Here is a 57,671-nt window from a genome sequence, read left to right as displayed (position 1 = left end):
GATCGATTTGGCGCAGAAAATGAGTACATTCGGCGCTTCCGTCCGTTTGCATATCATTCCATTCACTGAATTGCAACAAGCTGTCGTTCACCAAGTTCCTGAAAATTTATCGATGACGACAACGCGGAGAATGATGATGCAAATTGCAGATAAAGTGCGGGAAGAAATCGGTGCATTGGCAATCGTAACGGGCGAAAGTCTTGGTCAAGTTGCGAGCCAAACGCTTGAAAGCTTAACGGCGATCAATGCTGTCACATCGACTCCAATTTTGCGTCCGCTTATTGCGATGGATAAGTTAAATATTATAGATATTGCCCAAAAAATCGGTACCTATGATATTTCGATAAGACCATATGAAGATTGCTGTACGATATTTACACCAGCTAATCCAAAGACAAAACCACGCTTAGAAAAAGTAGAGCATTTTGAAAGTTATTTTGATTTTGATGCGTTAATTGAAGAAGCGGTAAAAAACCGCACTGTAGTGGAGACAGGGAAAGTTGCAGTTGAGGAATTCGATGACTTGCTTTAATATATTTGAATAAATTACCATGTTCATCTCCTGCATGGATTTCTGATTTCGGTCCATTCTATGTGCACAAGGAGGTGAGAACGACATGGCTAATAACAACAGCGGCAATTCAAACCAACTTTTAGTTCCTGGAGTACAACAAGCACTTGACCAAATGAAGTACGAAATCGCACAAGAATTTGGTGTAAACCTTGGACCGGACTCCACATCGCGTGCCAACGGATCCGTCGGCGGAGAAATTACGAAGCGATTAGTGCGTCAAGCCCAACAACAAATGAGTGGCTTCCAAAAATAATTATTTGTAGATGAGCTGTCCCGGGTTTATCCCGGGGCAGTTTTTTATTGTTTTAGAGCAAGTGCCGATGTTTGTTCAAGCATTGCCAATAAGAGTTTTGTTTATACGCACACATTTTAGAAAAATAAATATGTTTTGAAATATGGCTATTTCGTTTGTATAATGAACTATACAAAGGGGGAGTTCGTATGAATCGAGAAGAGTTATTAGCACCGGAAAAGTTTAACATCGTTAGTGAAATTGAGAAATTTGCCACCGGGGATGGAAAAACTGCATTGATTCATGTAAATAATAACGGAGAAGAAAAGGAAATTACATATGATGAATTAATGGAATTTGCGAATAAGGCGGCAAATGTTTTTACGGAAAACGGCTTGAAAAAAGGTGATATCATCTTAGTGATGATGCCGCGCCTCATTGAAGCATACATTACATATGTCGGCGCGTTAAAAGCTGGAATCGTCGTCATTCCAAGTTCCGAAATGCTGCGCTCATCGGATATCGAATATAGAATAGAACATAGCGGTGCGAAAGCGATTGTCGCTTATGAAGCATTTACAGACCAATTTGATGCTGTCGAGAATTTAAAGGATGTCCAGCTATTCATTATCGGAAAAGCGAAGGATGGTCAGCTTTCATTGACAGATATGATGGAAGGTGCATCTTCAGAATATGTTGGGCCAGAGACGAAAGGGTCGGATATGGCATTTCTTTCATACACTTCTGGAACGACGGGCAAGCCTAAAGGAGTTGTCCATACACATGCGTGGGGATATGCTCATCTCCGAACTGCCGCACCGAACTGGCTCGGCATTAAGGAAACCGATATCGTTTGGGCAACTGCGGCACCAGGATGGCAAAAATGGATTTGGACGCCGTTCCTTTCTGTTTTAGGCAGTGGAGCTACCGGGTTCGTTTACGATGGAAAATTTGATGTTGAAACGTATTTGCAGTTAATTGAAAAATATAAAGTGAATGTTCTTTGTTGTACACCGACAGAATATCGTTTCATTGCGAAAACAAAAGATTTGCAGTCATATGATCTGTCCTCAATTAGGAGTGCAGTATCTGCAGGGGAGCCTTTAAATCGGGAAGTTATTGAAATATTTAAGAAGGCATTCGATCTTGATGTGCGTGATGGCTATGGACAAACGGAAAATACATTGCTTGTCGGCACGATGATCGGGATGGATGCACGTCCTGGATCGATGGGCAAGCCAACGCCGGGCAACCAAGTCGACATCATTAATGAAGATGGAGTTCCGGTTTCGCCGGGCGAAGTTGGGGATATAGCTGTCCACATTACAACACCTGCGTTGTTCAAAGAATATTTGAATGATCCTGAAAGGACAAAAATGCAATTCCGAGGCGACTATTATGTAACTGGAGACCGAGCTAAGTTAGATGAAGATGGTTATTTCTGGTTTGAGGGAAGAGGAGATGACATAATTATTAGCTCCGGTTATACGATTGGTCCATTTGAAGTGGAAGATGCACTGACAAAACACGAAGCTGTAAGGGAGTGTGCTGTCGTCGCAAGTCCAGATCCGGAACGAGGCAGTGTCGTCAAAGCGTTTATCGTGCTGCGTGATAGTGAACGGGAACAGGATGAGACTTTAGTGAAGCAATTGCAAGATCATGTGAAAGAAATGACTGCCCCTTATAAATATCCAAGAAAAATTGAATTCGTCAATGAACTCCCGAAAACCGCGTCAGGAAAAATTATGAGAGTCGAGTTGCGGAAAATGGAACAAAATCATTGATAATGGTAAACCGTTTGCCATAAGGCGGGCGGTTTTTCCGATTTATTCAAAGGAAAAGGTGGCGTCTTCTATGCAGACAGAGAAAAAAGGTGTCATTTTCGCAGCTGTTTCTTTTATCATTTGGGGAATTATGCCAATTTATTGGAAGCAAATTGATCATGTGCAAAGCGATGAAATTTTAACGGGCCGCATATTATGGGCATTTGTTTTTACTTTAATAGCTGTTATCCTTATGCGGGATGTTCGAGCGTTATTAGCTGATTTCAAGGACCTTTGGGGAAATCAAAAAGCGTTTTGGAGCTTATTCACCGCTTCTATATTAGTGACTTCGAATTGGTTTATTTATATTTGGGCTGTCAATCACGAATACATCGTGCAAACGAGCCTTGGTTATTATATAAATCCATTAGCATCCGTCCTTTTAGGAATTCTATTTTTAAAAGAGCGGTTGTCCCGTACGCAAACTGCAGCTGTTATAGTTGCAGCCATTGGTGTATTAATGATGACGATTTCATATGGAAAATTCCCTTGGATCGCAATCGCGCTTGCGCTTACATTCGCTTTGTATGGATTTATTAAGAAAAATATTAAATTAGACGCGATGAGGGGACTTGTGATTGAAACAATGTTCATGTTGCCTTTTGCGGTTGGCTATTATTGTTATTTATTTGTGCAAAGAGATGCCGCTTTCCTTCATATCGATTGGAAGACAGATCTTTTATTGATTTTGACGGGAATTGCAACCGCGTTACCGCTCGTTCTATATGCAAAAGGGGTTCAGCTCATCCCACTATACGTGGCAGGTTTCATCCAATACATTGCTCCAACGATGATGCTGTTCATCGGTGTCATTTTGTATAAGGAAACTTTCGGAAAGGTGGAATTGCTGTCGTTTTCAATGATATGGGCTGCGTTGATCCTCTTTACGGTTCCTAAATTAATTGCCATGACGAGAAGAGACCATTTGAAATTATGATATTTTTTAACAGTTAATTTTTGGGTGTTTCATAGCATTGAAGATCTTGCAAAAACTCAATTGGTCAGCCAATCAAACTCTTTGATTGGTTTTCCATCACAATTGGTAAGCATTTACTTAGTTTGGTTGGGAAAGTTCCGACCGCATTGCTTTTATCACATCCTTTGGATAAATAGAGAGGAGCCATTAGACATGACAATGGCTCCCTTTTTTGCGATTATAAGTAAATGCGTTGGACTTTTTCCCAGAAAGAATTATGCTTAAGTTTTACTGTTTTAATGACTTTGTCGCTCAGCCCAATTTCAACGTCTACGACCCTTCGCACTCCGATTGCCTCGTTGTCCATAGCAACGGAAGGGAAGTCATTTCCGTCTTGGTGGACGTGCAGCCTCAGCTTTCTGTCGCCGCTTAAAATGAAAGGCGAACCAAGTGTTCGATATGTATTGTTGTTCACCGATGCAAGCTCCGTCACTTGGAAGCAAGGAAGGAATGGGTCGACGACTGCACCGCGGACAGATTTATTATATGCTGTACTGCCTGTAGGCGTTGAGATGATTAATCCATCGCCTAAAAATGTTTCAAATAGCTTGTCATCAATTATGACATCGACGACAAAAGTGCGAATAATATTTGAACGTATGCTGAACTCATTCAAGCAATAAAAAGTTTGCTGATTGTCAATCGATGCTTCAATGAGCGGATAGCGGCGCACTTCAATATCCGCTTTTCGAATCGCGAGTACCATTTCATGTAGATTGTTATAATGGAAATCGCAATACATTGCCTGTCTTCCTTCAGAATAGATACCAGCATACAAACAATCTTGACGGAAATTAGTTTTGCGTACAGCTTGCAGGAATGTTCCGTCGTTTCCAATGCTAATAATGATATTGGCATCTTCTGATTGTTCGACAACTTTAAATCCTTCGTGTTGCATCGCTTCAATGACAATTTCTTTTTTTGAAAGCGAATCTTCATCTTGTTTAGTAAAAATGAATATATTCATTCGATCGGCCAAAATTGATTGCCCCTTTCGGATGGTTCTCTATTCATTCTATCAAAAAGTGAAACGTTTTGTGCTTTTTTACGTAGAAGTTAATTGTGAAGTAAGAAGGGAGAGTATATAAAATGATGAATATGAAACGGTGGATTGCCATTATTGTGGCAGCAGTCCTAATTTTCATCTCGGTAGGAGTTAATTCACTATCGTACATATTTACAAGAGATTTTAACAAGCTGTTTGATGAAATGGCAGAAGGAAGCTCTGGCTACGGTGAAATGATCATTGAACAAGGAAGCTTAAAAGATCGGATCGCAGTCCTTAAAGTAGATGGCATCATTCAAGACACGGGTAGCTCGCTTTTTGCGGCTGATGGATACAACCATAAGCAGTTCATGTCCCAGTTAAACGATATTTTAAATGATAAAACGGTAAAAGGGGTTGTACTATCCGTCAATTCTCCTGGAGGAGGGGTTGTTGAGTCATCGGACATCTATGATGCAATTAAGGAAATTCAAGAAAAACGTGAAGTGCCGATCTATGTGGCAATGGGCGGAATGGCGGCTTCTGGTGGATATTATATTTCTGCTCCGGCTGAAAAAATCTTTGTGCATCCTGAAACGATTACAGGCTCGATCGGTGTCATAATGGAAAGCGTTAACTATGCGAAGCTTGCAGAAAAATATGGCATTGATTTCAATACAATTAAAACGGGTCCTTATAAAGACATTATGAGCGGATCGCGTGAAATGACGGAAGAAGAGCATGAAATGCTTCAAGAAATCATTAATGATTCTTATGAACGTTTCGTATCGATTGTTGCAGAAGGACGTGACATGTCTGTTGCAGACGTGAAGAAAGTAGCGGATGGGCGCATTTTAAATGGCCGCCAAGCGATTGAATCCCATTTGGCGGATGAAGTAGGAAAAGTTGCAGACGCTATCGATGCGTTGAAAGCTGATTATAATTTGCAAGATGCCTCGGTATTTGAATATTCAACTATGGCAGGTTTCGGATCTTTATTTGGAGTGGAGATCGGCAATCTGTTTGGGCGCAGCTTGGAAACTGAAATGATCGGCAAACTGCTGTCGGATTATGACGCGCCACGAATGATGTACTTATATGGTGAGAAATAAGGAGGGACCTTCGATATGACAGAACACTTTGAACAACAACAATCCGTTCCGCAAGCAGATCCCGTCCAACATCATTCCAAAAATGCGAACATTGTGCAATACAAATTGAAATATGCAGGTTTCTGGACACGTTTTTGGGCGTATACTATTGATAGTGTAATCGTCTGGGCGGTTAGTGGAATCATACTAAAACCGCTATTTAGAATTATGGATATCAAAATATCGAATCCGTCTTTCTTGCTCTTCAGTCCGTATAAAATCGCGTTGCTAATTCTTTTCCTATTGTATTTTGCCCTCATGACGAAGTTTTTAGGGCAAACGATCGGCAAAATGATTTTAGGTATTAAAGTAGTTGGAAAAAACGGCAAAAAATTGACTTGGAGCACGGTCATTTTTAGGGAGGTCATCGGTAGATTTATTTCAAAACTGCTGACGATTCCATATTTGTTAGTTGTTTTCATGCCGAAGAAAGAAGCGCTGCACGACTTATTTGCGGATACTTATGTCGTTCACGAAGAGACGTATGTAAAAGAGGAGAAAGTCGTAAATTCTCCGCAAAAGGGCGAACAGTTGCAAGGTGGAACGATTGTTTAGTAGAATGAACTGAAATGATAAGGAGGCGTCAGAATGGTAAATGTCACTTTTAAACAAGAACCGGTAACATTACTTGGAAAAGAAGTTGCAGTAGGTGATAAAGCTCCTGACTTTACAGTGCTTTCAAATGATTTGAAGCCAGTTACGCTGAATGATTCAAAAGGAAAGATCAGACTCATTAGTGTTGTACCTTCAATCGACACAGGTGTTTGCTCTGAACAGACGAAGAAGTTCAACCAAGAAGCTACCTCACTTGGAGATGACGTCGTCGTTTTAACGATTTCAGTTGATCTTCCTTTCGCACAGGCAAGATGGGGTGCAACAGAAGGCGTCAAAAACGTCCAAACTCTCTCGGATCATCGCGACCTGTCATTCGGAGAAGCGTACGGCGTTGCCATGAAAGAGTTACGCCTGCTAGCCCGTTCAATTTTTGTTATCGATCAAGATGATAACGTCACATATGTCGAATATGTAAATGAAGTAACGAACCACCCGGATTATGATAAGGCAATTGAAGCCGTTAAGAAATTAACAAACAATCAATAATGTTTATGGACGGAAACCCACTCGGAAACGGGTGGGTTTTTGTTCACGTGCAAAATAAATTGAAGCTCGATTTGAGGGATTAAAATGGTAACAAATACAGAGAAGATTTTTACATTCATTGATCAGTTCGCAGCTGAAAATGATGATATCTATTTAGAGTCTGTCATTTTGGCATGTAACGCCTGGTTATCTGGAGAAACAGATTTGCAGCTGACGGAGGACGTAACGAAAGAAGAAATTAGGCGAGGCATTCAATTGGCTGTCTTAAAAGGGATGAAGGAAAGTGCACAGCCTCATCACCAAATGACACCCGATGCAATTGGCATGCTCATTGGCCATATTGGAACTGGTTTAATGAAAGGGTACGACCAAATTACGTTAATGGACCCGGCAGCAGGAACTGGAAACTTACTATTTACCGTCATGAACGCTATGGATGGCAAGGCAAACGGCAAATCGGTGGAAATTGATGATTTGCTTGTACGCTTGTCTGCAGTAGTTGCGGAGCTGTTAGAACAGCCAGTGGAATTTTTTGTCCAAGATGCATTGCGTCCACTCATGATCGATCCAGTAGATTTAGTCGTTGCCGATTTGCCGGTCGGTTATTATCCAGATGATGAAAATGCATTGAATTATCAGCTTATGCCAGCTGAAGGACATGCTTATGCACACCATTTATTCATTGAACAATCGATGAATCACCTGAAGGAAAAAGGATATGGTATATTCTTAGTGCCAGCCTTTTTATTTGAGTCTGAACAATCGGATGTATTGCATCGATATTTGAAAAAGAATGCTGACATCCGAGCTGTCATCCAATTGCCAGCTTCATTATTTAAGAGCGAAGCACATGCAAAATCCATCTTCATTTTGCAGAAGCCTGCTGTAGGGGCAAGAATTACAAAAGACGTTCTGCTAACGAAAGTTCCAGATATGAAAAACAAACAAGCGATGTCTTCGTTCCTTCAACAATTGGATGCTTGGACTGAAGAAGGTTGAACAATAGCTCAATAGCTGTTAGGAGGGTTTGCATATGCCGAAAATTCTTGCGATCAATGCAGGAAGTTCTTCGTTGAAATATCAATTAATCGATATGCCTGAGGAAAAGGTTATTGCAAAAGGGTTAATAGACCGGATAGGTCTGTCAGAAGCAAGTTTTTCTATGGAAACTGAACAAAGCAGGTTAAAGGAGCAAGTGGACATTCCCAATCATACAGCCGCTGCACAATTATTATTGGCTCGACTGTCGTCTGAAAAAGTTGTCACATCAGGAGATGAAATTTCAGGGATCGGTCACCGTGTCGTTCATGGCGGTGAACGATTCAGCGATTCAGTTTTGATTGATGATCAGGTTCTAAAAGATATCGAGGAATTGTCATCATTAGCACCGTTACATAATCCTGCAAACCTTGTCGGGATCCGTGAGTTTCAAAAAGCATTACCAAATGTGCCGGCGGTAGCAGTTTTCGATACAGCGTTCCACCAAACGATGCCGGAAAGTTCTTATTTGTACCCGTTGCCTTATGAATACTATAAAAAATATGGCATACGAAAATATGGATTCCATGGGACGAGCCATAAGTACGTAACTCAACGTGCTGCTCATATGCTGAATCGGCCGTTGGAAGATACACGTCTCATTTCTTGCCATTTAGGAAATGGGGCAAGTATTGCAGCTGTCCAAAATGGCCGGTCCATCGATACATCAATGGGCTTTACACCATTGGCTGGAGTAACGATGGGAACAAGATCGGGGAATATTGATCCGGCTCTAATCCCGTATATTATGGAGCAAACTGGGCAAACAGTTGAAGAAGTGCTTCAAGTGCTAAACAAAGAATCCGGCATGTTGGCGTTATCCGGTTTTTCAAGTGATTTACGTGATATTACACTTGAAGCTTCGAGAGGGAACAGCAGAGCAGAATTGGCTTTAGATGTTTTCGCCGACCGAATCCATAAATACATCGGTTCATACGCTGCAAGAATGGGTGGCGTCGATGCGATCATTTTCACCGCAGGTATTGGTGAAAATAGTATGGAGGTACGGGAAAAAGTATTAGAAGGCTTGGAATTCATGGGCGTTTATTTCGATCCTGATTTAAATAAAGTGCGTGGCAAAGAAGTACATATCAATTTCCCTTATTCACCTGTAAAAGTGTTCGTTATCCCGACAGATGAAGAAATTATGATCGTGCGAGATACGGTGCGCGTTGCAAATATTTCTTAAGCTATCTTTCTTACAAAAGATACTAGTTTCAATTAACAACTTATAGACGGTAAAAGCGATTTCTTCGTTCGGTTCAGAACGTGAAATCGCTTTTTGTTTGGATTATCAGAACAGCTTTGAAATGGTAAATGAAAACATGCGAAAGAAAATAAATCCTTCGCATGTTTCATAAAAATCTTATTCTTCTTCCGGAGTGCGTACAACTAATACATCACAGCTTGCTGTACGGACGATGTTTTCGGATACGCTTCCGATAAGGAATCGTTCAACTTTATTGAGCCCAGTCGCACCGCAAATGATTAAATCAGCTTCAATTTTTTTAGTCAAATCACGTGTAATCATTGTTTTAGGGGAACCATACTCGACAATAATATTTACTTTGTTTAATCCTTCTGCTTCGGCTTCTTGTTTGTATTCTCCTAATAGTTCTTCAGCAAATTTTTGAGCGCGCTCTGCAATTGAACGATCATATGCCTCTACAGCAGCGTAAGAACGAGTGTCAATAATATTAACGAGGTTCAGTGAAGCGTTATTATTCCTTTTTGCGATTGCCACTGCTTTTTTAAATGCCCAGCGAGACTCCTTAGAACCGTCAACCGCAACGATGATTTGATCATACTTTAATACCATAACTCATCACTCCATTTATTATATTTATTTCTATTTCATAATAACTCTTCGGGAAAAATGAGGAAAATCCTTTTAAAAGATTAAAATAAATTGAGGAAAAGTCGTTAATTTCGACAAATCTATCGCAGTTTCAACGTATCTATTGACAAATTAATATGCTTATTAAACAGAATACTCAAATAGATAGGAAAGGAGAGCAAATTTGTTTAATATCTGATAGAATTGATTGTACATTGGTAATTCGGAATCAACCGAATTGACCAACCAATTTTTCTTTCAATTAGGGGGATTAGAAATGCGTATTGGAGTTCCTAAAGAGGTCAAAAATAACGAAAATCGTGTCGCAATGACACCAGCTGGCGTATTCAACTTAAAGTCTGCCGGCCATGAAGTGCTCATCGAAACGGGTGCGGGTTTGGGTTCAAGCTTCACTGATGAAGAATATGTCGAAGCGGGGGCGACAATTGTCGCAACTGCGAAAGAGGCTTGGGATGCTGAAATGGTCATGAAAGTAAAAGAGCCGCTTCCTTCTGAATACGAATATTTCCGTGAAGGCCTTATTCTTTTCACATATTTGCACCTTGCTCCAGAATTAGAGTTGACGCAAGCAATGCTCGAAAAGAAAGTTGTCGGCATCGCTTACGAAACTGTACAGCTTCCGAACAACTCCTTGCCGCTATTAGCGCCAATGAGTGAAGTAGCTGGCCGTATGGCAACGCAAATCGGTGCACAATACCTCGAGAAAATTAATGGAGGAAAAGGGATCTTACTATCGGGCGTTCCTGGTGTCTCAAGAGGAAAAGTAACAATTATAGGAGGCGGCCAAGCTGGAACGAACGCAGCGAAAATCGCTGTCGGCATGGGCGCACGTGTTACAGTGTTAGACCTATCTGTTGAACGTCTTCGTCAATTGGACGAAATCTTCGGAGATGATATCCAAACGTTAGTATCCAATCCATTCAATATCGCTGAATCCGTAAAAGACTCTGACTTAGTAATTGGTTGTGTGTTGATTCCAGGGGCTAAGGCACCTAAATTAGTGTCCGAGGAAATGGTCAAATCAATGGCACCTGGCTCAGTGCTTGTAGATATCGCGATCGACCAAGGAGGCATATTTGAGACATCGGATCGTGTAACGACACATGATGACCCGACATATGTAAAACATGGCGTCGTTCACTATGCGGTTGCGAATATGCCTGGTGCAGTTCCACGTACGTCAACTATGGCTTTGACAAACGTAACGGTTCCATACGCATTGCAAATCGCAAACAAAGGTTATAAACAAGCATGTTTGGATAATCCATCATTGCAAAAAGGCTTGAATACGCTCGAAGGATATGTAACATACAAAGCGGTAGCTGAAGCGCAAGGATTGGAATATGTAGCGGCTGAAACCTTATTGAACAAATAAATTATAAGTAAAGGGCTGTCCAGACACCGACGCATAATCGGTTTCCTGGACAGCCCTTTTCATTTATTATTTTGGTTGGATAATTTGCAGTTCTTTCGGGAATTTCGATAAAACTTCCACTCCGTCAGCAGTTACTGCGACATCATCTTCAATTCGGACGCCGGTTATTTCAGGGTGATAAATGCCCGGTTCGATTGTAAATACCATTCCTTCTTCAAGTGGCATTTCGTTCGTTCCTGTAATGGAAGGGAACTCGTGTACAGAGATGCCTATACCGTGGCCAAGACGATGTGTGAAATATTCACCATAGCCTGCGTCTGTAATGACATTGCGAGCAGCTGCATCCAATTCACGCGCTTTCACGCCTGGACGGACAAGGTCGATCGCAGCTTGCTCAGCAGCACGGACTGTTTCGTAAATTTTACGTTGTGCTTCCGATGGCTCACCGAATGCAACTGTTCGTGTAATATCAGAGCAGTATCCTTCGTAGGAAACACCTAAATCGAATAGGACGAAATCGCCTTTTTGGATTTTACGGTCTCCTGGTGTGCCGTGCGGAGATGCTGTTTTAGGACCTGAAAGGACCATCGTATCGAATGCCATTTTTTCAGCGCCTAATTTTTTCATTTCGAATTCGATTGCCATTAAAATCTCCATTTCAGTTTTACCTTCGGCGATTTCACGGCATCCGATTTCAACTGCACGGTCGGCAAGTTCTGCAGCTTTGCGCAATTTCGCAAGCTCATCCTCGCTTTTAATATTTCTCATTTTGTTCAACTGGTCGTCCAAACGGACAAACTCAGCTTTACTGTACAATTGCTTCATTCGTTCCAATCGCTCAACAGTTAGATGCGATTTTTCAATTGCAATTTTGTCTAATGCAACCCCTCTTTTTTGAACAGCGGCATTCAGTATTTCCCATGAATCGTCTGTATCTTCATAGCCAACTGCTTCAAATTCCCATCCGGTCGCCTTCAAATCAGGAACCTCCATAAGAGGGCAGATGACAAAAGGTTCAGCATCTTTAAAAATCATGACGCCTAAAAGCCTTTCATGAGGTTCACTTCTGAATCCCGAAACATAAAAAACATTATCAGGAGTTGTAATAAAAGTGGCATCTACGTTCTCATTTTGCAAAAACTTTTGAAGTTCATTAATTTTAGACATAAATACTCCTCCTTTTCACTATATAATCATACCAAAAAAAGAGGATTTAGACGTTATATACAGAACATTTAAGAGAGATTATTTTTTGGAGGGAATATAAGATGAAAATTTCTTATCATGGCCATTCAATAGTGAAGATTGATACAAAGGGAAAAACGATACTATTTGATCCGTTTATTACCGGAAACGGTTTGACTGATTTGAAAGTAGAAGAGGAAAAGCCTGACGTCATATTATTGACTCATGGACATAATGATCATGTAGGGGATACGATCGAGCTTGCTAAGAAAAATGATGCATTCGTTATTGCACCTGTCGAACTTGCGAATTATTTAGGCTCGTTAGGATTGCAAACTCATGGGATGAACATCGGAGGAGCGAAAGAATTCGACTTTGGAACTGTGAAGTATACACAAGCTTTCCATAGTTCTTCTTATACGACGGAAGATAATGAAGTGATCTATGCAGGAATGCCTGCTGGAATTTTATTCAAAGCTGAAGGGAAGACGATCTATCATGCGGGAGATACGTCGCTGTTCGGCGATATGAAGCTGATCGGGGATCGAAATCCAATTGATGTAGCATTTTTGCCGATCGGAGATAACTTCACAATGGGCCCAGAAGATGCAGCAACTGCAGTGGAGTTTCTTAACCCGAAATTAACGGTGCCAATCCATTACAACACATTTCCGCCGATCAAGCAGGATCCGCAAAAATTCAAGGAACTTGTAGAGACGCATGAAGTGAAAATTATGGAAGCTGGGGATTCACTCAATTTATAAGAAAGATAGCTGTTTTGACTTCGAAAACAAAGATCCATCGTCTGTTGTTGGCGATGGGTTTTTCGTTTTTATTTGTTGAATACACCTGAATAAATGCAATAGGGCATTTTTCAAATAAGAAAAGAGCTGGAAAACGAATGGTAAAAATGAGAATGTTGACTGAGCATATCTTCTGAATGGCAATAAGATTTTAATGTCGAAAAGATCTAAAGAAAGAACCCTAACTTCTAATTTATGGACCGGTCTCGGTGGACATTTGGAAGCTCATGAACATAATGTACCAGAAAAATCCTGTTTAAGAGAAATTTTTGAGGAAGCTGCTATTAGAAGTAATGAAATAGAACAATTTAAGCTTCGATATATTTTAATAAGAAGAAGTAAAGATGAGATTCGTCAACATTTTATTTATTTTGGCAGAACTACAAGGGAAGACTTCGTAAATACTGATGAAGGTGAATTAAACTGGATTGATCTTTCAGAAATACTACACTTGAAAATGTCTTTAACAGTAAATAAAATGCTTCAACATTTTTTAATGGTGATGTGAGATTTGATCAATGCCCTGTATTCGAATTGAATGTTTTTATAGAAAGTCTGGATTAGTCAATGATAAGAAGTGAATGTACAGGCAGCAACTACCGACAATGTTGAGGAATAGTTTTTGGAATTAAATAGTAGAGAAACATTGATATAATCGTGCTGCTATTTTAATTGTAAATGAGCGCCACCATGGGAATAGAAGAGGGCTATCTTAAGTAATGGATTATCCCCCTAACGAAATTTACAATACTTATAAGGGAGGCGATAATTCAAATGGTAGATTTATGTAACTGTGATCAAACGGTCAATTTAAAAGTTGAAGCGGATATCGGTGCGGACGCTATTTGGTGTGCTAAATGTTATGCCAATATAGATATAGAGCTTGTCCCACTATCAATTGAATTGAAGTCAGAATTGGCGAAATGGATTTTTCAATACGGTGAGTGGATTGATTGGAACACCGATGGCATCGTACAAAATGGGGTTGAACTTGAGGTAAAACATAATAAACAAGGATTGAGACTAACAGAAAAAGTACGAAAAGAGCTCACAGGAAAATATGAAGTATCATTTTCACCTTCGACATTTGCGAAAAGACAATCGAATAAGGAATTTAACGATTAATTACAGTATCTATTTATTGTCGCGCACCTGCCTAAACTTGGCTGGTTTTTTTCTGAAAAAATCCATTCCGCCGTGTTACGTTGTGTTGCTCGTTCTATATTGTGATGCGCCGAGTTTACGTTGTGTTGCGCTCCATTTACGTTGTGTTGCGCTCCATTTACGTTTCGTTGCGCTCACTTTACGTTGTGTTGCCGATTTATATCCCTTACGTTTATTACACGCACTTTTACATTGTGTAGCAAATGACCGATGCCTTAATCCAACTTTTCATTAGAAATTATGCTTGTTCAGCAACGTTTATGCGTTTATGTATGAAGTTATGCGCGTTCCAAGTCGTTTATACGCTTGTGCAGCGAGTTATGCGCATTTCATACTGTTTATGCGCTTGCGGGAAGCGTTATGCGTGCGTCAGTGAACGTTATGCGTCCTATTTGCCTTTTATGCTCGCGAAAATGTATTTATGCGTTTTTAATTCCTTCTATACATGAAAGCGATGTAACTTCGTAATGGGGGAATAGACAAGTAGTTGTATTGGCGCTATTTGGCATGTTTTATGATAAAATAAGGGTAGGTTATTAGAGAAAAAGGTGAAGGTATGTCAACAAAACATGAATTGATCCTACGTTATATTGAAAGTTTGGATGTAGGAGAAAAGATTTCGGTCCGTCAAGTTGCGCGTGCGCTTTCAGTTAGTGAGGGCACGGCGTATCGGGCGATTAAGGAAGCCGAAAACCAAAAGTTGGTTAACACGATTGAAAGAGTTGGCACAATTCGCATTGAAAAGAAGAAGAAAGAGAATATCGAACGGCTGACGTTTGCTGAAGTTGTCAATATTGTTGATGGCGTCGTCCTTGGTGGTCGAGGGGGCTTGCATAAGACGCTGACGAAGTTTGTGATCGGGGCAATGCAGTTAGACGATATGAGAAGATATATAGATGCCGGCAGCTTGTTAATTGTCGGGAATCGTTTGAAAGCCCATGAAATCGCTTTAATTGCAGGGGCTGCCGTTCTTGTGACTGGTGGCTTTGATGCGGCGGATGAAGTGAAGAAATTGGCGGATGAATTAAATTTGCCAATCATTTCTTCGAGCTATGATACATTTACCGTTGCAACAATGCTCAATCGCGCGATCTACGACCAATTGATCGAAAAGGAAATATTGCTTGTAGAAGATATTTTGACGCCTGTAGATGAAACGATTAAGTTTTATCCGAAAGAGACCGTCGGCTATTTTAACAATATTAATAGCAAAACGGTTCATTCTGGTTATCCTGTTGTTGAAAAGGATGGCAAACTGGTCGGCATCGTTACGTCAAGAGACGTTGTTGGAAAAGCTGACCATGAAATGATCGGGAAAGTGATGACCCCCCATCCGATTACGGTTAGTGGGAAGACGAGCGTTGCATCAGCAGGGCATAGCATGATTTGGGAAGGGATCGATTTAATGCCGGTTGTGAGCGACAGCGGCGTTTTGGAAGGGATCATTAGCCGGCAGGACGTTTTAAAGGCGTTCCAAATGACGCAGCGACAGCCGCAGCAAGGTGAAAAGATCGATGATATTGTTATTAATCAAATGAAGGCGGTTTCGGACGATCCGCAATCCATCGAATTTACAGTCGTTCCTCAAATGACAAATCAATTTGGTTCGCTATCATACGGTGCGTTAACGACCTTGTTGACAGAAGTTGGCAATCGTGCAATTAAAATGCGTAAGCGCGGAGAGAGCTTGCCGGAAAATATGAATGTCTATTTCATTAAACATGTTCAACTGGGAAGCACTGTTACCGTTGAGCCAAGAATATTGCATATGAGTAGAAGAATCGTAAAAGTGGATTTCGATTTATTTTCGGAAGGGGAACTTATTGCGAAAGCGATGTTCATGTACCAGCTGTTTGAAAGATAAAAACTGATGCCCAAATTATAGGCATCAGTTTTCATTCAGTCTCGTTTCCTCATCGACAAATTGGTTATAATGCTTCGCAGCTTTCGTATTGAAGATCATAATATAAGCGCCGAAAACGATAAACAGCCCAGCAACTATGTAAGTGGCGATTCCTTGAAACAGAATAAGTTGATTCACTCCGAAGAAAAATAGTAGTCCGCCTAAAAATGCACCAGCTTTGCTTGCAAACATTTTTTTGCGGATCGGGAATACGCTTCTTGTCCTGAATTGGCGTGTTTTAAAATAGAAATAAAAGACGCCGGATGCGACAATAAAGAAGACGAGCAAGAAATTAAGTGTTTTCATACAAAAAGCCTCCATCAAAGAACTGTTTCCATTGTATCGGCTTTTTACATAGAATGCGAATAGAAATCATTATAACCGGAGGAATTGGAAAAATGAAAAGACAAATCATTGACACAATTGAAAAGTACGACAAAATCATCATACATAGGCATGTTCGGCCGGATCCGGATGCTTACGGTTCGCAAGTAGGGCTGAAAGAATTGATTAAAGCGAATTATCCGGACAAGTTGGTATACGCTGCTGGAACGCATGATGAGTTGCTTTCTTATTTGGCGCTGCAGGATGAAATCGGACAGTCGGATTATGCCGGAGCGCTCGTCATTATTACGGATACAGGCAACACGGAACGCATCGATGCGGATCAGCATTATGAAGCGGCAGACTTTATCGTAAAAATCGATCACCATCCAGATGTCGACCAATACGGTGACTTAAGATGGGTCGATACGACAGCAAGTTCCACTTCAGAAATGATTTACGTTCTCTATGAAGAAGGTAAGGCGGAATATGGTTGGAAAATGCCGGTAGAAGCAGCGAGGCTGTTGTTTGCAGGTATCGTTGGAGATACCGGACGATTCATTTTCCCGAGTGCAACGGAAAAGACGTTTGAAATCGCAAGCAAACTGATTAAATATGATTTTGATCGAACGGAATTATTTGCGCGGATGTATGAGTTAGATCGCAATATATTGCATTTGCAAGGTTATATTTACCAAAATTTTGTTATGGATGAAAACGGAGCTGCCTATATTAAAATCGATCAATCCATATTGGAGCAATTCGATGTGACAGCAACGGAGACATCGTCGCTTGTCGGTTCCTTAGGGAATGTGAATGGGATTTGTGCATGGGTCATTTTCATCGAGGAAGATGATCAAATACGAGTTCGTTTCCGTTCAAAAAGACCAGTCATTAACTCGCTTGCTGCCGAGTACGGTGGTGGAGGACATCCTCTTGCATCCGGTGCATCCATATATTCTTGGGATAAAGCGGAAGAAATCATTCAAAAATTGAAAGGCTTATGTGCAGCAAATTAATTGGGCGGAGGGATTTCAATTGGCTCTTGTCTATCCGCAAGTAATTACCGGTGCGGATCTATTGCACGGTATTATTAAATTAGATCAATTAGCCCCGCTTCTGAAAAGGAGGGGGGCTGTAGCAGTTGGTATCGTCAACTCGAAAATGTATGGCGTCCGGTCTTTTTGCAAAGTGATGGAGAAATATGGCATAAAGCCGGTCATTGGCCTGTCGATTGAGCTGTTGATCGATGATGACCGGACTGTATTGCTCTATGCGTATGCAAAAGACGATATCGGTTACAGTAATTTGCTGAAAATTAGCAGTGCTTCTTCTACTCGTGAAACGGAAACATTGCCTTTAAAATGGTTGAAAGCATATAGTGCAGGCTGTATTTTCATCTGTCCGATGACGGATGATTCTTATGAAGGATTACGAAATGTGGATTTGATTCGCCTCCTGACAAACAGTTGTGGCGAAGAATCGCTTTACATCGGAGTCGGTAGGCCGGGCGGTATCCGCCATCATGAGGAGTATGCGATTGTTGAAATGGCTGAAGCAGCTCATTTGACGATTACAGCGATACAGGAATCTCGTTATTTGCATAAAGAGGATGAATTTGCATTCGAAGTCGCCTCGGCAATCCGCCTAGGCTATAAATTAAATGATCCATCTAAGCCACAAACACGTAAAGAAAATGCGTATGTACCGGCCGAAGAGGAATTGAAAGATTGGTTTTCAGATCGTCCGGAATGGCTTTCGAATATGTCTGAGATGCTTTTATACTGTAATGGGGGCTTGCCGCCTGCTCAATTCATTTTGCCGAAATTTCCTGTAGCCGAAGGTATGACCGCCGAGAAATTATTGAAGAGCAACTGTCAAGCAGGCTTAAAGAGAAGGATTCCATTTATTGATGAAAGATATGAAAAGCGTTTGGAGAAAGAAATTGGCATCATTTGTGAAATGGGATTTGCCGATTATTTTTTAATTGTCGAGGATTTCATCCGATTTGCAAGAGAACATGGCATTTTAACAGGTCCTGGTCGCGGATCTTCGGCAGGTTCGCTTGTCGCTTATGCACTCCATATAACCGATGTCGATCCAATTCGGTACAACTTGATTTTTGAGCGCTTTTTAAATCCAGGACGCATTACAATGCCGGATATTGACGTAGACTTTGCAGATCACCGAAGGTCAGAAGTAATCGAATATGTCGCCCGAAAATACGGCAAAGGTCATGTCGCTCAAATCATTACTTTTGGAACGCTTTCAACTAAATCGGTAGCACGAAATGTAGCCCGGGTTTTTGATTTTACAAATGAAGAGATGGCTTTCGTATCGAATGCGATCCGTGAAGAACATGCAAGATCGCTTGAAGAGGCAGTTAATAATTCAAAGCCGCTACAGCAATGGATTGCAATTGACCCGATTCGTGAAAAATGGCTGCATGCTGCAAAAGCATTAGAAGGTCTGCCAAGAAATGCTTCCACCCATGCTGCAGGTGTCGTCCTATCGCCAACCCCATTAGTGAACACAGTTCCATTGCAAAACGGGGGGGAAGACATCTATTTGACACAATGGGCGATGGGCGATGTAGAAGAGTCGGGCTTATTGAAAATGGATTTCTTAGGATTGCGGAACCTAACTTTAATGGATCGCATCAAATCAATGATCGAGCATGATAAAGGTGGAACATTCCGTTATGATAAAATCCCGTTAAACGACGACAAGACGCTTGAGTTATTTAGAGCAGGCGATACGACGGGCATTTTCCAATTCGAATCAGCGGGCATGCGCGACGCTTTACGACTTATAAAACCAGATAAATTTGAAGATGTCTATGCCGCTACAGCTTTGTATCGGCCAGGTCCGATGGAAAACATTCCTCTATATAGTAAAAGAAAAAATGCTCATGAACGTTTCACTTATTTGCATCCAGAATTGGAACCGATTTTAAAGGAAACAGAAGGCATTATCGTCTACCAGGAGCAAATTATGCAAATTGCGGTTCGTATTGCGGGGTTCTCCCTATCTGAAGCTGATTTATTGCGCAGAGCTGTCAGCAAGAAGAAAAGGGAAATTTTGCATGAGGAACGGATTCACTTTGTGCAAAGTGCTGTTCGCCGCAATTTTCCGGAAAAGGTAGCTGCTGATATTTATGATTTGATCGTTAAATTTGCAGATTATGGATTTCCAAAAAGCCATGCTGTTGCTTACTCTTATATTTCTTATCAGTTAGCTTATGTGAAAGCGAATGAGCCAGCTTATTTTTATGCTGCGTTGTTATCGACCGCAGCTGGCAATCAAGAGAAAATGATGGAAATGATTCGGGAAGCAAAGGAGAAAGGCATTCAAATTTTGCCTCCTTCCGTCAACAAAAGCAAATATATGCATATCGTTGAAAATGGCCATATCCGTTTAGGTTTGGGCGCTATAAAAGGAATTACGCCAACATTTTACAATGTGCTGAAAGAGGCAAGAAGGATCAGCAAGCCATGGACATCGTTATTTGATTTTGCCGTTGCAATTGGCGGTGATCATTTTACGGAGAAAAATATTATCCCGCTCGTCAAAGCTGGGGCATTGGATGAATTCGGAGAAAGCCGGGCAGTGCTTTTAGCATCGATTGATGCGGCGAGGAATCATGCTTTGTTTGTCCGTCCGGAAGGTGATGATTTATTGCATGAAGTGATTTACTCTGTTGCAAACCCAAAATATTCTCCAGGCGGAACGATGAAAAGATTGACATTGCTTGAAAACGAGCGGGAAGTATTGGGATTTTATTTATCCGAACATCCTGCTGTCGAGATGAAAAGAAGGATGCAGGAACGTTATCTTGCTTTATCTGAAGTTGACAAAATGAACGACCGTACTTTTGTGAAAGTAGTCGGGCTCCTGATTGACATTAAAAGGATTCGAACGAAAAAAGGCGAGGCGATGGCTTTTGTTACGCTTCAAGATGAAACAGGCGAAAAGTCTTGCACCATTTTCCCGAAACAATATGCGGCGAATAATGTTCATTTGCAAGAACTGAATTTAGTAATGATCGAGGGAACAGTTGAAAGAAGAAGGGGACAGCCCCAAATAGTAGTACAGTCAGTGAAGGAAGTATAATTAAAATGAAAACAGTGTTGAAACGAAATGTTGTTTCAACACTGTTTTTTAATTTGGTTCTTAAACAGGAATATTTGCGCTCAATTGCAGTCGATATGCATGCAGCAATTGTATTTCTGCATATATCCCATGCGTCCCTGTCCGGAAATTTTGGCAAAAGGTGAGTGTTCGTGCGCTCCTATATTGACTTATGCGCTTATAGTTCGATATGCAGCTTTGAGCGATTGCATTGCATTCCTAAACATTGAAAAATCATCCTTTTGGTATATAAACATTCACTCTTTTTTTCCTAACTTCCTAAAAATACTTTACGTTTGCGCCTATTTTCTGTATGCTTAAAGACATGAGTGGTCTGACCACTTTCTACGATGAAGATTATCCAAAGGGGTTCTCGAATGCAAAATCCAAATCCACCATCAAAAATGTTTATTGATATTGTTAGCGAGCTGCGGTTGATGATTAAAACAGAAGGCGTAAAAATAGGAGATAAATTGCCTTCTGAACGAGTGTTAGCCGAAAAGTTGCAAGTTGGCAGATCTACTGTGCGTGAAGCTTTGAGAAGCCTTGAATTATTAGGCCTAATTGAAACGAGGCGCGGAGAAGGAACGTTTTTAGCTGATTTCAAAAAACATCAGCTCGTTGAAGTGCTATCCGATTTTGTCATGCAACAGCCGAATTCGGCAGCCGATGTGGATAATACGAGGAGCATTCATGAGCGAGCAGCAATCCAAACCATTTGCGGTGATCCTGCTAAACATGCATTGCCTGTTTGGGAAAGCTTATATGCCAATTTGGAAGAGAGTGGTTCAGTGTTGCGTGAAGACATCATTCGGGAAATGATCGTTGCAGCGAACAACAGACTATCTTTGAAAATTTGGTTCATATTAAGACAATATAGCAAAATTCCTTTTTCGCAGATGACAGATGAAGGAGAAAAGCCGATTGTTGCCGAATTGTTACTAGGCATTATTCAAGGCGATGAGAATAAAGCACTATCGGCATATAGTCAATGGATTGATGAAATCGAAGGGGGAAAATGAATGCTACGCGATTTATTTGCAAAAAATAAAAAGAAACAAGCGATCACAATACCATCTTCGGATGCTAAACATGATGTACCAGAAGGGATTATGACGAAATGTCCCGAATGTAAACAAATTATATTAACAAAGGATTTAATGAAAACTGCAAAAGTTTGCCCGAAATGTGATTTCCATTTTAAAATGACAGCTCAAGAACGGGTGGAGTGCTTGTTCGATGAAGGCACTTTCCAATCGATGGACGATCATTTAAAAACGGAAAACCCGCTGTCATTTCCTTCCTATACAGAAAAAGTGGAAGCAGATGCAAAAAAGACAGGATTGAATGAGGCAGTATTGACCGGCGTAGGAAAGATAGATGGCCATGAAGCAGCAGTTGCGATAATGGATTCCCATTTCCGGATGGGTTCGATGGGATCTGTCGTCGGTGAAAAGATTACGAGGGCTGTTGAGAAGGCAACGGAATTACGTATTCCTATATTGATTTTCTCAGCGAGCGGCGGCGCCCGCATGCAAGAAGGGGTATTGTCACTCATGCAAATGGCAAAGACAAGCGTTGCGCTAAAACGGCATGCGGATGAAGGATTGCTGTTCATTTCCATTATGACATATCCGACAACAGGTGGTGTGTCGGCAAGTTTCGCTTCTGTTGGGGATATTAATATCGCTGAGCCGAAAGCGCTGATCGGGTTTGCAGGAAGGCGTGTCATTGAACAAACAGTTAGGGAAAAATTGCCAGATAACTTCCAAACGGCGGAATTCCTTTTGGAACATGGTCAAGTAGATGCAGTCATTCATAGATGTGATCTAAAAGAAAGCATCGGAAAATTGATCGGTCTCCATCAAGTGAAGGAGGAAGTAAAGCATGAGCAAAACATTGTCGTTTGAAGAACCGATCGTTAAACTGCGAGAAAAGATCGAGGAATTAGAAGAGTTCACATCGACAAATGAAGTGGATCTTTCAGATGAAATCGAAAAATTGAAAACCCGGCTTAGTAATTTAGAAATAGAAATATATGGCAATATGGAACCGTGGGATCGCGTACAAGTTGCAAGGCATCCACAGCGTCCGACAACATTAGATTATATCGCGGAGTTGTTTGAAGACTTTATTGAACTGCATGGGGATCGCAATTTTGGGGATGACGCAGCAATTGTAGGAGGACTTGGCCGTTTCGATGGCATGCCGATTACAGTCATCGGCCATCAACGCGGAAAAGATACGAAGGAAAATGTTAAGCGTAATTTCGGAATGCCGCATCCTGAAGGGTATCGAAAAGCACTACGCCTTATGAAACAGGCGGAAAAATTCGGGCGTCCGGTCATTTGTTTTATTGATACGAAAGGGGCTTACCCTGGAAAAGCTGCGGAAGAACGTGGTCAAAGTGAAGCAATTGCAAGAAACTTAGTCGAAATGGCGGGCTTAACGGTTCCGATCATTTCAATTGTGATCGGAGAGGGAGGGAGCGGTGGTGCGCTGGCACTTGGCGTAGCCAACCGGATTCATATGCTGGAGCATTCCACATATTCCGTCATTTCGCCTGAAGGGGCTGCATCCATTCTATGGAAGGACGCAAGCTTATCTAAGCAGGCAGCCGAAGCAATGAAAATTACAGCGCCGCATTTAAAGGAAATGGGTATTATAGATGAGATTATTCCAGAGGTATTGGGAGGCGCGCATCGTGATGTTCAAAAACAAGCTGATGCAATTAGGGAAGTTCTAAAAACATCATTACATTCCCTTTGTTCCATGAGTGGGTCGGAATTGATCGAAGACCGATATGAAAAATTCCGCCGAATTGGTGAGTTTACTGAATAAAATTGAAAAGCAATACGCTTGAAAATCGTTGGAATAGGCGACACTCCGTAATAGCGTTAGGCAATGGCTGCATTTTAAATGCAAGACCTTTTGCATGACAGCGGGCGGGTGGCTTTCCGTTTCAACGATTTTTCTTGTTTTAGCCTTAGTCTAAAACAGTTTTTTTATTAAGAATATGTCTCCTTACTTCTATAAGAATGCAATGAATGATAGAATATAGGCAATTCGACTGTTTAGGAAATGATACATATGTCTAAAAAGCTATAATGTAACTGCATATATGAAAGGAGTGTGCCAAATGCGAAAAATTGCTGTGCTAACAAGCGGTGGTGATGCACCAGGCATGAATGCAGCTGTCCGGGCAGTCGTACGGAAAGCGATTTATGAAAATCTTGAAATAGCCGGGATTTTCAATGGCTACCAAGGCTTAATCGATGGGAAAATTGAATTGCTTCAATTAGGCTCCGTCGGCGACATCATTCATCGCGGAGGTACGATGCTCCGTTCAGCAAGGTCTTCGGAGTTTATGACTCCTGAAGGAAGGGAAAAAGCTGTTGATCAATTGAAGCTGAATGGCATTGAGGGAATTGTCGTCATCGGTGGGGATGGATCGTTTAGAGGTGCATATGAATTGATGAAGATGGGAATTCCATGTGCATGTGTGCCAGCTACAATTGACAATGATATTAATGGCACTGAATTTACAATCGGCTTTGATTCTGCATTGAATACTGTTATCGATGCAATCGATAAAATTAGAGATACAGCGACTTCCCATGAAAGGACTTTCATTATTGAAGTGATGGGACGAGATGCCGGGGATTTGGCGCTTTGGTCAGGTCTTGCAGGTGGAGCGGAAACGATTTTAATTCCAGAAGAGGATTATGATATTCATGAAGTCGTTGAACGGTTGAAAAGCGGAACGGGCCGCGGCAAAAAGCATAGTATTATTATCGTTGCAGAAGGCGTTATGTCTGGGGGCGAACTAGCAAAAATGCTGATGGAAACAGCGAATATAGAGACACGTGTTTCTGTCTTGGGACATATTCAACGCGGAGGCTCCCCTTCTGCAAGAGATCGGGTCATTGCAAGCCAATATGGTGCAAGAGCGGTTGAGGTGTTAAAAGAAGGTAGAGGAGGAGTCGCCATTGGTATGCAAAAACATATGGTGGTAGACTATCCTTTGGAAGAGGTATTTGTAAAAAGGGATCATTCCGTGGACAGAGAGCTTTATAAATTGTCCAAGGAATTATCGATATAATAATCTTAGTGAGACATGCAAAAATTTACGCTGAAGCGTATGGATACTGGAAAGGGCGTTATTGAATGAGAAAGACTAAAATCGTATGTACAATCGGACCTGCAAGTGAATCACCTGAAGTATTGGAACAATTAATGGAGGCGGGTATGAATGTCGCACGTCTCAACTTTTCCCACGGTTCCCATGAGGAGCATAGGGCGCGGATTAAAGCGATTCGTGAAGCATCGAAACGGACAGGAAAAGTGGTAGGCATACTGTTGGATACAAAAGGTCCGGAAATCCGAACGCATTCCATGAAAAACGGGCAAGTCGAATTGATTACTGGAAAAGAAATCGATATTTCCATGCAGGAAGTCGAAGGGGACGAGCATGTATTTTCCGTAACCTATTCAAAATTGATTGAGGATGTAGACAAGGGTTCCGTCATATTATTGGATGACGGGCTTATCCAGTTGGAAGTGACTGGAAAAGATGAAGAGAAGGGTCTCATTCATACGATAGTCGTCAATTCAGGCGTCTTAAAAAATAAAAAAGGCGTCAATGTGCCAGGAGTTTCAGTCCAACTGCCTGGGATTACAGAAAAGGATAAAGAAGATATATTATTTGGCATTGAAGAAGAAGTAGACTTTATAGCTGCATCATTTGTACGCCGTGCCTCCGATGTTATGGAAATTCGGGAACTATTGGAGAAAAATAATTGCCGTCAAATTCATATCATTCCAAAAATCGAGAATCGTGAAGGCGTCGACAATTTAGATGAAATATTGAACGTCTCAGACGGTTTGATGGTTGCACGGGGGGATCTTGGCGTGGAGATCCCTGCGGAAGAAGTACCATTAGTTCAAAAGCAGATGATTGAAAAATGTAATCAAGTAGGCAAGCCGGTTATTACGGCAACACAGATGTTGGATTCCATGCAAAGAAATCCGCGCCCAACGCGAGCTGAGGCAAGTGATGTCGCCAATGCGATCTTAGATGGCTCGGACGCTATAATGCTTTCTGGTGAAACGGCTGCGGGATTATACCCGGTCGAATCAGTAAGAACGATGGACCGTATTGCTCTAGCCACTGAAGGAGCTGTCGATTATCGTTCGGTCGTTTCAACACGCCGCCGTGAAAAACATGGCAATATGACGGAAGCAATTGGACAGGCTGCCGCCTACACTGCAATTAACTTAAAAGTGAAAGCAGTATTAGCACCTACTGAAAGCGGCCATACTGCGAAAATGATTGCTAAATATCGCCCGGGCTGCCCAATTATCGCGATTACGTCTTCGGAAGTTTGTTCTCGAAAACTAAGCCTCGTTTGGGGGATTTATCCAATCTTAGGCGAACGTGTTTCATCGATCGATGAAATTTTGCAAGAATCAGTCGAAGAGAGTGTCAAGCACCAATACGTGACACATGGTGATGTCGTTATTATTACTGCTGGAGTTCCTGTCGGAGAAGCAGGTACGACAAACTTGATGAAAATCCACGTTATTGGCGACATGTTAGCGCGTGGGCAAGGAATTGGGAAAACTGTTTCTTATGGAAGAGCAGTAATCGTACCGAATCCACAAAATATTGACCCTTCCGCTGCAGAAGGAAACATTATCGTTACGAAAGCATCCGACCGGGATATGATGCCGGCAATTGAAAGATGTGCCGGATTAATTACCGAAGAAGGCGGATTGACTAGCCATGCAGCTGTCGTCGGCTTAAGCTTAGGAATCCCTGTCATTGTCGGTGTTGAAAACGCCACAAAAGTCATTAGCAATGGGGCAGAAATAACGATGGATGCTGAATCGGGCGTTATTTATAATGGACATGCAAGTGTGTTGTAATTGTTTTATAATTTGTACAAAGCGGGTATATTTATCCGCAAAGGAATCGATTAAATAGAGCAAAGGCCGCCGGGAAAATGGCGGCCTTTTGCAGATGGAGTTGACATTATGAAATGGCTAATATTTGCTTTTGTCGTTGTGCCATTAGTCGAGTTGGCGGTACTTTTATATGTTGGCAGCAAAATTGGCGTTTTATGGACAATTTTGCTTATTTTATTTACTGGAGCAGGCGGTGCATATTTTGCGAAAAGACAAGGCTTGAAAGCTTGGAATGACTTTCGGAAAAGAATTGCCTCCATGGAAACGCCGGGCAATGCAGCGATAGACAGCCTATGTATTTTCATCGGTGGTGTATTATTGATCTTTCCTGGGTTCCTGACGGATATAGTGGGCTTATTATTATTGCTGAAATGGCCAAGAAAGCTTATTCGGCCATTCATCGTAAGGCGCATCTACAAAATGATGAAAAATGGCCAAATTATTATCCGTTAAAAATCGGGTGCTGTTTCACTTTCAGTGCGGCGAACAGCAAAAAAGGCGTAAGTAAAATTCCAAGCAGCCCGAAAATGTAAAAGGAGCATACTGTAATGAAGAATGCATGGATCGGTTTTAATTTAAATGTTGAGGCCCACATATAAGATTCAGCTAATTGCCGAGAGATTAAGACGAACACATAAAGCAAAATTAAAGCAATTCCAATCGATAATTGTTTCGTGTACAAGAAAAAAATCGCCATTGGAATGATGAAAATACCTATTCCTAAGAATGGCAAACTATCAACGATGGACACTAAAAAAGCGCTTCCGATCGGTGCTTCAAATTGAAGGGCAGAAAAACCTAAACATAATATGATGAAGGTAAGCAAAAATAGTCTTGCTTCTACGAATAAGAACGTGCCGAATAATTCCCCTGATCTCATGAAAATCCTTTTCGCAGACTTTCGCATGCTGTTAGGAAAATAAACTAAAAACCAAAATTTGTTTTTGCCCGATTCTCTTAACGCAAAAAAATAGGCAACAAGGAAAATGAACAGGCTAAATATTTGTTGAAACAGCGTTGTTGTAAACGTAATTCCATAATCAATTAGCGCATGTCCATATTCAATCACTTTTTGTTCTAAAAAGGAGAATACTTTACCAGCTATGTCAGTGCTACCCGTTAATGGCGAAAGATGTTTTTCTACGATTGGGACCGCATCCATTAAACCGTGCAATGCAATGAAAGAAAAAGCTATAACGATAAATAGGATGGAAGCCATGACAAACAAGGTTGCAATTGTCAAAGGCAATTTAATCATTAGCCGGATCGCTGATAATATCGGTGAAGTGAAGTAAGCGACAAGAATTGCGATGCCGATAGGAGGGACTGCGAAAAGCAAAATTCCAGCAAGAACAGCGGGAATCCATTGTAGAAATGGGGCAGCAAAAGTTCTTAGTTTTTCGTGATTTTTCAGCATATTTCCGTCCTTCCAGCATTTTTTCATTACCAAAAACAAGCGTTTCCATTCACAAAACTGTTACATTTGATTATAATGGTCATGTAAGCGTTTAAGTGAAGGTAAAAGAACAGTAGATTTGCCATATGTCTCTCATGCAGAGCATAGGCAAAATTGAGCAAAGGAGCGATTCATATGACAGCAACAAAAGGATTGGAAGGGATCGTAGCGACACAATCCGCCATCAGTTCAATTATTGATGACACACTTACATACGTCGGATATGATATTGATGATCTTGCGGAAAATGCAAGTTTTGAGGAAGTTGTTTATCTGCTATGGCATCAGCGTTTGCCGAAAGAGGACGAGCTTTCAGAGCTAAAACAGCAACTTGCAGACAATATGGCTGTTCCTCAAGAAGTTTTAGATCATTTCAAAACATACCCAATCGCAGATGTACATCCTATGGCTGCATTGCGTACAGCAGTTTCCCTCTTAGGATTATACGATGATCAAGCTGAAGATATGTCTGATGAAGCAAACTACAACAAAGCGATTAAGCTGCAAGCGAAAATTGCTACAATTGTCACTGCTTTTTCCCGTATCCGTAAAGGACAAGAACCTGTTGCTCCGAAAAAAGAGCTTGGCTACGCAGCGAATTTCCTTTATATGTTAAATGGCGAAGAGCCGGAAGATATTGCAATAGAAGCGTTCAACAAGGCACTAGTGCTGCATGCAGACCATGAATTGAATGCATCTACTTTCACTGCACGTGTTTGTGTTGCGACACTATCCGATATGTATTCCGGAATTACTGCTGCAATCGGTGCCCTGAAAGGACCTCTCCATGGCGGCGCTAATGAGCAAGTAATGAAAATGCTTACTGAAATCGGCTCAGAAGACAAAGTGGAAGATTATATCCGCGAAAAATTAAACAATAAAGAAAAAATCATGGGGTTCGGACATCGCGTATACCGCAAAGGTGACCCTCGTGCAAAACACCTTCGCGAAATGTCTAAAAAATTGACTTCACTCCGCGGAGAAGAGAAATGGTATAATATGTCCGAGAAGATCGAATCAATCGTTACTGGCGAGAAGAAATTGCCGCCAAACGTTGATTTCTATTCGGCTTCGGTATATCATTCACTTGGGATCGATCATGATTTATTCACACCTATTTTTGCAGTATCCCGCTGTTCAGGCTGGACGGCTCATATTTTGGAGCAATACTCCAACAATCGATTGATTCGTCCACGCGCAGAATATGTTGGTCCAGATATGCAAAAATATGTGCCAATCAATGAACGATAATTTGTAGGGTTATTCAAAAGACATTCTGTCGATTTGAATGAGTTTACAAGGAAATACTTCGGGGCGGTATCCTCAGTATACCGGCCCTCTCATTTTGAAATGGAGGAATAGAAAATGGCAAAAATCACAGTAAATAACGGCGTTCTTAATGTGCCGGATCACGCAACGATTCCATTCATCATCGGGGACGGAACTGGCCCGGACATTTGGCATGCAGCATCCCGCGTAATGGAAGCGGCTGTTGAAAAAGCTTATGATGGCAAGAAAAAAATTGAGTGGAAAGAAGTTCTTGCTGGAGAAAAAGCATTCAACGAAACTGGCGAATGGCTTCCACAAGAAACGCTTGATACGATCGAAGAATATTTGATTGCAATTAAAGGACCTTTGACAACTCCAATCGGTGGTGGATTCCGTTCATTGAACGTTGCACTTCGCCAAGAGTTGGACCTTTACACTTGCCTGCGTCCTGTACGTTATTTCGAAGGTGTTCCTTCTCCTGTTAAACGTCCAGAAGACTGCGATATGGTCATCTTCCGTGAGAACACAGAAGATATCTATGCAGGTATTGAATACAAAGAAGGCTCCGATGAAGTAAAGAAATTGATCTCATTCCTTCAAAATGAAATGGGTGTTAACAAAATCCGCTTCCCTGAAACATCAGGTATTGGTATTAAACCAGTTTCTGAGGAAGGTACAAAACGCCTTGTTCGCGGTGCGCTTAACTATGCACTTAAAGAAGGCCGTAAATCATTAACGCTTGTACACAAAGGAAACATCATGAAGTTTACAGAAGGTGCTTTCAAAAACTGGGGCTACGAAGTTGCTGAGCAAGAGTTTGGCGATAAAGTGTTCACTTGGAACCAATACGATCAAATTAAAGAAGCTGAAGGTACAGACGCTGCGAACAAAGCACAAGCTGACGCAGAAGCTGCGGGCAAAATCATCGTAAAAGATGCGATTGCTGATATCTTCCTTCAACAAATCTTAACTCGTCCAAATGAGTTCGATGTTGTTGCAACGATGAACTTAAACGGCGACTATATTTCTGATGCACTTGCTGCACAAGTTGGCGGTATCGGTATCGCACCTGGCGCGAACATCAACTACGTTACAGGACATGCTATTTTCGAAGCAACTCACGGTACTGCTCCAAAATATGCTGGTCTTGACAAAGTGAACCCATGTTCAGTATTGCTTTCAGGTGTTATGATGCTTGAGCATATGGGATGGAACGAAGCAGCGGACATGATCACAGCTTCTATCGAAAAGACAATTGCGTCTAAAGTTGTTACTTACGACTTCGCACGTCTAATGGATGGCGCGAAAGAAGTTAAAACATCTGAATTCGCGGATGAATTGATTAAAAATCTGTAAATCGTTAAAGTTATAGACATGCTGCGCTTTTAATCGGCTGTCTGATCAGTAAGGGGGAGCAAGTCTCCCCCTTTATACATATCGAATCAAAAAAGGAGAGTTTTGCCATGACAATGAAACGTAAAAAAGTCTCAGTAATTGGTTCTGGATTTACAGGAGCAACAACTGCATTTCTGCTTGCACAAAAAGAGCTATGCGACGTTGTATTAGTTGATATTCCACAAATGGAAAATCCGACAAAAGGAAAAGCGTTAGACATGCTTGAAGCAGGTCCTGTCCAAGGTTTCGATGCGAATATTATCGGCACTTCGGACTATGCAGAAACGAAAGACTCTGACATCGTCATCATTACAGCTGGGATTGCCCGCAAACCGGGAATGAGCCGAGATGACCTTGTTCAAACGAATCAAAAAGTCATGAAAGCTGTAACAAGCGAAATTGTAAAGCATTCTCCAAACACAACAATTATTGTGTTGACGAACCCAGTCGATGCAATGACATATACAGTATACAAAGAATCTAACTTCCCGAAAGAACGTGTTATCGGTCAATCGGGAGTATTGGATACAGCCCGTTTCCGCACATTCGTTTCACAAGAATTGAATCTATCCGTCAAAGACGTTACTGGATTTGTTCTTGGGGGACATGGAGACGATATGGTACCGCTTGTTCGGTATTCGACAGCTGGCGGGGTGCCTCTTGAAAAATTGATACCTGCTGAACGACTCGAAGAAATCGTAGAACGCACTCGAAAAGGTGGCGCCGAAATCGTTAATTTGCTTGGAAATGGTTCAGCGTATTATGCACCTGCCGCGTCGCTTGTTGAAATGGCAGAAGCGATTCTGAAAGACCAAAAACGAGTATTGCCTTCCATTGCTTATCTCGAGGGCGAATATGGAATGGAAGGCATTTATCTTGGTGTTCCAACTGTGCTTGGAGCAGGCGGTATCGAGAAAATTATAGAACTTGAATTGACGGATGATGAAAAAGCAGCACTATCGAAATCCGCGGATTCTGTGAAAGCCGTCATGAAGGTTCTAACATAATAATTGGAAAACCGGGAAGCCGTTTTGGCTTTCCGGTTTTTTAGTGATTTGTAGATGTTATGCGCTAATTAACCGCATTCATGAGTTTTTGCGACGATTTCTACGTTTAAGTTAGTGGTTTAAGTGTGTAAACGAAGATTTTTGAGTACTTGGCGTGTGTTATATGTAATGAATCGTCTATATGAGCAGTTCAGCATTTCTTAAACAGAGATGTGGAGTAGTGACGCCATTGCTTGCACTTTTCGGAACTTTATTGATACACTTTGAGTATCAACATTTCTATTTTAGGAGTTAAGGGGGAGTAGTTTTTGATATTAGGGAAAAAAAGGCGGGTCGGCCGAAAGATTGACGAAATTGCTGTCGGTGAAAAGCTAAAGCTGACGGAGAAGATCGAGGATAAGGATTTACTGTTATACCTCGGACTGACGAATGATGCCAACCCATTATATATTCAGCATGATTATGCATCGCAGACACCATTTGAAAAGCCGATCGTTCCTACGATTATGTTGACGGGCATTATTACTTCTGCCATATCAAAATACTTACCTGGTCCCGGTTCACATATCGTAAAGCAAAATTTAAATTTTCCGGAGATCGTTTACCATTATGAAACAATTGAGTTTTTATTTGAAGTAATGCAAGTAGAAGTGGAAAAAAATATGATAACGGTTTCTGTGAATGCGAAAAACGAGGATGGTAAAGCTGTCATTGAAGGCACTGTTACAATTTTGCCGCCAGTAGTCGAAGAGAACTTAACATCTCGTGCATTGGATAATTTTTGATCATCATATTAGATAGAGAGCAAGGGAGATGGAGAAAATCGGTAGCAAAATCTTGATTGTGGACGATGAGCAGCCTATTTTGACGTTGCTTGAATACAACTTGAAGCAGTCCAACTTTGAGACAGTTAAAGCGTCCGATGGTGAAGAGGCCATATTGATGGTAGAAAATGAAAATCCGGATTTGATATTATTGGATTTGATGTTGCCCAAAATGGACGGTATTGAAGTATGTAAATATTTAAGGCAGCGGTCCATTAATACACCGATCATAATGCTTACTGCTAAAGGTGAAGAACCCGATAGAATTTTGGGTCTTGAGATTGGCGCTGACGATTATATGACGAAACCATTCAGCCCAAGAGAAGTCGTAGCGCGCGTAAAAGCTGTTCTGCGGCGCACGACCGACCGGACAGGCATTGATGAGGAAGAGAGTCAAGTATTGCGTTCAAGAGAGTTATCAGTTCATCCTGATCGATATGAGGTCTATTTAAATGGAAATGCGTTGGATTTTACTCCTAAAGAGTTTGAGTTGCTCGTGTATTTTATGCAAAATAAAAATCGTGTATTGTCGCGCGATCAATTATTAAGTGCAGTATGGAATTATGACTTTGCAGGCGATACAAGGATTGTAGATGTCCATGTGAGCCATTTGCGTGACAAAATAGAAGAAAATACGAAGAAACCCGTATTCATAAAGACAGTAAGAGGCATCGGCTATAAATTCGAGGAGCAGAAAAGTTGATGAGAGGATTTTACTCGCGATTATTCATTGCATTTGCTGTTTTGCTATTCATTTTGTTAACTGGTCTTGGCGTTGTCCTTGGCCAGTTTTTCCATATAGTAGACATAAAAGCTGACGCGATTGTTCAGAGAAAGTATTCGCTATATTTATTTGTTCTTATAGTTGTCACTTATATTATTTCATTATTTTTCGCAGCACGGATCATTAAACATTTTACTAAGCCAATTGACTCGGTTGCAGAAACGGCAGAAAAAATTGCATCCGGTGATTATTTAGCTAGAACACCATTAGTACAGGATGCTCAGCAGGATAGATTAGCGCTGTCCATTAATCAAATAGCGAGAAACTTGCATGAAATGTCCATCATGCGTGGTATGGAAAAAGAGCGTTTGAAAACTTTGATTGAAAGTATGGGAAGCGGGCTGCTTATGTTCGGCAGAGAAGGCTCGGTCAACTTATTGAACGGTGTATTTGAAAACACTTTCGGCTATACAAAAGACGAATTGATCGGGAAGCCATTTAAAGACATCGGTCTGCCGACTAATATTGAGAAGATAATTGAAGATGTTTTTTTAACCGAAGAAGCTCAAGAAAAGCAAGTTAAACATGGTCAAACATTTTTAAGTGTCTATGGTGCCCCAGTTATCGGAAAACATGGAAATTGGTTGGGGATTATTGTCGTTTTGCATGATATAACGGAGCTCATACGATTAGAGGAAGTGAGAAAGGATTTTGTCGCAAATGTGTCTCATGAATTGAGAACGCCAATTACATCGATAAAAGGGTTTACTGAAACGTTATTGGATGGTGCGATGGCTGAGCAAAATGTATTAAAGGAATTTCTTGAAATTATACAAAAGGAAAGCAATAGGCTTCAGCTGTTAGTCGATGATCTTCTTGAGTTATCTGGCATTGAAAGAGAAGGATTCGATTTGCACATCTCAAAGGTCACAGTTGCCGAGGTTATTCAAGATGCCATCAATATCGTTTCGGGTAAGTTGATTCGAAAAGATATGTCGATTGAAATGAATGATTTTTCACAAATTACATTTGAAGTCGACCGGGACCGTCTTATTCAAGTTATGGTCAATTTATTGTCCAATGCGATTAACTACTCAAAAGAACATACAACGATTCGAATAAACATAACTGAATCCGATCGGGAAGTTATCATTGAAGTGAAGGATGAAGGAATTGGAATTAAACAAGATGAATTGCCTCGTCTATTTGAACGTTTTTATCGAGTGGACCGAGCGAGAAGTAGGGAATCCGGCGGCACCGGTTTAGGCCTCGCAATTGTGAAACACCTTATTGAAGCGCATGGGGGGCATGTAGCTGTAGAAAGTGAGATTGGCGTTGGCACATCATTTTTTATAGTATTGCCTAAGGGATCTGAAAAATAATTTTACAGAAAACAAAGGAAGCATTATAAACTGAAAAAGGAGCGAATTCTATTCGATATTGAATAGAATATGCTTCTTTTTTACTGACGAAGAAGGCGTCGTGTTCATTAATTGGTAGTATTAGGAGGTGCGACTACTGCGAGGAAGCAAAATTTTATAGAAGGATATCAAAGTATTGGAGCATATCCGAGGAGCTTGAAGCCGAGCTTTGAGAAAAGAATTAACGATCTGCAAACAAATTGTTCGCGTTATGTACTGTTTTTCAGTGCCTCTTGAATAAGTAAATTGTTTTTTTAAGATTTAGTCGATAGTTTTTTTGAAACTTCTCGAGCATACGTCCGTAAATACGGTAGATACATAGAAGAAGGGGGAACAACATATGAGTGCAAAAAGAGCAATTGTAGCTATCGGAATGGTAGTTGCTGGCATTATTCTATTAGTCTGTGCTTTTACGACTTGGTATACAGTTGACGAATCTGAGCAGGCAGTCATTATTACATTCGGAAATGCCGATACGACTGTAACGGAGTCCGGTCTGCATTTCAAATTGCCTTGGCCGTTTCAAAACGTTGAAAAGCTTTCTAAAGAGACATTTAGTCTTCAGTTTGGTTATAAACAAAATCCTGATGGAGAGCTCGTCTCTTATGATAAAGAAACAAAAATGATTACTGGAGACGAATATATTGTGTTAGCAGATTTGATTGTCCAATGGAAAATTACAGATCCGCAAAAATATTTATTTAATGCGCAGGATCCTCAAGAAATCCTTCATGATGCGACTTCAGCTTCAATTCGCTCCATTATCGGAAGTTCCACGATCGACTCCGCATTGACAGATGGAAAAGCAGAAATTGAGGGAAAAACGCGGGATTTGCTTACGACTTTAATGAATTCGTATGATATCGGGATCTCGGTGCAAGGCGTTAAACTTCAAGATGTCGAGCTGCCGAATGCAGATGTTCGTGCTGCCTTTACAGCTGTGACGGACGCAAGAGAGACGAAGAATACGAAAATCAATGAAGCGAAAAAATATGAAAATCAGCGCGTGAACGAAGCGAAAGGTGAACGGGATGCGATTAAGTCGCGAGCAATCGGTCAAAAGACTGCCCGCATAGAGCAAGCAAAAGGGGATGTTGCTCTATTCAATGATCTCCATGCTGAATATGCGAAAAACAAATCAATTACCCGTCAACGCTTAATCATTGAAACGTTGGAGCAAGTTTTGCCTAAAGCGAAAATTTATATTATGAACGATAATGGGGAAACTTTGAAATACTTGCCCCTTCAAGAAATATCAAGACAAACACCGCCGCCGGCTGAGCAAAAATCGGAAGGGGGAGAAAACTGATGGCGAATGATAATAATCCGTTCAAAAGCATTGAGGAAAAATTCCTTGAAAAGCAAAGGGCGAAACAAAACCAAAAGAAGAATGCTGAAAAAGTAATCACTCCTAAAAAGCCTTTCAATATGAAAAAATATGTAAGATCAGCGTTAGTATTAACTGCGATTTTCGCAATTGCTGTCGTACTGCTTGCGAATGTCTTCATCGTAAAAGAAGATGAATACCGGATCGTCCGGCAATTTGGTGAAATTACACGAATCGTGAAAGAACCTGGCTTAAATATGAAAGTGCCGTTTATCCAAACGGTTTCCACATTGCCGAAAAATCAAATGACGTCCAACATATCAGAGGCGGAAATTACGACGAAAGACAAAAAGCGAATCATCGTCGATAACTATGCAGTTTGGAAAATTAATAACCCTGGTGAAATGATCTCAAACGCCAAAAATATTATTAATGCCGAAGCTCGGATGGAAGAGTTTATTTACTCGGTTATCCGAAATGAAATGGGGAAATTGAATTATGTTGATGTCGTAAATGACGAAAGTTCTTCCCGCGGCAACTTGAACGATGTTGTAACAGAAAAAGTGAATGGATTCCTTCAAGAAGGAAACTTCGGTATTGAAGTGATTGACGTGCGTATGAAACGCATCGACCTTCCAGAAGAGAATGAACATTCCATTTATACGCGAATGATTTCAGAACGTGAATCAACTGCACAAGCATATTTATCGGAAGGGGATGCCGAGAAGCAGCGAATTGAAGCTGAAACGGACCGTGAAGTGCAAGAAATGCTAGCGACTGCTAAAAAAGAAGCTGCGCTCATTCATGCAGAAGGAGAGTCTGAAGCGGCGAAAATATACAATAATGCTTTTTCGAAAGACCCTGAGTTTTACAATTTATATCGTACGCTGCAATCCTATTCAAAAACAATTGGGGAAGACACGATGATCATCTTGCCAGCAGATTCTCCATACGCAAAAATTCTAACGGGCTATTTTGAGTAAACAGAACAAGGCAGAACCTATGGCTGTAGAATTGCCATAGGTTCTGTTTGTATTTATTGCAAAAGATTTACTTTCTTTTCAACGGCTTCAACGGCATCTTCAACTGACATGCCTTTCATAGAAACGACAGGGAAATCGAACTCATGAGTATTTCCCTCATTGATGGAACGGACGACTCCGATGTCGTATCCGGAAACCTGTTCGTCTGAATGAAACATTTTTACTTCATAACCTTTTGCACTTAGCGCTGCCATAACGTCTTCATAAGGCTGTTCCACAGCAATCTTCACCAATATACTTTTCCTCCTTTCGTAAAGTAATTGAAAGTTCTATCTTACAGTTCCCCCTATGATAAAAATTATGAACGCCTGAAAATATACTCGAACAAATGTATCGTACTTTTTTATTTATGATCGCCAACATGGTAAGATAAACTAAGATCAACATTTGAAAAATGGTTTTTAAAGCCTTGTAAAATAAGGGAGTGGTGGAGATTGGCAAAGAAAAAAATAGTGCTGTTAGATGGGAATAGCTTGGCATACCGGGCGTTCTTCGCATTGCCGCTATTAACAAATGATAGCGGTATTCATACGAATGCGGTGTATGGTTTTACAATGATGCTGCAAAATATTTTATCAGAAGAGAAACCGACACATATGCTTGTCGCATGGGATGCTGGAAAAACGACGTTTCGCCATAAAACGTATGGAGAATACAAAGGCGGACGTCAAAAGACGCCACCGGAGCTTTCAGAGCAGTTTCCCTATTTGCGCAAGCTGTTAGATGCGTATCAAATTCCGCAGTATGAATTGGATCAATATGAAGCGGATGATATTATCGGAACGTTAAGCAAAATCGGTAATGAAAAAGGCGATGAAGTGATTGTCATTTCAGGAGATAAAGATTTAACGCAACTATCAAGCAATCATACTACTGTGTATATTACACGCAAAGGAATAACGGATATTGAAAAGTACACACCTGCACACGTTATGGAGAAATACGGAATTGAACCTTATCAAATCATTGATATGAAAGGTTTAATGGGTGATGCATCCGATAATATTCCGGGTGTTCCTGGAGTTGGGGAGAAGACAGCGTTAAAATTGTTGAAGGAATTTGGTTCGGTTGAAAATGTTTATGCTTCACTTGATAAAGTGTCGGGCAAAAAATTAAAAGAAAATTTGACCGAAAATGAAGAACAAGCATTCATGAGCAAAGAGCTCGCAACAATTGAACAAAACGCACCTCTCACTATTTCCCTTGACGAACTGCAATATGATGGGCCAAATGAAGAGCAAGTGAAGGCGATTTATCAAGATTTGAAGTTCAAGACATTATTGGAAAAGATGGCTCCAGAAGAAGCGGGAGTTCTGATGGAAGAAATTACAATACAACTTATCGAAGATCCTTCAACGATCGAGTTTAAAGATGAAATGGCGATTCATATCGAAATGGCAGATGTGAATTATTTAGATGCAGATCTTATGGGTTTAAGTCTTTCTGATGGTGAAAAGACGTACTATATTCCATTTGAACATGTTCGCAATTCAGACCAATTGAAAGCTTATTTGGAGGATGGCAAGAAAAAGAAATATGCTTCCGATTCAAAAGCTTTATATGCCTCATTATTTAGATATGGCATAAAATTGGAAGGCATCGATTTTGATCTGCTGCTTGGCGCCTATATTGGAAATCCTTCTGCAACATATACGGATGTTGCTTCTATGGTGAAAGATTTCGGCTATACGAATGTTCAATCGGATGAAGTGATATACGGCAAAGGGGCTAAAAAATCAGTTCCTGATGAGCAGACGGTTGCAGAACATGCAGGTCGAAAAGCGGAAGCTGTTTGGAAGTTGAAGGACGCGGTTGAGAAAAAGCTAAAGGAAAACGAACAATTTGATTTATATTATGAATTAGAATTGCCTTTAGCGAAAGTGTTGGGCCAAATGGAATCTACCGGTGTGAAGACAGATCTCGAGACGCTGCAGCAAATCGGTGTTGAGCTGTCCGCAAGGCTGTCAGAATTGGAATCCATTATTTATGAGATGGCAGGACAGCCTTTCAATATTAATTCACCGAAGCAATTGGGAGAGATTTTATTTGAAAAAATCGGCTTGACACCAATTAAGAAAACGAAGACAGGTTATTCAACAGCAGCCGATGTGCTTGAGAAGTTGGAAAGTGAACATGAAATTATTAGCTATATTTTGACATATCGCCAATTAGGTAAATTGAATTCGACTTATATTGAAGGACTGACAAAAGAAATCCATGAAGATGGAAAAATCCATACACGGTTCCAACAAGCGCTTACGCAAACAGGGAGACTAAGCTCCATTAACCCGAACTTGCAAAATATCCCGATCCGTTTAGAGGAAGGACGCAAAATTCGAGCGGCATTCGTCCCTTCAGAACCGGGCTGGCTCATGTTCGCAGCCGATTATTCCCAAATTGAGTTGCGTGTGTTGGCACATATTTCTCAAGATGAAAAAATGATCGCTGCCTTCCGGGAAGATGCCGATATTCATACGAAAACAGCGATGGATGTATTTGGCGTCGATAAGGATGGCGTATCCTCGGACATGAGAAGGACAGCAAAAGCTGTCAATTTTGGCATTGTTTACGGCATAAGTGACTATGGCTTGTCGCAAAGCTTAAATATTACAAGGAAAGAAGCCGGGAAATTCATCGACACGTATTTGGCGTCGTTCCCAAGTGTTAAGCAATATATGGAAGACATCGTCGCAGATGCAAAAATGAAAGGCTATGTAACGACGATGATGAATCGAAGAAGGTATTTGCCAGATATTGTGAGCTCTAATTTCAATTTACGGAGCTTTGCCGAAAGGACAGCGATGAACACGCCAATTCAAGGCACCGCCGCTGATATTATTAAAAAAGCGATGATCGATATGGATAAACGTTTGAAGGAAGAAAAATTAGAGACGCGCATGCTGTTGCAAGTGCATGATGAATTAATTTTCGAAGCGCCAGAGCATGAGATAGAGAAATTACAAGAAATCGTACCGGAAGTTATGGAATCCGCAATAAAATTAGATGTTCCTCTTAAAGTGGAATGGGCTTTCGGGAAATCTTGGTATGAAACGAAGTGAGGAATGAATATGCCTGAATTACCTGAAGTGGAAGGTGTCGTGCGGGAGCTGTCACCGGCTTCATCAGGGAGGACTGTTGCAAAAGTGACAGTCTCTGAAGTAGTGAAAGCATCAAAAGAATTAGGAAAAGAAGCGATCGTTAAAGGAATTACATTGGAAGATTTTATTGCCGAAATGGCTGGTGCAACGATTATGGACGTTACAAGAAGGAGTAAGTACATTTATTTCCATCTCGTAAAAGAAGGCGAGGCGCATTTGTTGGTTAGCCATTTAGGGATGACGGGAGCTTGGTTCGTTGTAGACACTTTAGACGATGTTACAGAGAAGAAGTTTAGGAACCATATGCATGTCATCTTTGAAATGGCTGACGGTGGCCTCTTAGTGTATTCCGATATACGTCGCTTCGGTGAGTTGCGCCTGCTGCGTCAAGAAGGTGACTACCCGCCTTTATTGAAAATGGCGCCAGAGCCTTTTGAAGAAGACGCGATAGAGCATTTTATCGCTATGGCGAGTACTCCGAAATTTGCCCGTAAACCGATTAAAGAAGTTATTATGGATGGCCATGTCATCTCCGGCTGCGGCAATATTTACGCAACGGAAGCCCTTTTCAAAATGAAAATCCATCCTAACCGGACAACCGATCGAGTGAGCGAAAAGAGGAAAAGAGAATTATTCAAAGTCATCGTCGATATTTTACAAGAAAGCATTCATGCCGGTGGGAGTTCTATTTCAGATTATCGCAATATAAATGGACAAGCAGGCACAATGCAAGATCGTTTGAAAATGTACGGTAAGAAAGTGTGCACCGTTTGCGGAAAAGAGACGAAAAGCTTGAAAATCGCAGGCAGAACATCCGTCTATTGCCCTTCTTGCCAGAGATGAGGAGCGTATGTCAATGATTATAGGATTGACGGGCAGTATCGCAACAGGAAAAAGCACGGTTGCGAACATGTTAAGGGCAAAAGGCTTTCCGATTGTCGATGCTGATGTCATTTCGCGTGAAATAGTAGAGCCGGGTAGCCCTGTGTTAAAGGAAATATCGGAAGCTTTTGGAGAGGGCGCGTTACGGGAAGATGGCACAATGAATCGTGAATGGATCGGCGCAAGGATTTTTGGGGATGAAACAGAGCGTCAAAAGCTCAATCGGATTATGCACCCTGCAGTAAGAAAAGAGATGCTCCGCCAAAAGGATGAATGGCTTGGCAAGGGAGCGCAGATAGTCATCATGGATATCCCGCTATTATTTGAAAGCAAGCTTCAGCATTTTGTCGACAAAATCCTTGTCGTCTCGGCAAGTCCAAAAGTGCAGAAGGAAAGGCTGATGGCGAGGAATCATCTCACTGAAGAAGAGGCTGATGATCGCATTCATTCGCAACTGCCTATTGCTGAAAAGGAAAGCGGGGCTGATGCGGTTATTTATAATGACGGCACATTAAAAGAAACGGAAAAGCAATTGGATCAAATTTTAATAGAATGGCAAGCGCAATTCTGAAAAATAGAACATTGTTAATCTGTTCACAAACACTATGCGTCCAATTAAAATATGTTATACTAATTATCGGATTAACGATAAAGAGTATAACATCATCAGGAGGATTTATTCATGACAACTTCAATTGCCATAAACGGGTTTGGCCGAATCGGACGCATGGTCTTCCGACAAATGATTATGGAGGACAGCTTGAATGTTGTAGCGGTGAATGCGTCTTATCCATCTGAAACGCTTGCTCATTTGATTAAGTATGACACAATTCATGGAGCTTTTGACGGTGAAGTCGTTGCGGAGGAAGATGCGCTTGTCATTAATGGCAAACGGGTGAAATTGATAGCTGAACGCGATCCATCCAAGCTTCCTTGGAAAGAATTAGGCGTTGATATCGTTGTTGAAGCGACAGGCGTCTTCAATGCACGCGATAAAGCAGCGTTGCATTTGGATGCCGGCGCGAAAAAAGTCATTTTAACTGCTCCGGGCAAAAACGAGGATGTAACAATCGTTTTGGGCGTTAATGATGATAAATTAGACATCGATCAGCATGATGTCATCTCGAATGCGAGCTGCACGACGAACTGCCTTGCGCCAGTTGCGAAAGTATTGAATGATACATTCGGCATCGAAAATGGTTTAATGACAACTGTGCATGCTTATACAAATGACCAAAAGAACTTGGATAATCCTCATAAGGATCTTCGCCGTGCTCGTGCATGTGCGCAATCGATCATACCGACATCTACAGGTGCTGCGAAAGCTCTTTCTCTCGTATTGCCTGAACTGGAAGGTAAAATTCATGGCATGGCGCTTCGTGTTCCAACACCGAACGTTTCTTTAGTCGATCTCGTTGTCGACTTGAAAAAGGACGTAACTGTGGAAGCGGTGAACGACGCTTTCAAACAAGCGGCAGCAAATGAATTATCCGGCATCCTTCGCTTTACGACAGAGCCGTTAGTATCGATCGACTTCAACACGACGACAGAATCCGCAACGATTGATGGTCTTTCAACAATCGTTATGGGCGACCGAAAAGTGAAAGTGCTTGCTTGGTATGACAATGAGTGGGGCTATTCCGCACGTGTTGTGGGCTTGACTAAAAAAGTGGCTGAAGCGTTAACTGCTAAGGTCAATGCGTAAGTGATTAAAAAACGTAATAGAACCGGCGAAAAGCCATATACTTCTCACAATTGAGAGGTGTATGGCTTTTTTATCGTCTATGTAATTGCTCGAAAAGAAAATCGTTATTCGCAATCTCTGCCAAAATTCCATTGGAACTCTCCAGTTTCGACAGAATTCTGTTATAATCAATATACTATACGAAAATGCGGGGGAACAAAAAAATGATATGTCCAGCTTGTCATTATAATGGCACCCGGGTCATCGATTCCAGGCCCGCGGAAGAAAATCGATCAATTAGAAGACGCCGGGAATGTGAAAAATGTGCTTTTCGTTTCACTACATTTGAAAAAGTCGAGGAAATGCCACTCGTTGTTGTGAAAAAGGACGGTACACGTGAAGAGTTCAACGGTGAAAAACTTTTAAGAGGTCTCATCCGCGCGTGCGAAAAACGACCAGTCGATTTGGAGGCGCTCCATAAAATCGTCTATCTGATCGAAAAAGAATTGCGAAGCGCGGGCATTGTGGAGATCAAATCAGAAGATGTTGGTGAAATGGTCATGGAAAAATTAGCAGATGTAGATGAAGTGGCGTACGTCCGATTTGCATCGGTATATCGCCAATACAAAGATATTAACGTTTTCATCGAAGAATTGAAGAACTTGCAAAACAAGAAATCATAAATTGTAGGAAAAAGGAGGCGGCCGGATCGCATGCTATATGAGGAGCTGCAACCGATTGACATCTTCAGAATCAAGTTGGCACAACCGTTTTCGGACTATGACCGGCAACTCCTGACATTATTTTATCAACCTTTGATCGGTCCAGATGCGATGAGCCTATTCATGTCCCTTTGGTCAGATGCAGAAGGAGACCAAGATGCAGAGCATAATCATTATTATTTGATGAATTTGCTTACAATGCCATTGGGTCGTATTTTTGAAGCTAGGATATCTTTAGAGGCAATAGGGCTACTGCGGACATATTGCAAAAGGGAAGTGAATGACCGAACTTTCCTTTACGAGCTTCTGCCGCCTTTGGATGCAAAAACATTTTTGGATGATCCACTATTGTCCACATTCCTTTTCAGTAAAATTGGAGAGCAGGCATACCGGAATTTACGTGCCCGTTTTTTGGATGACAACAGAATAGATGAAGGTTATGAGGAAGTATCGAGAACCTTCTTGGATGTATATAAGCCGATAAGATATGGAGTTTCAGAAGATTTGGAGGATACCGGGGCGATTAAAGGAAGAATCGAATCCAACGGTATTCCTTTTGCTCATTCTGATTTTGATTATCAACTGATGTGTTCGGGATTATCGGAGCAAATGGTGCCTAAAGCGTCGCTCGCCATGCTATCGAAAGAATTGGTCGAGAAATTGGCATTTCTTTATTCATTGACGCCAATCGATATGCAGAAGGTTATTATGATGGCTTTGGATGAAAACAACTTGCTTCCTGAAGATAGAGTTCGAAAGGCAGCAGTCGATTATTATAAGATGAATATATCCAAATCAGCGCCAAAACTTGAAAAAGTGTTTTCGAAAGAACGCATGATACCTCTAGAAGAGCCGAAAACGCGTGAGGATAAATTCATTCATTACTTAGAAAATACTCCACCGCGTGAAATGCTAAGGGATTACACGGGCAATGAACCGCTTCCAGTGGATGTTGAACTTGCGGAACGACTCGTCACAGTCCATGGCTTTCCAGTTGGAGTCGTAAATGTGCTGTTGCATTATGTCATCATTCGCAATGACGGTAAAATTACGAAAAACTATGCGGAAAGAATTGCATCGCATTGGAAAAACAAAAAGATTATGACTGCAAAACAAGCGATGGAAATTTCAAGAAAAGAGCATGACCAATATTTAAAATGGCAAAACGAAGGAAGCAAAAAAACAACTTCTCGGAAGCCTTCAAGAGAGGAAAAGGTTCCGGAATGGTTTTACAATGAAGAAAAAGATCAACAACCTGCTTCTGATTTAGATCCGTCCATTGACGAAAAACGCAAGCAGCTGCTTGAAAAATTAGAAGCGATGAAAAGCGGGGTGAAATCATAATGGAACCGATCGGCAACACTTTGAAACGTGTAATAAATGCATCTTCTTTAACCGCAAGATATGAAGAACTTCGCAATGAAGTAATGGAATCTCCGGGAGTGCAGGAATTCATTTTAGACCATTCCCAAGAGATTGACAAAACAGTTGTCGATAAAAGTCTTGGTAAATTATATGAATATGCAACCGCTTCGCATCATTGCGACCAATGTCCGAATATTGAAGGGTGCATCAATGTCATGAAAGGTTTTGAACCGAAATTAGTGCTTTCCCGCGGTTATATTGATCTTGATTATGTAAAATGTCCGAACAAATTGATCGACGAAGAAAAGCGTAACGTCACAAACATGATCGATAGCATGTATATGCCGAAAGACGTAATGGAAGCGCGGCTTCATGATATTGACCTCGAACATGATCCGAGCCGCGTATTAGTTGTAGAAGCTTGTGCTCAGTTTTTGAGCGCAATTGGCGAAGATGGCAGTTTACCTGAACGAGGCTTATATATACACGGTCCTTTTGGAACAGGGAAATCTTATATTATTGGTGCGTTGGCTAACGAATTGGCACATCGTCAAATACGGACAGTAGTTGTTTACATTCCTGAGTTTTTAAGGGAGATGAAGCAATCGATCCAAGACCAGACGCTGAATGAGAAAATTGATTTTGTAAAGAAAGCAAAAGTGCTTATGTTGGACGATTTTGGTGCGGAAACGATGTCTGCATGGGCAAGGGATGAAGTTTTAGGAACGATATTGCAATATCGCATGTCTGAAAAACTGCCGACGTTTTTCACGTCAAACTTCAATTATGATGAATTGCAGCACCATTTATCCTATACGCAGCGTGGAGAAAAGGAAGTCGTCAAAGCGGGGCGCATTATGGAGCGAATCAAGACAATAAGCCGTCCAATCCAATTGAAAGGCAAAAACCGGCGGACCCAATAATATTGTAAAAGGTACCACTTGCAATTTTGCTTCTTCCTATTTATAATAATGGTTATTAATTATCTAAAAATAAAATGCATTGAAAAGGACAACAATCGGTTGATCAACCGTACAGAGAGTGGGGACAATGGCTGGAAGCCCTGCAGGAAGGATCATCGATTTACCACCTTGGAGCAGCATCAGTGAACATTGAAGTAGCTGATGACGGACCCGGCCCGTTAGCCGTATCGAGCTTCGTCTTTCCGGTAGCCCCGGATAGAAGGAAGAAGGGTGGAACCGCGAGCTATAGCTTCGTCCCTTTATTGGGATGGGGCTTTTTTGTTTGCAAAAAAATGATAAGGAGTGTTTGTTATGTCAGAAAATATCGAACTGAAATTTCCCGATGGGGCAGTAAAAGAGTTTCCGAAAGGCACTACAACTGAGGAAGTGGCAGGTTCCATTAGTCCTGGACTGCGCAAAAGTGCATTAGCCGGAAAAATTGGTGAGCGGCTGATTGATTTAAAAACGCCGATTGAAGAAAATGGAGACATTGCGATTATAACACCACAATCTCCGGAAGCGCTTGAAATTTTGCGCCATAGTACCGCTCATCTGCTTGCACAAGCAGTAAAGCGTAAATTCCCGGATGCGAAATTAGGCATCGGTCCAGTTATTGAAAACGGTTTTTATTATGATATTGATTCACCGACTCCAATAACTGCTGAAGACCTTCCTGAGCTTGAAAAAGAAATGAAACGGATCATCGGCGAAAACTTGCCGATTGTTCGCCATGACGTTTCTCGAGAAGAAGCAGAAAAACGTTTTAAAGAAATTGACGATCCATATAAGCTTGAATTGTTGGAAGCGATCCCTGAAGGGGAGCAAGTTTCCATTTACGAGCAAGGTGAATTTTTCGACCTATGCCGCGGTATCCATGTTCCATCGACAGGTAAATTGAAAGAGTTTAAACTGCTAAGCATTGCAGGAGCTTATTGGCGAGGAAATTCTGATAATAAAATGCTGCAACGGATTTACGGCACAGCTTTCTTCAAAAAAGAAGAACTTCAAGAACATCTTCGTATGCTTGAAGAGGCGAAGGAACGTGACCACCGTAAAATCGGTAAAGAGCTGAATTTGTTTACAAACTCACAAAAGGTTGGACAAGGTTTGCCTCTATGGCTACCAAAAGGCGCTACTATCCGCCGCATCGTTGAACGCTATATTGTCGACAAAGAAGAAAAGTTAGGTTATCAGCATGTTTACACACCAGTATTAGGCAGCAAATCATTATATGAAACATCCGGTCACTGGGGGCATTATCAGGATGGCATGTTCCCTGTTATGAGCATGGACAACGAGGATTTGGTTCTTCGTCCGATGAACTGCCCTCACCATATGATGATTTACAAAAACGGCATCCACTCATACCGTAATTTGCCGGTCCGTATTGCAGAGTTAGGGATGATGCACCGCTATGAAATGTCCGGTGCACTTTCGGGATTGCAGCGTGTACGCGGAATGACTTTGAATGACGCGCATATTTTCGTGCGGCCCGATCAAATTAAAGACGAGTTCCGTAGAGTAGTGGAGCTCATCATTGAAGTATATAAAGACTTTAACATTACGGATTATTCATTCCGCTTATCGTATCGTGACCCTGAGGATACAGAAAAATATTACGATGACGATGAAATGTGGGAGCACGCACAACGTCTGTTAAAAGAAACTATGGACGAAATGGGCCTTGAATATGTGGAAGCAATCGGTGAAGCGGCATTCTATGGCCCAAAATTAGACGTACAAGTGAAAACAGCAATCGGTATGGAAGAAACATTATCGACAGCGCAGCTTGACTTCTTGCAACCTGAACGTTTTGAGCTGACTTACATCGGAGAAGATGGAAAACAGCATCGTCCGGTTGTAATCCACCGTGGTGTCGTATCAACAATGGAACGCTTCATCGCATTCCTAATCGAGGAATACAAAGGTGCATTCCCGACATGGCTTGCGCCTATCCAAGTCGAAATGATTCCGGTATCTCCTGATGCGCACCTAAACTACGCAAATGAACTGAAAGATAAGCTTGTCGCTGCAGGAATCCGCGTTGATCTTGACAGCAGAGACGAAAAGTTAGGCTACAAAATCCGTGAAGCGCAAGTCCAAAAAATTCCTTACATGTTAGTATTGGGCGATAAAGAAGTCGAATCTGGGGAAGTAAATGTCCGTAAATACGGCGAACAAAAATCCGAAAGTATGCCATTCGACGAGTTTTTAAAAGAGCTGCAGGAGACAATTGCCAATAAAACTGATCTCATATAAATAGTTTTATCTTACTTGTACAGGATGGTTCATTGAAGATGACCCAACTGCTTTGCAGATCGGCTGCTGTATTGAAAGTGATACAGTAGTCTTTCTGCAAGAAATTACTCACACTCATTGTCACTGAAGGATCGTCAAGCAAACAAAAATGATTTTGTAATTGTTTTGTTCCATTGCTCCGTCATTCAGACAGTTTGGTATGTACTGTCTGTTACTTGCAGTGCTGGCGACATCTCGGGGATATTATAGTCCAGTCCAATGATACAATGGACGGATCGCATGGTCTTCGGAAATCATGCGTTATAGAGGAAAGCCACTATTTTAGAAGTGGAATCCTAAGTTGATTAATCAAACAGGGGCTCTAAAAGTGATCATCAATGGCTGCAGTCTTATGCAATGTGAAGGGTATTTAAATGCTTTCATAGAATGTAGAAGCAATTTATCTTTATTATTGACTCTGCAAAACACACATGCTATACTTATTTAGGTTAATGAATACAGTTTGTGGTATAAGAAGGAGCTACCCGCTTCTCACCTGATTGACGCTTTCAAGTTGTTGACAGGTCAGCACATTAGTGAACGTGCCGTGCATTTATGCACGTAACACATACGCGGGTAGACAACTTATTGCTTGTCTACTTTTTTTATTGTCCAAATCAATGGCAACAGCCTTAAAGCTGTAGCCATATGCTATCAAAATTGAATGGACTGTGGGACCCCCCTCCCCGTCAATTGGTGGGGTGGTATACCCAAACCGTGTATTCGCGAGACATTATCCGGAGGTGGATTACTATTAGCAAAGACATGTACGTAAACGAGGGCATCCGTGCCCGCGAGCTTCGACTGATCGACCATAACGGCGACCAGCTCGGCATCAAATCCCGCAATGAGGCACTTGATATTGCAGCACGCGCGAATTTGGACCTCGTCCTTGTCGCTCCGCAAGCAAAACCCCCAGTAGCTCGTGTCATGGACTATGGGAAGTTCAAGTTTGAGCAGCAAAAGAAAGAACGTGAAGTGAGACGGAACCAAAAGGTCATCAACGTCAAAGAAGTGCGGTTAAGCCCAACAATTGACGAGCATGACTTCCAAACAAAACTTCGCAACGCTATTAAATTCTTGCAAGCCGGCGACAAGGTGAAAGCATCCATCCGTTTCCGCGGACGTGCTATTACACATAAAGAAATCGGTCAACGTGTTTTAGACCGCTTTGCCGAGGAATGCAAGGAAGTATCTACGGTTGAAGTGAAACCGAAAATGGAAGGCCGGAGCATGTTCCTAATACTTGCACCGACTGCCGAAAAAAAGTAACACGAACGATTTAGGAGGAACAGATCATGCCAAAAATGAAAACTCACCGCGGATCCGCAAAACGTTTCAAAAAAACAGCAACTGGTAAAGTGAAACGCGGCCGCGCTTATACAAGTCACCTTTTTGCAAACAAGTCCACTAAAGCGAAACGCCACTTGCGTAAAGCTTCACTTGTTTCTTCTGGAGACTACAAACGTATCCGTGAAATGATCACTTACATGAAATAATTCATCGAATTACCGTTCAATAAATCTGGCGGTCCAGCATGAGATAGCGTCTGTGCCGTGATTTTTGAGCTTCACATTACAACATTCTTATAGGAATAGCAGGAGGTAATTACTATGCCACGCGTAAAAGGTGGAACAGTGACGCGAAAGCGCCGTAACCGAGTATTAAAATTAGCTAAAGGCTATTTTGGATCTAAACATAGACTTTATAAAGTAGCAAACCAACAGGTCATGAAATCATTCAACTATGCATACCGTGACCGTCGCCAGAAAAAACGTGATTTCCGCAAGCTTTGGATCACTCGTATTAACGCTGCTGCTCGCATGAATGGCATCTCTTACAGCACAATGATGCACGGCTTGAAAGTAGCTGGCATCGAAGTGAACCGTAAAATGCTTGCTGACCTTGCAGTAACAGATGCTCAAGCATTCGCTCAACTTGCAGAAACAGCAAAAAAATCAGTTGCAAAATGATTGATTTAAGAAAATCCCGCTTCTGGAGCATTTCCGGAAACGGGATTTTTTACTGTTCATTTTCATGCATTTAGAGATACTGAATCTATTTTTTATGAAAAAGATACATAGTAATCCGTTCTTCTTTCTTAATGAAATCAATAAAGTATAAAATAGGGGCAGGAGATGAAAAACGAATGAAACTTATAGTGCTTTCATGGATACTTTTCGCATCTATTTGGACTTTTTTCACGATGGGCTATGACAAACGCCAAGCAAGACGGAAACAGAGAAGGGTACCTGAAAATACGCTGTGGATCCTATCGATTTTTGGGGGAGGTATCGGGGCTTATATCGGCATGATTGTTTTTCGTCATAAAACAAGGCATACTGCGTTTCGGATCGGGTTTCTTCTATTGGCGATCATCTATACAATGGCCATCTTTTATTGTTTAGGGTTTACTATGGGCAAACTGCAAATTGCATGACAGCCTTTCCAGTAATGAGCCATAGTTGTTGCTACGCTTTTTAAACAAATTATGAAACTTTAAAAAGACTGTAGAAAAAGAACAAAGAACATTCTCTACAGTCTGGCCGGCAATCAATGGTTTTTCATCAATTTTTCAATCGGGTTTTTCCAGTTGATTTCTGCATTTGGATAGTTCGATTTAATTTCAGAGCTTAAAAACTGAAAATCATCTTTCGTTAACCCCATAAGTTTAGTCTCATCCTTCACCCACACGAAAATAGAGACAACTTCAAAAGCACTCTCAGTTGTGCCTAAATATTTTTCACCTTCGAATAAGGCGCCTTTATACGTAATGAAAAAATTCTTTCTTACATTTTTCACATCATCATAGAAATAATATTTTTCTTGTTCATATGCTTCGTCCAATTTCCGTTTCGGATCAGTTAAGAAACGGATTCCGCGGTAAAAAAGGTAAATGACGAACGCAATAATAATAACGCGGATTAGCAGTCCAACCATAACAGTATCCCCTCACAAATGTAGATATATTTTACCTTATACGAATGAGAATCTGTTTGGTTTCAAGATAATAAAATTTTAATGAAATATAGGTAAAAAAATTGAACGATGTAGCAATGGTGTTTTACAAATGAAATCTTAATCCGATATAAAAATAGCGACGATCAGTTTTGGAGGAGAGCAAATGCAACTATCAACATTATTTTCAATGCAAAGGGAACTGGACACTTTCATCGAGAAAAATCAACAAGTGAACAAGGATGTCTTCTTTGAAAAAGGATTAGCGCTACTCGTCGAATTATCCGAGTTGGCAAATGAAAGCAGGTGCTTTAAATTTTGGAGTACGAAAGGTCCGTCAGAAAAAGATGTGATTCTTGAGGAGTATGTAGATTCGATTCATTTCTTATTATCGCTTGGAATTGAAATAGGACTGGATTCTCTCAGTGAATGGCCCGAGGATGAAGAGGTGATAGGTGATTTGACCCACTTGTTTATAGAAACATCAAATGCAATACACCAATTTTTATTGAAAAAGGATATGGTGAGCTATAAGAAGGTATGGGTTCATTATGGTGGGATAGCAAAAAAATTATGTTTTACCTACGATGAAATCATCAATGCATACATTGAAAAAAATGAAGAAAATTATAAGCGACAGCATTCAGGCTACTAAATATATAATAAAAATATATATTATCATTGACAAGTGCATCCAATTAAAAATAAGATGGAGATAAGTATAAAGGAGGAGGCTTTTACTGTGAATGATTGGAATAAAGAAGATTTTGGACTAAGACTAAAGTCCTTGAGAGAGCAAAGAGGTTTATCGATGATGGCATTTGGCGCTGCTATCGGCACTTCTGCAAGTCGAATTAAAGATTGGGAAAAGGGTAAAAATGCCCCTTCTGCAGCATGGATCGCAAAAATTTCTGATCGATTCAATGTTTCAACGGATGAATTAATTTTAGGAGATCCAAAAACTTCACGCGCCTTTACACCGAATAGCTCGACTAATATTGAAATGCTATTCGAGCGGCTGCGGGAAAACATATTAATGGAAAAAAACAGTGAAGAAACCTTTGAAAACTTGGATGAGTTGTATGCTGCGGTTGATGCTGCAAACAAAGAACAGTATAGAAGCGGAAAAGGAAGAAGGCTTGCTGAGCGTGAACTGCTTAGTATATTGACTGACTTGCCTAAGAAAGATGTCTTAGAATTATTGGAGTTAGCAAAGATAAAGAAACGTTGGCAATAACATAATGCCAAGGTTCGGTAGGAAATGGCTTTTCACATTTTTAATCATCATTGTCGGCATGTATATGTATTATGGAAATAGGACAATTGAAGTAACTTCGATGGATATTCATTCATCTAAAATCCCACCTTCATTCAATGGTTATAAAATTGTGCAACTATCTGATGTACATGACTCGAAGTTCGGAGAGCATCATTCGGATGTAATAGAAAAAGTTGTTAATGTCGTGCCGGATGCTATTTTAATTACCGGTGACCTGATCGATCGGAATCGTTATGATTTAGAGCAAAGTTTGGATCTTGTAAATGGTTTAAAAGATATTGCTCCGATCTATTATGTTACCGGGAATCATGAGATTTCTACAAATGATCAGCTACATATCCAAGAGGAGCTTACTCGCTTAGGGGTCCATGTACTATCAGATGAATTTATGCTCATCGAAAATGCTTATGGCGAACGAATGTTGATAGGAGGGATTGAGGACCCTCTCAATAGTGTGTTAGAGGATGAAGAAGCTACTCGTATTTCGCTTAATAAAACTTTTAACGATGCTTCAGATCGTGTTTTCAAGATTTTATTGGCTCATCGGCCCGAACAGTTTGAAGTGTACGTTGACTATGATATCGACTTAATATTTAGCGGTCATACGCATGGCGGACAAATTCGATTGCCTTTTATCGGAGGAGTTTTTGCTCCTGGGCAAGGATGGTTTCCAACTTACTTGTCTGGACATTATGAAAAACAGGAAACACAAATGATTGTCAGCAGAGGATTAGGAAACAGTGTTATTCCCATTCGGCTTTTCAATCAACCAGAAATAATCGTCGTAACACTACAAGTGAATAAAGAATAAAAGCGCAGAAAGCATCCATTTGCTTATATGCGCTTTTTTGCATTCGTTCTTTATCAGATTTGTATCGATCTTTTATAGTAAGAGTTTCCGATTTATTATGATTATTCGATTGGATTGTTGTATGATAGTTATGAATTGAATAATAGAAACGCTACCATATTTTAAAGTGAGGTGGGATGGTTGAAGGCATTCGTTCATGAAAACGGTCTTTTAAAAGTTATTGAAATTGCAGATCCAATTGCTAATAAAGGAGAAGTTGTTGTTTCATTGAAAGTTGCAGGATTGAATCGCAGAGATATCAACATCCCCAAAAGACGCGGTGATGCACAGGAAGCATTGGTGTTAGGGTCTGACGGAGCAGGGATCATTGAATCGATAGGAGACGGTGTTACGGGCTGGCAAATTGGGGATGAAGTGATTATTAATCCATCCTTGCGATGGTACGACAAAAGTGATGCCCCGCCGGGTGATTTTGAAATTTTAGGAATGCCTGACAATGGGACATTTGCTGAAAAGATCGCCATTTCAGCGGAGCAAATCGAGAAAAAGCCGTCAAACCTATCTATGTTAGAAGCGGCTGTCATCGCATTGTCTGGTTTAACGGGTTTTCGTGCATTATTCACGCAAGGGAACTTAAAAGCAGGAGATACAGTATTCATACCTGGAGCTGGAAGCGGCGTATCTACGTTCATGATCCAATTTGCAAAAAATGCTGGAGCACGGGTAATTACGAGTTCACGATCTGAAGCTAAACGGCAACGAGCGCTACAACTGGGGGCAGACCGTGCAATCGATACGAACGGAGATTGGCCATCTTTATTGCAAAATGAAACGATTGATCTTGTAATCGAAAGCATCGGCAGAGCTACGTTTAACCGATCATTATCGATACTTAAGTTGGGCGGTCGAATCGTTGTTTTCGGCGCGACGACCGAAGATGAAGTCGAGTTGGATTTGCGTAAATTCTTTTATGGGCAATATCAATTATATGGTTCCACGATGGGCAGTCGTGAAGAACTGCGAGAAATGTTACAGCATTTGGAGAAATACGAAGTGAAACCAATCATCGATAAGCAGTATCCGTTGGAGGAAGCAGCGCAAGCTTTTGAATACCTTGAAAAGAATGATCAGTTCGGGAAAATTGTCTTAACGTTCAATTGATAGGCCTATTTAGTTCAAAAGAAGAGAGAGGCGGGGGAAAGAATGACGGAAAAAGCGAAACCATTAACAGATTTACAAATAGCAACAGAAGCGGTCATGCAGCCAATCGGGGAAATTGCAAAGAAAGCAGGCATCCCCGAAGAGGCAGTTGAACCTTATGGACGTTACAAGGCGAAGATTGACATTGATAAGTTACCTGTTTCAAAAAAGAATGGCAAGGTTGTATTAGTGTCGGCAACAAGCCCGACGCCTGCTGGAGAAGGAAAGTCAACGGTTACTGTCGGATTAGCGGATGCCCTTTCAAAGTTAGGCGAAAAATCGATGATTGCATTGAGAGAACCTTCTTTAGGACCCGTAATGGGCATTAAAGGGGGAGCCGCAGGCGGAGGATATGCTCAAGTGCTTCCAATGGAAGAAATCAATCTGCATTTCAATGGAGATATCCATGCAATTACAACTGCGAATAATGCTTTAAGTGCAATGATCGATAACCATTTGCACCAAGGCAACGCATTAAACATTGATCCGAGGAGAATCACTTGGAAACGTGTATTGGATATGAATGACCGTGCGTTGCGACATGTGACAGTCGGACTTGGAGGGCCAGCACAAGGCGTTCCGAGAGAAGACGGTTTCGATATTACTGTTGCTTCGGAAATTATGGCAGTCTTCTGTCTATCGACAAGTTTGACGGATTTGAAGGAGCGTATTTCCCAAATCGTCATCGGTTACACATATGATAAGGAAGCGGTCACGGTTCGCGATTTAGGGGTTGAAGGGGCTTTGACTTTGCTGTTGAAGGAAGCGTTCAAGCCGAACTTAGTGCAAACAATTGAAGGCACTCCTGCGTTAATACACGGTGGTCCTTTTGCTAACATCGCACATGGATGCAATTCTTTGATTGCAACAAATACCGCTCGGCAACTAGCTGATATTGTCGTAACAGAAGCAGGATTCGGTTCAGACTTAGGCGCTGAAAAATTTATGGACATAAAGGCAAGAATAGGCGGATTTTCACCTGACGCAATCGTCCTTGTTACGACAATCCGTGCGCTAAAAATGCATGGGGGCGTTGCGAAAACCGATTTAAACGCTGAAAACGTTCAAGCTGTAAAAGACGGAATCGCCAACTTGGATAAGCATATTGAAACAGTGCGTGCCTTCGGTGTTGAACCTGTCATCGCTTTAAATCGCTTTATTACAGATTCGCACGACGAACTGCAATTTGTATTAAGTCATTGCAAGGAAAAGGGAGTGCGTGCAGCTTTGACAGATGTGTGGGGTCAAGGCGGAGAAGGCGGCATCGAGTTAGCGAAGCACGTCTTATCTCTATTGGAAGAACCGAACCAATTTGCCCCATTATATGATGTAGAACAGCCAGTATTAGAAAAAATAACAACGATTGTTCAAAAGGTGTATGGTGGAAAAGGTGTAATATTAACGGATAAGGCAAGAAAAGACTTGTTAGCGATTGAATCGAATGGGTGGGACATACTTCCAATTTGCATGGCGAAAACCCAATATTCATTTTCTGATGACCCTAAGAAGTTAGGAAGACCTGAAGATTTTACCATTACAATTCGTGAAATCATTCCGAAGTTAGGTGCCGGATTCCTCGTTTGTTTAACGGGAGATATCATGACGATGCCGGGGCTTCCAAAAAAGCCAGCTGCATTATCGATGGATGTTGATGACAAAGGAAATGCAATTGGCTTAATGTAAATTCAATTGTGCTATACGATCAATGCGATTGGCGAAGAAAATGAAACACATTTCTTCGCCTTTTTGTCTACATGTTGAATGGAAACGTTAACAGATGAATAACTTCCTATTAGGGCAAAATTATGACAATTTTTCAAATAGGCCAAAGGAATTACTGCGGCTAATGTATTTCTATCTCTTCTTCATGTATAATTGTATGAAACAGCACCAATAGGTCCGAAGGGGTATGTCGTTGTGTCTAAGAACTTCAGATTCAAGCTAACCGTCATCTTGATCATCTTCTCGCTTCTATTGTCGTTACTCATTGCTGTACTTGATTATAAAAAAATGCAAAAACAAATATGGATTGGCCAAGAAAATAAACTATTGATGGCTGAAGAAAAAATAATTGGAAACTTGAAGACAATCGACAAAGTATATGAGATTTTTGATTATCAAATCGCAGAAAAGATGGAACAGTATTCTAGAGAATTACTTGCGAAATACGAGGAAAATCCAAATTTTGCTTCATGGGATTTTGAGCACTTAAAAACAGCGTATGGAATGGATATTTATATATTGAATGCCGAAAATAAAGTTACATATAGCAGCTTTCAACCGGATATTGGACGTGATTTCAAATTATGCTGCGAATCGTTTTCAAAGCTATTAGACACACGTAGAGAAGGATCTTCATTTACTCATGACGGCATGGATTTACAAGCGGTTACCGGAGAAATAAAAAAATTTAGTTATATGCCTACACCGGATCATATGTATTTGATTGAATTAGGAATGAATCTTGAAAATGAAGAAATTTTTAAGCAGTTTAACTTTTTAGATACAATAAATGAACTAACGAATGAAATAGAAGTGATCGATCAAATTCAAGTGTATAACTCGGATGGATATGTAGTGGGCGTTAAAAGCGATGATGGGGATAAACTTAGGATTGACGGCCAATTCTATGCGATTTTCAAAGAAGTGAAAGAAAGCGGTCAATATAGGGAAATGATTGTCAATCAACCAGACGGGCAATTGACGTATCGCTTTATACCTTATCAGGCGGATGAAAAAAGAGGATTTTCGACAGAGCGGGTCGTTGCAATTGTTTACAACGACCATGAATTGAGAGGAGTATTATCTTCATATAAAAACCAGTTCATTACTCAATTGCTCGTCATTTTAGCTGCTGCAGTTGCTTTATCTTTTATTATCGCAAGACTTGTTGCAAAACCAATTCATTTAGCTTTCCATGATAGTTTAACCGGATTGAAAAATCGTGCAGCGTTTGAAGATGAACTCCAGAAAAGATTAGAGCGAGAAAAGAGCAAAGTCGCCCTTATGATGATTGATCTTGATAACTTTAAAGCTGTAAATGACCAATTGGGACATGGTGAAGGAGACCGTCTATTGCAAGTAGTAGCAAAGACAATTGAGGAAGTCATCGGATCTTCAAATTTCGCTGCGAGAGTCGGCGGGGACGAATTCTTAGTCATATTGGACAGTATCCACTCCAAAAAAATTGGAGAGATTTCAGAGGAATTACTAAAACGAATTAATGAAGAAATATCCTTCTACAATACTATATGTGAATATCGGTGTTAAAATCCTCAATAATAACGGTTTAAAATTCCCCAGTTTTTACGGATAATCTATTTTGAGAGAGATAGATTGGAAGTGTGGGAATGACG

At 41.0% G+C, this 57,671-nt stretch carries 55 protein-coding genes and 1 other annotated feature (1 of these 56 running past the window's edge); of the genes, 48 read left to right on the top strand and 7 right to left on the bottom strand.

Going from position 1 to position 57,671, the window contains the following annotated elements:
- The 4 genes from thiI to rarD form a co-directional block, all read left to right on the top strand.
- A protein-coding gene (gene thiI / locus ACFQ38_RS17865; RefSeq protein WP_381482644.1) for a tRNA uracil 4-sulfurtransferase ThiI crosses the window boundary here: on the top strand, positions 1 to 532 show its 3' portion. Its footprint begins 671 nt before the window's first position; only the last 532 of its 1,203 coding nucleotides appear in the window; its start codon lies beyond the left edge, outside the window; its stop codon occupies positions 530 to 532.
- 85 nt (positions 533 to 617) lie between these two features.
- A complete protein-coding gene (locus ACFQ38_RS17860) occupies positions 618 to 827 on the top strand; it encodes an alpha/beta-type small acid-soluble spore protein (protein ID WP_336823487.1) in 210 nt (69 codons plus the stop codon).
- A gap of 188 nt (positions 828 to 1,015) precedes the next feature.
- On the top strand, positions 1,016 to 2,590 hold the full coding sequence (mbcS, locus tag ACFQ38_RS17855) for an acyl-CoA synthetase MbcS (protein ID WP_336823486.1): 1,575 nt from the start codon (positions 1,016 to 1,018) through the stop codon (positions 2,588 to 2,590).
- A gap of 70 nt (positions 2,591 to 2,660) precedes the next feature.
- Positions 2,661 to 3,566, top strand: a complete 906-nt coding sequence (rarD, locus tag ACFQ38_RS17850) for an EamA family transporter RarD (protein ID WP_381482622.1) — start codon at positions 2,661 to 2,663, stop codon at positions 3,564 to 3,566.
- A 217-nt stretch (positions 3,567 to 3,783) separates the two neighbouring features.
- Here the strand turns inward: rarD and ACFQ38_RS17845 are convergent, their stop codons facing one another.
- Positions 3,784 to 4,587 (bottom strand): NAD kinase, encoded by an 804-nt coding sequence (locus ACFQ38_RS17845; RefSeq protein WP_336823500.1) that lies wholly within the window; start codon positions 4,585 to 4,587, stop codon positions 3,784 to 3,786.
- 110 nt (positions 4,588 to 4,697) lie between these two features.
- Between ACFQ38_RS17845 and sppA the strand changes: the two genes are divergently transcribed.
- The 5 genes from sppA to ACFQ38_RS17820 all read left to right on the top strand — a co-directional run bounded on the left by sppA (position 4,698) and on the right by ACFQ38_RS17820 (position 9,069).
- Complete coding sequence (gene sppA / locus ACFQ38_RS17840) at positions 4,698 to 5,702, top strand: signal peptide peptidase SppA (RefSeq protein ID WP_381482641.1); 1,005 nt, start codon at positions 4,698 to 4,700, stop codon at positions 5,700 to 5,702.
- Between the two features lie 15 nt (positions 5,703 to 5,717).
- Entirely contained in the window at positions 5,718 to 6,296 is a 579-nt protein-coding gene (locus ACFQ38_RS17835) for an RDD family protein (protein ID WP_381482620.1), read from the top strand.
- Positions 6,297 to 6,329: 33 nt separating this feature from the next.
- A complete protein-coding gene (gene tpx, locus ACFQ38_RS17830; RefSeq protein ID WP_336823483.1) occupies positions 6,330 to 6,842 on the top strand; it encodes a thiol peroxidase in 513 nt (170 codons plus the stop codon).
- Between the two features lie 84 nt (positions 6,843 to 6,926).
- Entirely contained in the window at positions 6,927 to 7,841 is a 915-nt protein-coding gene (locus ACFQ38_RS17825; RefSeq protein WP_336823482.1) for a class I SAM-dependent methyltransferase, read from the top strand.
- Positions 7,842 to 7,875: 34 nt separating this feature from the next.
- Positions 7,876 to 9,069: an acetate/propionate family kinase gene (locus ACFQ38_RS17820; RefSeq protein WP_381482617.1), complete on the top strand. Its 1,194-nt coding sequence runs from the start codon at positions 7,876 to 7,878 to the stop codon at positions 9,067 to 9,069.
- A gap of 177 nt (positions 9,070 to 9,246) precedes the next feature.
- Here the strand turns inward: ACFQ38_RS17820 and ACFQ38_RS17815 are convergent, their stop codons facing one another.
- Entirely contained in the window at positions 9,247 to 9,699 is a 453-nt protein-coding gene (locus tag ACFQ38_RS17815) for a universal stress protein (RefSeq protein ID WP_381482615.1), read from the bottom strand.
- A gap of 295 nt (positions 9,700 to 9,994) precedes the next feature.
- On the opposite strand from ACFQ38_RS17815, the gene ald reads away from it, so the two are divergent.
- Positions 9,995 to 11,113 (top strand): alanine dehydrogenase, encoded by a 1,119-nt coding sequence (ald, locus tag ACFQ38_RS17810; RefSeq protein WP_336823479.1) that lies wholly within the window; start codon positions 9,995 to 9,997, stop codon positions 11,111 to 11,113.
- 66 nt (positions 11,114 to 11,179) lie between these two features.
- Here the strand turns inward: ald and ACFQ38_RS17805 are convergent, their stop codons facing one another.
- Entirely contained in the window at positions 11,180 to 12,280 is a 1,101-nt protein-coding gene (locus ACFQ38_RS17805) for a M24 family metallopeptidase (protein ID WP_381482613.1), read from the bottom strand.
- A 101-nt stretch (positions 12,281 to 12,381) separates the two neighbouring features.
- Between ACFQ38_RS17805 and ACFQ38_RS17800 the strand changes: the two genes are divergently transcribed.
- From ACFQ38_RS17800 to ACFQ38_RS17785, 4 genes are all read left to right on the top strand, one after another.
- The gene (locus ACFQ38_RS17800) at positions 12,382 to 13,062 is read left to right on the top strand and encodes a metal-dependent hydrolase (protein ID WP_336823477.1); all 681 of its coding nucleotides are present in this window, start codon (positions 12,382 to 12,384) and stop codon (positions 13,060 to 13,062) included.
- A 172-nt stretch (positions 13,063 to 13,234) separates the two neighbouring features.
- Entirely contained in the window at positions 13,235 to 13,609 is a 375-nt protein-coding gene (locus ACFQ38_RS17795) for an NUDIX domain-containing protein (protein ID WP_381482639.1), read from the top strand.
- A 266-nt stretch (positions 13,610 to 13,875) separates the two neighbouring features.
- A complete protein-coding gene (locus ACFQ38_RS17790; RefSeq protein ID WP_336823476.1) occupies positions 13,876 to 14,226 on the top strand; it encodes a hypothetical protein in 351 nt (116 codons plus the stop codon).
- Positions 14,227 to 14,821: 595 nt separating this feature from the next.
- The gene (locus ACFQ38_RS17785; protein WP_336823475.1) at positions 14,822 to 16,129 is read left to right on the top strand and encodes a DRTGG domain-containing protein; all 1,308 of its coding nucleotides are present in this window, start codon (positions 14,822 to 14,824) and stop codon (positions 16,127 to 16,129) included.
- Positions 16,130 to 16,153: 24 nt separating this feature from the next.
- On the opposite strand, the gene ACFQ38_RS17780 is transcribed toward ACFQ38_RS17785, so the two are convergent.
- Entirely contained in the window at positions 16,154 to 16,474 is a 321-nt protein-coding gene (locus ACFQ38_RS17780) for a YtpI family protein (RefSeq protein WP_336823474.1), read from the bottom strand.
- A gap of 92 nt (positions 16,475 to 16,566) precedes the next feature.
- On the opposite strand from ACFQ38_RS17780, the gene ACFQ38_RS17775 reads away from it, so the two are divergent.
- From ACFQ38_RS17775 to ACFQ38_RS17740, 8 genes are all read left to right on the top strand, one after another.
- Positions 16,567 to 17,511 (top strand): DHH family phosphoesterase, encoded by a 945-nt coding sequence (locus ACFQ38_RS17775; protein ID WP_381482610.1) that lies wholly within the window; start codon positions 16,567 to 16,569, stop codon positions 17,509 to 17,511.
- 19 nt (positions 17,512 to 17,530) lie between these two features.
- Positions 17,531 to 20,605 carry a DNA polymerase III subunit alpha gene (locus ACFQ38_RS17770; protein ID WP_381482607.1) on the top strand — a complete coding sequence of 1,025 codons (3,075 nt, stop codon included), beginning with the start codon at positions 17,531 to 17,533 and terminating at the stop codon, positions 20,603 to 20,605.
- A gap of 395 nt (positions 20,606 to 21,000) precedes the next feature.
- On the top strand, positions 21,001 to 21,645 hold the full coding sequence (locus ACFQ38_RS17765) for a FadR/GntR family transcriptional regulator (RefSeq protein ID WP_381482605.1): 645 nt from the start codon (positions 21,001 to 21,003) through the stop codon (positions 21,643 to 21,645).
- Positions 21,646 to 22,533 (top strand): acetyl-CoA carboxylase, carboxyltransferase subunit beta, encoded by an 888-nt coding sequence (gene accD / locus ACFQ38_RS17760; RefSeq protein WP_336823470.1) that lies wholly within the window; start codon positions 21,646 to 21,648, stop codon positions 22,531 to 22,533.
- Positions 22,511 to 23,464, top strand: coding sequence for an acetyl-CoA carboxylase carboxyltransferase subunit alpha (locus ACFQ38_RS17755; RefSeq protein ID WP_336823469.1), 954 nt, complete (start codon positions 22,511 to 22,513; stop codon positions 23,462 to 23,464). The genes accD and ACFQ38_RS17755 overlap by 23 nt, the downstream gene beginning before the upstream one ends.
- A gap of 298 nt (positions 23,465 to 23,762) precedes the next feature.
- Entirely contained in the window at positions 23,763 to 24,725 is a 963-nt protein-coding gene (gene pfkA / locus ACFQ38_RS17750) for a 6-phosphofructokinase (protein ID WP_336823468.1), read from the top strand.
- Positions 24,726 to 24,790: 65 nt separating this feature from the next.
- A complete protein-coding gene (gene pyk / locus ACFQ38_RS17745; protein WP_336823467.1) occupies positions 24,791 to 26,551 on the top strand; it encodes a pyruvate kinase in 1,761 nt (586 codons plus the stop codon).
- 108 nt (positions 26,552 to 26,659) lie between these two features.
- Positions 26,660 to 27,043 carry an FxsA family protein gene (locus ACFQ38_RS17740; RefSeq protein ID WP_336823466.1) on the top strand — a complete coding sequence of 128 codons (384 nt, stop codon included), beginning with the start codon at positions 26,660 to 26,662 and terminating at the stop codon, positions 27,041 to 27,043.
- On the opposite strand, the gene ACFQ38_RS17735 is transcribed toward ACFQ38_RS17740, so the two are convergent.
- Complete coding sequence (locus tag ACFQ38_RS17735) at positions 27,033 to 28,007, bottom strand: AI-2E family transporter (RefSeq protein WP_381482600.1); 975 nt, start codon at positions 28,005 to 28,007, stop codon at positions 27,033 to 27,035. The two genes, ACFQ38_RS17740 and ACFQ38_RS17735, sit on opposite strands and share 11 nt — an antisense overlap.
- A 174-nt stretch (positions 28,008 to 28,181) precedes the next feature.
- Here ACFQ38_RS17735 and citZ point away from each other — a divergent pair, with 174 nt between their 5' ends.
- The 8 genes from citZ to hflC all read left to right on the top strand — a co-directional run bounded on the left by citZ (position 28,182) and on the right by hflC (position 36,996).
- Positions 28,182 to 29,297, top strand: coding sequence for a citrate synthase (gene citZ / locus ACFQ38_RS17730; protein WP_336823464.1), 1,116 nt, complete (start codon positions 28,182 to 28,184; stop codon positions 29,295 to 29,297).
- A gap of 114 nt (positions 29,298 to 29,411) precedes the next feature.
- On the top strand, positions 29,412 to 30,671 hold the full coding sequence (icd, locus tag ACFQ38_RS17725; RefSeq protein WP_381482598.1) for an NADP-dependent isocitrate dehydrogenase: 1,260 nt from the start codon (positions 29,412 to 29,414) through the stop codon (positions 30,669 to 30,671).
- Positions 30,672 to 30,778: 107 nt separating this feature from the next.
- Entirely contained in the window at positions 30,779 to 31,717 is a 939-nt protein-coding gene (mdh, locus tag ACFQ38_RS17720; RefSeq protein WP_336823462.1) for a malate dehydrogenase, read from the top strand.
- A 311-nt stretch (positions 31,718 to 32,028) separates the two neighbouring features.
- Entirely contained in the window at positions 32,029 to 32,502 is a 474-nt protein-coding gene (locus ACFQ38_RS17715; protein WP_336823497.1) for a MaoC/PaaZ C-terminal domain-containing protein, read from the top strand.
- Positions 32,503 to 32,539: 37 nt separating this feature from the next.
- Positions 32,540 to 33,244, top strand: coding sequence for a response regulator transcription factor (locus ACFQ38_RS17710; RefSeq protein ID WP_336823496.1), 705 nt, complete (start codon positions 32,540 to 32,542; stop codon positions 33,242 to 33,244).
- Entirely contained in the window at positions 33,244 to 34,647 is a 1,404-nt protein-coding gene (gene pnpS / locus ACFQ38_RS17705) for a two-component system histidine kinase PnpS (RefSeq protein ID WP_381482637.1), read from the top strand. Before ACFQ38_RS17710 ends, pnpS begins: the two co-directional genes overlap by 1 nt.
- 379 nt (positions 34,648 to 35,026) lie before the next feature.
- Positions 35,027 to 35,995: an FtsH protease activity modulator HflK gene (gene hflK / locus ACFQ38_RS17700; protein ID WP_336823461.1), complete on the top strand. Its 969-nt coding sequence runs from the start codon at positions 35,027 to 35,029 to the stop codon at positions 35,993 to 35,995.
- Positions 35,995 to 36,996 carry a protease modulator HflC gene (gene hflC, locus ACFQ38_RS17695; protein ID WP_336823460.1) on the top strand — a complete coding sequence of 334 codons (1,002 nt, stop codon included), beginning with the start codon at positions 35,995 to 35,997 and terminating at the stop codon, positions 36,994 to 36,996. Before hflK ends, hflC begins: the two co-directional genes overlap by 1 nt.
- A gap of 53 nt (positions 36,997 to 37,049) precedes the next feature.
- Here hflC and ACFQ38_RS17690 read toward each other — a convergent pair whose 3' ends face one another.
- On the bottom strand, positions 37,050 to 37,286 hold the full coding sequence (locus ACFQ38_RS17690; protein WP_336823494.1) for a YkuS family protein: 237 nt from the start codon (positions 37,284 to 37,286) through the stop codon (positions 37,050 to 37,052).
- 204 nt (positions 37,287 to 37,490) lie between these two features.
- On the opposite strand from ACFQ38_RS17690, the gene polA reads away from it, so the two are divergent.
- The 12 genes from polA to ACFQ38_RS17630 all read left to right on the top strand — a co-directional run bounded on the left by polA (position 37,491) and on the right by ACFQ38_RS17630 (position 50,507).
- Entirely contained in the window at positions 37,491 to 40,115 is a 2,625-nt protein-coding gene (gene polA, locus ACFQ38_RS17685; RefSeq protein WP_381482595.1) for a DNA polymerase I, read from the top strand.
- Between the two features lie 9 nt (positions 40,116 to 40,124).
- Entirely contained in the window at positions 40,125 to 40,997 is an 873-nt protein-coding gene (gene mutM, locus ACFQ38_RS17680; RefSeq protein ID WP_336823458.1) for a bifunctional DNA-formamidopyrimidine glycosylase/DNA-(apurinic or apyrimidinic site) lyase, read from the top strand.
- A 13-nt stretch (positions 40,998 to 41,010) separates the two neighbouring features.
- Complete coding sequence (gene coaE, locus ACFQ38_RS17675) at positions 41,011 to 41,607, top strand: dephospho-CoA kinase (RefSeq protein WP_336823493.1); 597 nt, start codon at positions 41,011 to 41,013, stop codon at positions 41,605 to 41,607.
- 111 nt (positions 41,608 to 41,718) lie between these two features.
- Positions 41,719 to 42,741 carry a glyceraldehyde-3-phosphate dehydrogenase gene (locus ACFQ38_RS17670; protein WP_336823457.1) on the top strand — a complete coding sequence of 341 codons (1,023 nt, stop codon included), beginning with the start codon at positions 41,719 to 41,721 and terminating at the stop codon, positions 42,739 to 42,741.
- 203 nt (positions 42,742 to 42,944) lie between these two features.
- On the top strand, positions 42,945 to 43,403 hold the full coding sequence (nrdR, locus tag ACFQ38_RS17665) for a transcriptional regulator NrdR (protein WP_336823456.1): 459 nt from the start codon (positions 42,945 to 42,947) through the stop codon (positions 43,401 to 43,403).
- 30 nt (positions 43,404 to 43,433) lie between these two features.
- On the top strand, positions 43,434 to 44,786 hold the full coding sequence (locus ACFQ38_RS17660; RefSeq protein WP_381482592.1) for a replication initiation and membrane attachment family protein: 1,353 nt from the start codon (positions 43,434 to 43,436) through the stop codon (positions 44,784 to 44,786).
- Complete coding sequence (gene dnaI / locus ACFQ38_RS17655; RefSeq protein ID WP_336823454.1) at positions 44,786 to 45,730, top strand: primosomal protein DnaI; 945 nt, start codon at positions 44,786 to 44,788, stop codon at positions 45,728 to 45,730. Before ACFQ38_RS17660 ends, dnaI begins: the two co-directional genes overlap by 1 nt.
- A gap of 70 nt (positions 45,731 to 45,800) precedes the next feature.
- Positions 45,801 to 46,032, top strand: a binding site (T-box leader).
- 49 nt (positions 46,033 to 46,081) lie between these two features.
- Positions 46,082 to 48,028 carry a threonine--tRNA ligase gene (gene thrS / locus ACFQ38_RS17650; protein WP_381482590.1) on the top strand — a complete coding sequence of 649 codons (1,947 nt, stop codon included), beginning with the start codon at positions 46,082 to 46,084 and terminating at the stop codon, positions 48,026 to 48,028.
- Positions 48,029 to 48,832: 804 nt separating this feature from the next.
- A complete protein-coding gene (gene infC, locus ACFQ38_RS17645; protein ID WP_336823452.1) occupies positions 48,833 to 49,339 on the top strand; it encodes a translation initiation factor IF-3 in 507 nt (168 codons plus the stop codon).
- A gap of 26 nt (positions 49,340 to 49,365) precedes the next feature.
- On the top strand, positions 49,366 to 49,566 hold the full coding sequence (gene rpmI / locus ACFQ38_RS17640) for a 50S ribosomal protein L35 (RefSeq protein ID WP_041075504.1): 201 nt from the start codon (positions 49,366 to 49,368) through the stop codon (positions 49,564 to 49,566).
- 114 nt (positions 49,567 to 49,680) lie between these two features.
- The gene (gene rplT, locus ACFQ38_RS17635) at positions 49,681 to 50,040 is read left to right on the top strand and encodes a 50S ribosomal protein L20 (RefSeq protein WP_336823451.1); all 360 of its coding nucleotides are present in this window, start codon (positions 49,681 to 49,683) and stop codon (positions 50,038 to 50,040) included.
- 176 nt (positions 50,041 to 50,216) lie between these two features.
- Positions 50,217 to 50,507, top strand: a complete 291-nt coding sequence (locus tag ACFQ38_RS17630; RefSeq protein ID WP_336823450.1) for a DUF1294 domain-containing protein — start codon at positions 50,217 to 50,219, stop codon at positions 50,505 to 50,507.
- A gap of 113 nt (positions 50,508 to 50,620) precedes the next feature.
- Here ACFQ38_RS17630 and ACFQ38_RS17625 read toward each other — a convergent pair whose 3' ends face one another.
- Positions 50,621 to 51,007 carry a sigma-w pathway protein ysdB gene (locus ACFQ38_RS17625; protein ID WP_336823449.1) on the bottom strand — a complete coding sequence of 129 codons (387 nt, stop codon included), beginning with the start codon at positions 51,005 to 51,007 and terminating at the stop codon, positions 50,621 to 50,623.
- A 184-nt stretch (positions 51,008 to 51,191) separates the two neighbouring features.
- Here ACFQ38_RS17625 and ACFQ38_RS17620 point away from each other — a divergent pair, with 184 nt between their 5' ends.
- From ACFQ38_RS17620 to ACFQ38_RS17595, 6 genes are all read left to right on the top strand, one after another.
- Positions 51,192 to 51,680, top strand: a complete 489-nt coding sequence (locus tag ACFQ38_RS17620; protein ID WP_336823448.1) for a dUTP diphosphatase — start codon at positions 51,192 to 51,194, stop codon at positions 51,678 to 51,680.
- 87 nt (positions 51,681 to 51,767) lie between these two features.
- Positions 51,768 to 52,262: a helix-turn-helix domain-containing protein gene (locus ACFQ38_RS17615; protein WP_336823447.1), complete on the top strand. Its 495-nt coding sequence runs from the start codon at positions 51,768 to 51,770 to the stop codon at positions 52,260 to 52,262.
- Positions 52,263 to 52,266: 4 nt separating this feature from the next.
- Entirely contained in the window at positions 52,267 to 53,115 is an 849-nt protein-coding gene (locus tag ACFQ38_RS17610) for a metallophosphoesterase (protein WP_381482586.1), read from the top strand.
- Positions 53,116 to 53,295: 180 nt separating this feature from the next.
- On the top strand, positions 53,296 to 54,276 hold the full coding sequence (locus tag ACFQ38_RS17605) for a zinc-binding dehydrogenase (RefSeq protein WP_381482584.1): 981 nt from the start codon (positions 53,296 to 53,298) through the stop codon (positions 54,274 to 54,276).
- 42 nt (positions 54,277 to 54,318) lie between these two features.
- Complete coding sequence (locus ACFQ38_RS17600) at positions 54,319 to 55,998, top strand: formate--tetrahydrofolate ligase (protein WP_336823444.1); 1,680 nt, start codon at positions 54,319 to 54,321, stop codon at positions 55,996 to 55,998.
- A gap of 234 nt (positions 55,999 to 56,232) precedes the next feature.
- Positions 56,233 to 57,585 carry a GGDEF domain-containing protein gene (locus ACFQ38_RS17595; RefSeq protein WP_381482582.1) on the top strand — a complete coding sequence of 451 codons (1,353 nt, stop codon included), beginning with the start codon at positions 56,233 to 56,235 and terminating at the stop codon, positions 57,583 to 57,585.
- Positions 57,586 to 57,671 lie beyond the last annotated feature (86 nt).

This window comes from Sporosarcina contaminans, assembly GCF_042679045.1.
Classification (GTDB): Bacteria; Bacillota; Bacilli; order Bacillales_A; family Planococcaceae; genus Sporosarcina; species Sporosarcina contaminans.
Note: the sequence above shows the minus strand (reverse complement) of the source record. Positions and strands in the feature narration are given on the sequence as shown.

What these genes read in the sequence shown, in the direction of transcription:
- thrS (WP_381482590.1), top strand. Translation starts at nt 46,082, where the DNA reads ATGTCAGAAAATATCGAACTGAAATTTCCCGATGGGGCAGTAAAAGAG.
- hflC (WP_336823460.1), top strand. Translation starts at nt 35,995, where the DNA reads ATGGCGAATGATAATAATCCGTTCAAAAGCATTGAGGAAAAATTCCTT.
- rpmI (WP_041075504.1), top strand. Translation starts at nt 49,366, where the DNA reads ATGCCAAAAATGAAAACTCACCGCGGATCCGCAAAACGTTTCAAAAAA.
- ACFQ38_RS17740 (WP_336823466.1), top strand. Translation starts at nt 26,660, where the DNA reads ATGAAATGGCTAATATTTGCTTTTGTCGTTGTGCCATTAGTCGAGTTG.
- pfkA (WP_336823468.1), top strand. Translation starts at nt 23,763, where the DNA reads ATGCGAAAAATTGCTGTGCTAACAAGCGGTGGTGATGCACCAGGCATG.
- ACFQ38_RS17820 (WP_381482617.1), top strand. Translation starts at nt 7,876, where the DNA reads ATGCCGAAAATTCTTGCGATCAATGCAGGAAGTTCTTCGTTGAAATAT.
- mutM (WP_336823458.1), top strand. Translation starts at nt 40,125, where the DNA reads ATGCCTGAATTACCTGAAGTGGAAGGTGTCGTGCGGGAGCTGTCACCG.
- ACFQ38_RS17765 (WP_381482605.1), top strand. Translation starts at nt 21,001, where the DNA reads ATGCAAAATCCAAATCCACCATCAAAAATGTTTATTGATATTGTTAGC.
- ACFQ38_RS17630 (WP_336823450.1), top strand. Translation starts at nt 50,217, where the DNA reads ATGAAACTTATAGTGCTTTCATGGATACTTTTCGCATCTATTTGGACT.
- ACFQ38_RS17660 (WP_381482592.1), top strand. Translation starts at nt 43,434, where the DNA reads ATGCTATATGAGGAGCTGCAACCGATTGACATCTTCAGAATCAAGTTG.
- ald (WP_336823479.1), top strand. Translation starts at nt 9,995, where the DNA reads ATGCGTATTGGAGTTCCTAAAGAGGTCAAAAATAACGAAAATCGTGTC.
- pnpS (WP_381482637.1), top strand. Translation starts at nt 33,244, where the DNA reads ATGAGAGGATTTTACTCGCGATTATTCATTGCATTTGCTGTTTTGCTA.
- ACFQ38_RS17825 (WP_336823482.1), top strand. Translation starts at nt 6,927, where the DNA reads ATGGTAACAAATACAGAGAAGATTTTTACATTCATTGATCAGTTCGCA.
- ACFQ38_RS17800 (WP_336823477.1), top strand. Translation starts at nt 12,382, where the DNA reads ATGAAAATTTCTTATCATGGCCATTCAATAGTGAAGATTGATACAAAG.
- ACFQ38_RS17835 (WP_381482620.1), top strand. Translation starts at nt 5,718, where the DNA reads ATGACAGAACACTTTGAACAACAACAATCCGTTCCGCAAGCAGATCCC.
- citZ (WP_336823464.1), top strand. Translation starts at nt 28,182, where the DNA reads ATGACAGCAACAAAAGGATTGGAAGGGATCGTAGCGACACAATCCGCC.
- icd (WP_381482598.1), top strand. Translation starts at nt 29,412, where the DNA reads ATGGCAAAAATCACAGTAAATAACGGCGTTCTTAATGTGCCGGATCAC.
- sppA (WP_381482641.1), top strand. Translation starts at nt 4,698, where the DNA reads ATGAATATGAAACGGTGGATTGCCATTATTGTGGCAGCAGTCCTAATT.
- ACFQ38_RS17790 (WP_336823476.1), top strand. Translation starts at nt 13,876, where the DNA reads ATGGTAGATTTATGTAACTGTGATCAAACGGTCAATTTAAAAGTTGAA.
- infC (WP_336823452.1), top strand. Translation starts at nt 48,833, where the DNA reads ATGTACGTAAACGAGGGCATCCGTGCCCGCGAGCTTCGACTGATCGAC.
- pyk (WP_336823467.1), top strand. Translation starts at nt 24,791, where the DNA reads ATGAGAAAGACTAAAATCGTATGTACAATCGGACCTGCAAGTGAATCA.
- ACFQ38_RS17780 (WP_336823474.1), bottom strand. Translation starts at nt 16,474, where the DNA reads ATGAAAACACTTAATTTCTTGCTCGTCTTCTTTATTGTCGCATCCGGC.
- ACFQ38_RS17785 (WP_336823475.1), top strand. Translation starts at nt 14,822, where the DNA reads ATGTCAACAAAACATGAATTGATCCTACGTTATATTGAAAGTTTGGAT.
- ACFQ38_RS17600 (WP_336823444.1), top strand. Translation starts at nt 54,319, where the DNA reads ATGACGGAAAAAGCGAAACCATTAACAGATTTACAAATAGCAACAGAA.
- tpx (WP_336823483.1), top strand. Translation starts at nt 6,330, where the DNA reads ATGGTAAATGTCACTTTTAAACAAGAACCGGTAACATTACTTGGAAAA.
- ACFQ38_RS17775 (WP_381482610.1), top strand. Translation starts at nt 16,567, where the DNA reads ATGAAAAGACAAATCATTGACACAATTGAAAAGTACGACAAAATCATC.
- mdh (WP_336823462.1), top strand. Translation starts at nt 30,779, where the DNA reads ATGACAATGAAACGTAAAAAAGTCTCAGTAATTGGTTCTGGATTTACA.
- rplT (WP_336823451.1), top strand. Translation starts at nt 49,681, where the DNA reads ATGCCACGCGTAAAAGGTGGAACAGTGACGCGAAAGCGCCGTAACCGA.
- ACFQ38_RS17620 (WP_336823448.1), top strand. Translation starts at nt 51,192, where the DNA reads ATGCAACTATCAACATTATTTTCAATGCAAAGGGAACTGGACACTTTC.
- ACFQ38_RS17805 (WP_381482613.1), bottom strand. Translation starts at nt 12,280, where the DNA reads ATGTCTAAAATTAATGAACTTCAAAAGTTTTTGCAAAATGAGAACGTA.
- coaE (WP_336823493.1), top strand. Translation starts at nt 41,011, where the DNA reads ATGATTATAGGATTGACGGGCAGTATCGCAACAGGAAAAAGCACGGTT.
- ACFQ38_RS17670 (WP_336823457.1), top strand. Translation starts at nt 41,719, where the DNA reads ATGACAACTTCAATTGCCATAAACGGGTTTGGCCGAATCGGACGCATG.
- ACFQ38_RS17610 (WP_381482586.1), top strand. Translation starts at nt 52,267, where the DNA reads ATGCCAAGGTTCGGTAGGAAATGGCTTTTCACATTTTTAATCATCATT.
- ACFQ38_RS17755 (WP_336823469.1), top strand. Translation starts at nt 22,511, where the DNA reads ATGAGCAAAACATTGTCGTTTGAAGAACCGATCGTTAAACTGCGAGAA.
- mbcS (WP_336823486.1), top strand. Translation starts at nt 1,016, where the DNA reads ATGAATCGAGAAGAGTTATTAGCACCGGAAAAGTTTAACATCGTTAGT.
- ACFQ38_RS17860 (WP_336823487.1), top strand. Translation starts at nt 618, where the DNA reads ATGGCTAATAACAACAGCGGCAATTCAAACCAACTTTTAGTTCCTGGA.
- hflK (WP_336823461.1), top strand. Translation starts at nt 35,027, where the DNA reads ATGAGTGCAAAAAGAGCAATTGTAGCTATCGGAATGGTAGTTGCTGGC.
- ACFQ38_RS17625 (WP_336823449.1), bottom strand. Translation starts at nt 51,007, where the DNA reads ATGGTTGGACTGCTAATCCGCGTTATTATTATTGCGTTCGTCATTTAC.
- rarD (WP_381482622.1), top strand. Translation starts at nt 2,661, where the DNA reads ATGCAGACAGAGAAAAAAGGTGTCATTTTCGCAGCTGTTTCTTTTATC.
- ACFQ38_RS17815 (WP_381482615.1), bottom strand. Translation starts at nt 9,699, where the DNA reads ATGGTATTAAAGTATGATCAAATCATCGTTGCGGTTGACGGTTCTAAG.
- accD (WP_336823470.1), top strand. Translation starts at nt 21,646, where the DNA reads ATGCTACGCGATTTATTTGCAAAAAATAAAAAGAAACAAGCGATCACA.
- ACFQ38_RS17735 (WP_381482600.1), bottom strand. Translation starts at nt 28,007, where the DNA reads ATGCTGAAAAATCACGAAAAACTAAGAACTTTTGCTGCCCCATTTCTA.
- dnaI (WP_336823454.1), top strand. Translation starts at nt 44,786, where the DNA reads ATGGAACCGATCGGCAACACTTTGAAACGTGTAATAAATGCATCTTCT.
- nrdR (WP_336823456.1), top strand. Translation starts at nt 42,945, where the DNA reads ATGATATGTCCAGCTTGTCATTATAATGGCACCCGGGTCATCGATTCC.